Source organism: Streptomyces sp. NPDC127114, from assembly GCF_042677525.1.
Taxonomy (GTDB): Bacteria; Actinomycetota; Actinomycetes; order Streptomycetales; family Streptomycetaceae; genus Streptomyces.
The window spans coordinates 1-57,200 of sequence record NZ_JBHXTJ010000039.1 but is presented as its reverse complement, the minus strand read 5'-3'; the positions used below and the strand labels follow the sequence as shown (position 1 = coordinate 57,200).

Sequence of the window (57,200 nt, the reverse complement as noted above, 5' to 3'; positions counted from 1 at the left end):
GCCCAGGATGGTCGCCATGGCGTCGAAGAAGCCGGCCAGCACCAGGGTGAAGACGATCATGGTGATCGTGAGGTAGCCGACGTCGCCCCAGCCGCTGAAGGACACCTGGCCGAGGAGCGAGAAGTCCGGCGTGGAGACCGCGCTGCCGTCCAGCTCCGGCGGGCCGGAGAACCAGGCCTTGCCGGGGATGTCGGCGATCGCGTTGAGGACGACCGCGACGACCGTGCCGACGACGATGCCGATGAGGATGGCGCCGGGGATGTTGCGGGCCTGCAGCGCGAAGATCAGCAGCAGGGTGAAGGCGAAGATCAGGACGGGCCAGCCCATGAGCTCACCGGCCGGGCCGAGCGAGACGGGGCCGCCGCCGGGCGCGGGGTTCTCGTGGACGAAGCCGGCCTTCACGAAGCCGATGATGGCGATGAAGAGACCGATGCCGATGGTGATGGCGTGCTTGAGCGCGAGCGGTATCGCGTTCATGATCATCTCGCGGAGGCCGGTGACCACCAGGAGACAGATCACGGCTCCGTACGCGATCGACATGCCCATGGCCTGCGGCCAGGTCATGACGGGGACGACCTGCGAGGCCATCACGCCGGAGACGCTGAGTCCCGCGGCGAGGGCCAGGGGGACCTTGCCCCAGAAACCCATGAGGAGGGTCGTGGCGGCCGCGGCCAGCGCCGTGGCGGTGATCAGCGCGGGCTGGCTGAGGACGTTGCCGTCGACATCCTTGCCGGAGAGGATCAGGGGGTTGAGCAGGAGAATGTACGCCATCGCCATGAAGGTGGTGACGCCGCCGCGGATCTCCGTCGCGACGGTGGATCCTCTCTCCGAGATGTGAAAGTACCGGTCGAGCCAAGACCTGCCGGCGGGGTTGCGCGAGCCGTTGCCCGCGTCCTCGGCCGTGGTCTTGGGCTCCACTGACGACTGGGTCATGGGGCCTACTCCCAAGGTTCAAAGGGGCACCCGCAGAAAGCGTTGGGGATTGCGGGATTTGGGATATCAAGTTGGCTGCACGACCCGGGGGACGGCCCGAGACGAACGGGTGAATCGGTACTGCGGCTACTGCTGTTCACTGCGGTACTGCCGTACTGCCGTACTGCGGTGGGGGGTTCCCGGACGGTGCGGGCGGGAGGGGAAGTGTGACGTTCCTGGGAGGCACGCACCGTCCGGAGAGGTCTTACAGGGTGCCGGTCAGGTGCTCGGGGCGGACCGGCGTCTTGGTGAGCTCCAGGCCCGTCGCGTTCCGGATCGCCGCGAGGACGGCCGGGGTCGACGACAGGGTCGGGGCCTCACCGATGCCCCGCACGCCGTACGGCGCGTTGGGGTCGGCCAGCTCGAGGTAGTCGACCGGGATGGTCGGCGTGTCGAGGATGGTCGGGATCAGGTAGTCCGTGAAGGAGGGGTTGCGCACCTTCGCGGTCTTCGGGTCGACGATGATCTCCTCCATCACCGCCACGCCCAGGCCCTGGGTGGTGCCACCCTGGATCTGGCCGATGACGGAGAGCGGGTTGACCGCCTTGCCGACGTCCTGGGCACAGGCCAGTTCGATGACCTTGACCAGGCCGAGCTCGGTGTCGACCTCCACCACCGCGCGGTGCGCGGCGAAGGCGTACTGCACGTGACCGTTGCCCTGGCCGGTGACGAGGTCGAAGGCCTCCGTGGGGCGGTGCCGCCACTGCTCCTCGATCTCCACCGCCTCGTCCTCGAGGACGTCCACGATGCTCGCGAGGACCTCGCCGCCGTCGGTGACGACCTTGCCGTCCTGCAGGAGCAGTTCCGCGGTGGCCCACGCCGGGTGGTACGAGCCGAACTTGCGCCGGCCGATCTCCAGGACCTTCTCGCGGACGAGCTCGCAGGAGTTCTTGATGGCGCCGCCGGTCATGTACGTCTGGCGGCCCGCGGAGGTCGAACCGGCCGAGCCGACCTGGGTGTCGGCCGGGTGGATGGTCACCTGGGTGACGCCCAGTTCCGTGCGGGCGATCTGGGCGTGGATGGTGACACCGCCCTGGCCGACCTCCGCCGCGGCGGTGTGCACCGTGGCGACGGCCTCGCCGTTGATGACCTCCATGCGGATCCGGGCGGTCGAGTAGTCGTCGAAGCCCTCGGAGAAGCCGACGTTCTTGATGCCGACCGCGTAGCCGACGCCGCGGACGACGCCCTCGCCGTGCGTGGTGTTGGACAGGCCGCCCGGCAGCGCGCGGACGTCCGCGCCCTCGCCGGCGGTCTCCCACTGGCGCTCCGGCGGCATGGGGCGGGCCTTGACCCGGCGCAGCAGCTCGGCGACCGGGGCCGGCGAGTCCACGACCTGGCCGGTCGGCATGAGCGTGCCCTGCTCCATGGCGTTGATCTGGCGGAACTCGACCGGGTCCATGCCCAGCTTGGCCGCCAGCTTGTCCATCTGCGCCTCGTAGGCGAAGCAGGCCTGGACCGCGCCGAAGCCGCGCATGGCGCCGCAGGGCGGGTTGTTGGTGAAGAGGCCGATCGCCTCGATCTCGACGTCGTCGATGACGTACGGCCCGACCGAGAGGGACGAGGCGTTGCCGACGACCGAGACCGTGGACGAGGCGTAGGCGCCGCCGTCCAGGACGATCTTGCACTTCATGTGCGTGAGCTTGCCGTCCTTGGTGGCGCCGTGCTCGTAGTAGAGCTTCGCCGGGTGCCGGTGGACGTGCCCGAAGAAGGACTCGTAGCGGTTGTAGACCATCTTGACCGGCTTGCCGGTGCGCAGGGCGAGCACGGAGGCGAGGATCTGCATCGAGATGTCCTCGCGGCCGCCGAAGGCGCCGCCGACGCCGGCCATGGTCATGCGGACCTTGTCCTCGGGCAGGCCGAGGCAGGGCGCGATCTGCTCGCGGTCCGCGTGCAGCCACTGGGTGGCCACGTACAGGTCGATGCCGCCGTCCTCGGCGGGCACCGCGAGGCCGGACTCCGGGCCGAGGAAGGCCTGGTCCTGCATGCCGAAGGTGTACTCGCCCCTGACGATGACGTCGGCGCGCTTGGCGGCCTCGTCGGCGTTGCCGCGGATGATCGGCTGGCGGTGCACGATGTTCGGGTGCGGGACGTGCTTGGCGTGCCTGTCCTCGCGGTTCTCGTGGACGAGCACGGCGTCGGGAGCGGTCGCCGAGGCCTCATCGGTGATGAGGGGCAGCTCCTTGTACTCGACCTTGATCTTCGCGGCGGCGCGGCGGGCGGTCTCCGGGTGGTCGGCGGCCACGAGGGCGACCGGCTCACCGTGGTGACGGACCTTGCCGTACGCGAGCACCGGGGTGTCGCGGAACTCCAGGCCGTAGTTCTTCGCGGCCGGCAGGTCGTCCGCCGTCAGGACGGCGTAGACGCCCGACATGGCCAGGGCCTCGGAGGTGTCGATGGACACGATCTCGGCGTGCGCGACCGTGGACCGCAGGGTCTGGCCCCACAGCATCTCCTCGTGCCACATGTCCGAGGAGTAGGCGAACTCGCCGGTGACCTTGAGGGTGCCGTCCGGGCGGAGGGTGGACTCGCCGACGCCGCCCTGGTTGTGCTTCTGGGTGACCTCGGTGGGCGTGCCCGCCGGTACGGTACGTGTGTTCTGAGCCATCGTCAGACCGCCTCTCCCTGGCGCTCCTGGCGAGCGGCCGCCAGGCGGACCGCGTCGAGGATCTTCTCGTAACCGGTGCAGCGGCAGAGGTTGCCGGAGAGCGCCTCGCGGATGTCCGCGTCCGTCGGGGACGGGTTGCGCTCCAGCATCTCGTCGGCCGCGACGAGCAGACCGGGGGTGCAGAAGCCGCACTGCACGGCGCCCGCGTCGATGAACGCCTGCTGGATCGGGCTGAGTTCGACGCCCTCGCCGGTCTGCGAGTCCTGCGGCTTGGCCTCCCAGCGCTTGGCCTCGTCGAGCGAGGTGCCGCAGGCACCGGAGGCGCAGCCGCCGCCGTGACCGTGCTCCTGACGCTCCCTGGCGTACTCCGCGAGGCCCTCGACGGTGACGACCTCGCGGCCCTCGACCTGGCCGGCGGCGACCAGGCAGGAACACACCGGCACGCCGTCGAGGCGGACCGTGCAGGAACCGCACTCGCCCTGCTCACAGGCGTTCTTGGAGCCGGGCAGGCCCAGGCGCTCACGCAGAACGTAGAGGAGGGACTCACCCTCCCAGACGTCGTCGGCTTCCTGCGGACGACCGTTGACCGTGAAATTCACGCGCATGGTTATGCAGCTCCTTCAAGGGTGCGCCCGTTGCCGGCGCGGTACTGCTCCCAGGTCCAGCCGAGCGTGCGGCGGGCCATGATGCCCACGGCGTGCCGGCGGTACTTGGCGGTGCCTCGTACGTCGTCGATCGGGTTGCAGGCCCCGGACGCGAGGTCCGCGAACTGCTTGGCGATCGAGGGAGTGATGATCTTGCCGTTGTCCCAGAAGCCGCCCTCCTCGAGGGCCGCGTTCAGGAACTCCTCGGCCGCCGTGGCCCGCACGGGCGTGGGGGCGGCGGAGCCGATGCCGGTCCGTACGGTCCGGGTCTCCGGGTGGAGGGCCAGGCCGAAGGCGCAGACGGCGATGACCATCGCGTTGCGGGTGCCGACCTTGGAGTACTGCTGGGGGCCGTCCGCCTTCTTCACGTGGACGGTCTTGATGAGCTCGTCGGGTTCGAGCGCGTTGCGCTTCACGCCCTTGTAGAACTCGTCGATCGGGATGAACCGGGTGCCGCGCACCGACTCGACCTCGACCTCGGCGCCCGCCGCGAGCAGCGCGGGGTGGGCGTCACCGGCCGGGGAGGCGGTGCCCAGGTTGCCGCCGACGCCGCCGCGGTTACGGATCTGCGGGGAGGCGACCGTGTGCGAGGCGAGGGCCAGACCGGGGAGCTCCTCGCGGAGGTTCTCCATGATCTGGGTGTACGGGACCGAGGCGCCGAGCCGGACGTTCTCCTCGCCGACCTCCCACTCGCGCAGCAGCTCGATACGGTTCAGGTCCAGGAGGTACTCGGGACGCCGGTGGTCGAAGTTGATCTCGACCATGATGTCGGTACCGCCTGCGATGGGCACGGCCGTGGGGTGCTCGGCCTTGGCGGCGAGCGCCTCCTCCCAGCTGGCGGGGCGAAGGAAGTCCATGGTGGCTCTCTTCTTGTGCTTCGGGTGATCGGGGGTCGTTCGTACGGGCCATGGGGGACGGCCGGCCCTCGACGGACGATCTCTTCATGTGCTGTTAACGCGGTGTGTGTGGCCTAGTACACAAGCCCCGCCCGCCCGTGTGCAGCCACCGAAACCATGAAGGAGTTGGCTGGCTGCCATGGTCGTCTTGTAGATTCGAACGAAAGGCGGAGAACAGCAACCTCTCCGTTTCCCCCCGGAAACGGTGGCACCACGCCATCGACGACAACGAGACACCCACTCCACCCCCAACAAGGAACGGCGGCGACATCATGCGGCTGCGCGCACTGCTGGAGAACGACGCGCTCGGGCTGCGCCTGCTCGGCGGCGACGACGAGCTGGACCGCACCGTCCGCGGCGTGATGACGACGGACCTCAAGGACCCCAGCCGCTACCTGTCCGGCGGGGAGCTGGTGCTCACCGGCCTCGCCTGGCTGCACGAGCCGGGCGACGCCGAGCCCTTCGTCCGGATCCTCGCGAGCACCGGCGTGGCCGCCCTGGCCGTCGGCGAGGCCGAGCTCGGCGACATTCCGGACGACCTCGTACAGGCGTGTTCTCGCCATCGGCTGCCGCTGTTCGCAGTCAACGAATCCGTTGCGTTCGCGACGATCACCGAGCACGTTGTTCGACAGGTCTCCGGTGAGCGGGCCGGCGACCTGGCCGCCGTCGTGGACCGCCACAGGCGTCTGATGACCTCGGGACCGGCCGGCGGCGGACCCGAGGTCGTGCTCGATCTCCTCGGCTCCGACCTGGACCTCCGGGCCTGGGTGCTGTCCCCCACCGGCCGCCAGATCGCCGGCGCCGGAGAGCCCCTGGAGCCCGGTCTCGCCGCCTCTCTCGCCGGTGAGCACCTGGCCGCGACCCGCACCGGGCGGCGCGGCCCGCACCGGATCGGCGTCGCCGGAACGACGTACTCGCTGTTCCCGATCCGCAACACCGGCCGCGGCACCCCGCCCCCGTCCCGCGACGTGCGCGAGACCGTGCTCTCCGACTGGCTGCTCGCCGTCGAGGCCGACGCGGGCGACTGGCCGGCCGCCCGGCTCGACCTGCTCCAGGGCGTCACCCAGCTGATCGCCGTCGAGCGGGACCGCCGCGACGCCGCGCGGACCGTGCGCCGCCGGCTCGCCCAGGAGGTCCTGGAACTGGTCCAGACGGGTGCCGCGCCCGCCGAGATCGCCGCCCGCCTCCGGGTCGCCGCGCCCGTGCTGCTGCCCGGACTCGGCACCGCCCCGCACTGGCAGGTCGTGGTCGCCCGCGTCGAGTGGGAGCAGGAGCCCGGGCAGGGCGCCGTCGACAGCGGCCCCGTCGCCCAGGCCCTCCTGGAGGAGATCCTGGTCGACCCGACGGCCTCCGGCGCCGACTCGGCCGACCGGATCGCCGTCGCCCACAGCGGCGACGAGGCCATCGCGCTCGTCCCGCTCGCCGCCACGCCGCTGCCCGACAGCGAGGACGACATGCCGCCCGTGGCGCTCGGCCTGCACGCCGACGCCCTGCTCTCCGCCGTCCGCACGCCGCTCTCCGCCGGGCTCGCCGACGACGGCCGGCTCACCCTCGGCGTCAGCGCCGCCGTGCACTCCGCCGAGGGGCTGCGCGGCGCCCTGGAGGAGGCCCGGCACGCCCGCCGGGTCGCCGCGGCCCGCCCCGGCCGCGTCTGCGCCGCCGGCCACCACGAGCTCGCCTCGCACGTGCTGCTGCTGCCCTTCGTCCCGGACGACGTGCGGCGCGCCTTCACGGCCCGCCTCCTGGACCCGCTGCGGGACTACGACCGCCGGCACCGCGCGGAGCTCATCCCGACGCTGGAGGCCTTCCTCGACTGCGACGGCTCCTGGACCCGCTGCGCGACCCGCCTCCACCTGCACGTGAACACGCTGCGCTACCGGGTGGGCCGGATCGAGCAGCTCACCGGCCGGGACCTGTCCCGCCTGGAGGACAAGCTCGACTTCTTCCTGGCGCTCCGGATGAGCTGAACGGGTGAAGACGATCCTCCGCTGACCGGATTCATCTCATCGGGTGACCAGGCGGACTGACGGGGCGGCAGGCGACTGCCGCCCCGTCGCCGTACTCCCCCGCGAGTCCCCGGCGTTTCCGGCCCTTCCCGCTTTGTGAAAACTTTCACCCGACCCCTTGGCCGGTCCCCGGACTTCGTGCTGAGATGCCGTCCTACTCACAGCTCGATGGCGCGCTCGGGGAGGGCGATGTGGCGTACGGCCGGGGCACCCCACTGGAGACCGCGATCTGGAGGCTCCGCTCCCGCGGCTGCTGGACGGATGCCGCCGAACTCCTCGCACCGCGCGCGTCCGAACCGGCGGCGGCCCTGGAACGGGCGGCCCTGCTGATCGAGCGCTGCCTCTACACCGAACAGGGCTGGGCCGAGGCCGAGGAGGCGCTGCGGGCGGCCGAGGCGGTCGCCCAGACCGACGAGGAGCGCGGGGCCGCCGCCTGCGAACGCGGCCATCTCGCCTACGCCTCCACCCTCCTGGGCGTCCGCGACCGCGCCGACGAGGCCCGCGCGGCGCTCGGCCGCGCGGCGGCGCTGATCGGCCCCGAGACGCCGGGCCGCGCACTCCTGGACTATCGCCGCGGGCTGCTCGCGCAGAACCTCGGCGACTCCCCGGAGGCCGCCCGCGCCGCCTACCGCCGCGCCCACGCCGGGGCGACCGCCCACGACGACGCGCTGCTGCTGTCCTCGACCTGGCGCCATCTCGCCGGACTCGCCCTGCGCGAGGGCGAGTTGGCGGAGGCACGGCACGGCTTCGCCGAATCGCTGCGGATCCGCGAGGAGTTGGGCTACCTGGTGGGCACCGTGCCCGCGCTCGCCTCGCTCGCCGAGGCGGAGACGGAACCGGAGGCGGGCCGGCTCCGGGCGGAGGCGGGCCGGCTTTTCCGCCTGCTGGGCGGCGTACCGACCTGGCTGGCCGCGCAGTTGACGCCGCGTCCGGCCGTCTGAGGTCTCAGGCCGGTGGAGGGTGCGCGGGACCGCTCCCGCCGTCGCGCGCCTCACGCGCGCGCTCCAGCCGGAGCACCGCCTCGTCCAGGCCGAGCAGCAGCGCGCCGTCCTCCGTGACCGCCACCGCGCGGACCGGGGGCCCCGGGCGGAAGGTCAGACGGGCGTGCTGCTCGATCCGGTGGAGTTCCACCGTCCCGTCCGCCCAGGCCGCCGCCAGGACCGGCCCGTGCGGGGTCTCGGTGGCGGCCAGGGAGACCACCGGCGAGCGGCGTTCCGTCAGGGGCTCCGGGTCGGGGTCCTTGCCGGGCGTCCACCGGCGCACGGCTCCGTCGGTGCCGCCGCTGCACACGAACGGCGTCGCCGACTCGACGGCGGCCACCGCCGTGACCCGGCCGCTGTGCAGGGCCGCCTGGTGGAGGCCGGTGAGGCCGAAGGCGTGGACGGAGCCCAGCCGGTCGCCGACCACGACCGACCCCGCGATGGCGGCGAGGGCGGTGCCGGGATGCCGGGTGAGGGTGGCGGAGACCGCTTCGGTGAGGCGCTGGAGGTACGGCGGCCGCGGCTGCCGGCCCCGTACGGTGTGCAGCCGGCCCCGCTCGTCGAGCAGCAGCACGGTCCCGTCCGGCGCGGGCGCGAGGGCCCTGACCGGTCCGGTGACCGGGTGGTCGAGCTGCCCGAGCGGCCGGGCGTCGTCCGCGGCGAGCAGCCGTACGGTGCCGCCCAGGTCCGCGGCGAGCAGCGTCCCGCCCTGGGCGGCGAGTGCGGCGACCGGTCCGGGCCAGGGCGGCGCGACGTCCCCGGCGACCCGGGTCCACCGCACCCGCCAGGGCGCGGAGGCGGCGAGGTCCCGGAGCGCGGGCCGCAGCCGGGGGTCGGCGCCGTCGCCGAGGACGGCGAGCAGCCCGAGGGCCCGGTCGGCGGGGCCGCGGACCGCGCACAGGGCCTGCCCGGCGCGCAGCCAGGCGGTGCGCAGACCGCCGTGGTCGTCGACGGGGTCGCTGACGTAGCCGGTGGTGACGGCGACGGGATCGGCGGCGCAGACGGCGGCGGGGTCGGAGAGGTCGGGGGCGCCGGACGGGCCGGGGGTGCGGGACGGGCCGGCCGGGCCGTCGGAAGCGGGCTGGTCGCCGTCCACCACGGTGCTGCGCCCTTCGGCGAGGAGGGCGTATCCCGGTGTTCCCGGGCTCGCCTCGACCACGAGCCGTACCCGGCCGAGTCGGGCGAGGTCGGCGATCAGCGCGGCGACCGCCTCGGGTTCGGCGGCGGCGTGGAGGGCCGGCAGGAGCAGCACGGTGCGGGCGGCGCGGCCGGTCTCGCTGGTGGCCAGGGCCCGGACGAGGTCGTCCGCCGAGCCGGCGACGACGCCGAGGTGGTCGGCGACGGCCCAGGCGGTGCCGAGGGCGGTGCGGCCGGCCAGCGGGACGAGCGCCCGGGCGGTACGGCGCCGCCCGGCGGCGCGGGGCCCGTGGGCGGCGAGCCAGTCGAGCAGCCCGGGGGCGCCGGTGACGAGGCAGAGGCGGGGGGCTTCGGGGTCGGTGAGCCAGCCGAGCAGGGCCGCGGCCCCGGGGCGCTCCGCGCGGACGGACGGCATGGGCACCTCTCGGTCGGCGCGGTCTGGAAGGAGTACGGGCTGACGCTGTCGACCTTAGTCGTCAGTCCTGCGCCCCGGTGAAGTGCTCCCGTACGAGTGAGGAAACGACGGGGAGATCCTGGGCGATCAGCGCGTCGAGCAGGGCGGTGTGTTCGGCGGCGTCGGCGACGAGTTCGCCGTGGCGGGTGGCGGGGGCGCTGACGAGGGGCCACTGGGAGCGCCGGTGCAGGTCGTCGGCGACGAGGAGGAGCTGCTCGTTGCCGGCGAGGGCGAGGACGGCGCGGTGGAAGGCGCGGTCGGCCTCGGCGTAGTGCGCGCGGTCGCCGCGGGCGGCGGCGGTGGAGGTGGCCTCGGCGAGCGGCCGGAGTCCGGCCCAGGTCTCGGCGGGGACGGTGCGGGCGAGGCGGAGCATGACGGGGACCTCGATGAGGGCGCGGACCTCGGCGAGTTCGGCGAGTTCGCGGGGGGTGCGTTCGCTGACGCGGAAACCGCGGTTGGGCACGACCTCGACGGCGCCTTCGGTGGCGAGCTGCTGCATGGCCTCGCGGACGGGGGTGGCGGAGACGCCGAAGCGTTCGCCGAGGGCGGGGGCGGAGTAGACCTCGCCGGGGACGAGCTCGCCGCTGACCAGGGCGGTGCGCAGGGCCTGGAGGATCTGGCCGCGGACGGAGTGGCGGCGGACGGTGCGGGGCTCGGCGAGGCCGGCGGCCGGGGGTTCTCCGTGGGTGTGTTCCCCGCGGGCCTGCTCGGGGACGCGTGCGGTCCGGTCCCGGGTGCCGGCCCCCGCCTCGCCGTACGCCGCCGCCTCGCCGTGCGCCGCTGCCTCGCCGTACGCCGCCGGGGCGGACCGGTCCGCCGTCCGCCCGCGCGTGCTGCCCTGCTCCACCCGGGTCCTCCTGCGCCTTCGTGCCGGGCCCGGCTCGCGGCGCCGGGGTCCCCCGTGCACGATAGGCGGACGGCGTCGCAGTTCAAACACCACAACGATCGGGTAAGGTAAGGCTAACCTGCTAACGATCGTGATTCGGTGGTCCCGCATGGCCCTGCCCGCTTTGCTGCCGTCGCCTCCCGCCTCGCCCGTCGCGGCCGCCTACGCCCGGCTCGCCGAGGTGTTCCCCGGACTGCGCGTCGACGAACTGGCCGGGGACGAGCGGCTGCCGCGCGGGACGGGCTGGGTGGCATCGGACGAGCTGGGCGCCGGCGGGGACGGCCTGGACGCCTTTCTCTCCTGGGACGACGCACAGGTGCGGCGTGACTACGGGCGGACGGCCCGCCCCGACGTGGTGGCGAGCTTCGCGCTGCACCGGTACGCCTGGCCGACGTGCCTGCTGGTGACGCTGCCCTGGTTCCTGCACCGGCGGGTGCCCCGGCTGCCCGCGCGCAACGTGGCCTTCCAGCGGGCCCTCGGCCGGGTCGCGGTGCGGATCGAGGAGTTCGCCTGCCTGCCAGGGGACCCGGCGGCGACACTGCCCGGCGCCCGCGTGGTGGCGGACGAGGAAGCGCTGCGGGCCGAGGTGCGGGACGCCCTCGCCGAGCACTTCGAGCAGGTCCTGGCCGGCTTCGGGCCCCGGATGCGGCGCGGCAGGCGGGCCCTGTGGGGCATGGTGACGGACGAGATCGTCGAGGGGCTCTGGTACATCGCGGAGCTGCTCGGCGAGGAGGGCCGGGCGCTCGCGGAGCTGGAGCGCCTGATGCCGGGGACGACGAAGCCGTACGCGGGCGCCGCGGGCTTCCGGGAGCTCCCGGACTCGGCGGAGGCGTGCGGAACGGCCCGCGTCACGCGCGACCGGGTCTCGTGCTGCTTCTTCTACACCCTGCGGCCCGAGGACACGTGCCTCACCTGTCCGCGCACCGCCGACCCCGAGCGGGTCCGCCGCCTCGCCGCCACCGTCTGACCGTCTTCCGCCGTTACGCCACCCGGACGGGTGGTGCGAATCGAACGCAACTCGCGCCTCTCGCGCGGAAGTTCGACCAGATCACACCTATTCGTATGCCGTACGGCCCCGATGGCGTGCTCTTGTTCCGAAACCCCGTACCCGCCGCGCCGGGTCGGCCAGTATGGGCGGCCGAATCGCCCTACTGCGAGGCAAAGGGACACCGCATGAGACTGACCGACATATCGCTGGACTGGCTGCTTCCGGGCGGCGTGATGGTGGCGGGGGTCCTGACGGCGGTGGCGGTGCTCGCGCGCGGGAAGCGCGCCGGTGACCAGGCCGCGGCCGAGGACTCCTGGGAGCGCAGCGAGGAACGCCGCAGACGCAAGGAGGCCGTCTACGGCACCGCCTCCTACGTCCTGCTCTTCTGCTGCGCCGCGGTCGCGGCGGCGCTCTCCTTCCACGGGCTCGTCGGCTTCGGCCGGCAGAACCTCAACCTCTCCGGGGGCTGGGAGTACCTGGTCCCGTTCGGCCTCGACGGCGCCGCGATGTTCTGTTCGGTGCTGGCCGTCCGCGAGGCGAGCCACGGCGACGCGGCCCTCGGCTCACGCCTCCTGGTGTGGACGTTCGCGGGCGCGGCGGCCTGGTTCAACTGGGTGCACGCGCCGCGGGGCATGGGCCACGCGGGCGCCCCGCAGTTCTTCGCGGGCATGTCCCTGTCGGCGGCGGTCCTGTTCGACCGGGCGCTGAAGCAGACCAGGCGGGCCGCGCTGCGCGAGCAGGGCCTGATCCCGCGGCCGCTGCCGCAGATCCGCATGGTCCGCTGGCTGCGGGCACCCCGGGAGACCTTCGGCGCCTGGTCGCTGATGCTCCTGGAGGGCGTACGGACCCTGGACGAGGCGGTCGACGAGGTGCGCGAGGACCGGCGGGAGAAGGTGCAGAACCGGATCCGCCGGCGCGAGCAGGCCAAGCTGGACCGGGCACGGCTCAAGGCGATAAACCGCCAGCACCGTGCGTTCGGGCGCGGTGCCGGCCGGCAGGTCGACGTGGCGGCGCTGGGCGCCGCCACCGGTGCGGGCTCCGCGACGGGCACGGTGCAGGCCGCCGTCGCGGAGCCCGCCATAGCGGACCCAGGACAGCTGCCGCTTCGACACCGGCCCTCCCTGCAGGCCGTCAGAGGCGCTGAGCCGCGTGGCGGTGAGCCCCGGACGGTCGACCTGACCGCCGAGGACGACACCCAGACGCTGCCGCGCCTCGACTCCCTGGAGCGTAAACTCGCCGACCTGGAGCAGCAGTTCGGCTGAGTCCCGGCTCCGAACGGCCGGCGGGGCCGCCTGGGGAACAACCCTTAGGCGGCCCCGCCGGCCAGTTCGAACCAGACGACCTTGCCCACGCCGCGGTCCTCCACTCCCCAGGAGTCGGCGAGGGCCTGGACGAGGACGAGTCCCCGGCCGTGCGTACCGTCGTCGGCGTTCGGTACGCGCGGCCGGACCATCTCGGACACGAAGTCCCTGACCTCGACCCTCAGGTGCTCGGGGACGACGGTGGCGGTGACGACCGCCCCGTGGTCCGTGTGGATCAGCGCGTTGGTCACCAGCTCGCTGGTGAGGAGTTCGGCGACGTCGGAGGCGCCCGGTCCGCCCCACGTCCCCAGCATCTCGCGTAACGCGTGCCGTACCTCGGGCACCGCGGTGAGATCCGCGGTCCCCACCCTTCTGAGCAGTCGAGTCCGCTGCTTCGCCTCCCCGGCCATAACCCCCACCCCGTCGTCGGATCGAACAGGCTCACGGGGATGCATGCCCAGGCGCCCGGCCCGCATTCACGAGCACTCCGGGCAGACCTCACGGACTGTCAGGGGCGGGGCACGTTCCGCAGGTTGGAGCGAGCCATCTGGAGCATCCGGCCGACTCCGCCGTCAAGCACGATCTTGCTGGCGGAGAGGGCGAAGCCGGTGACCATCTCGGCGCTGATCTTCGGCGGGATGGACAGCGCGTTGGGGTCGGTGACGACGTCCACGAGCGCCGGACCCTTGTGCCTGAAGGCGTCCTTGAGGGCGCCGGCGAGGTGCTTGGGCTTCTCCACGCGGACGCCGTAGGCGCCGGCGGCGCGGGCGATGGCGGCGAAGTCGGGGTTCTTGTAGGCGGTTCCGTACGAGGGGAGCCCGGCGACCAGCATCTCCAGCTCGACCATGCCGAGCGAGGAGTTGTCGAAGACGATCACCTTCACCGGCAGGTCGTACTGGACCAGGGTGAGGAAGTCGCCCATGAGCATGCTGAACCCGCCGTCGCCGGACATCGACACGACCTGACGGCGGCGGTCGGTGAACTGGGCGCCGATGGCCTGCGGCAGCGCGTTCGCCATGGAGCCGTGGCTGAAGGAGCCGATGATCCGGCGGCGCCCGTTGGGCGTGAGGTAGCGGGCGGCCCAGACGTTGCACATGCCGGTGTCGACGGTGAAGACGGCGTCGTCGTCGGCGAGTTCGTCGAGGACGGACGCGACGTACTCGGGATGGATCGGCGTGTGCTTCTCGACCTTGCGGGTGTACGCCTTGACCACGCCCTCCAGGGCGTCGGCGTGCTTCTTCAGCATCTTGTCGAGGAAACGCCGGTCGGTCTTGGCCCGGACCCGCGGGATGACGCAGCGCAGCGTCTCCCGGACGTCGCCCCAGACGGCGAGGTCGAGCCGGGAACGCCGGCCGAGCCGCTCGGGGCGTACGTCGATCTGGACGATCTTCACGTCGTCGGGCAGGAAGGCGTTGTACGGGAAGTCGGTGCCGAGCAGGATGAGCAGCTCGCACTCGTGGGTGGCCTCGTAGGCGGCGCCGTAGCCGAGGAGTCCGCTCATGCCGACGTCGAACGGGTTGTCGTACTGGATCCACTCCTTGCCGCGCAGCGCGTGCCCGACGGGCGACTTCACCCGTTCGGCGAACTGCATGACCTCGGGATGCGCGCCCGCGGTGCCGCTGCCGCAGAACAGCGTCACCCGGTCGGCCGAGTCGATCATCCGCACGAGCGCGTCGATCTCGGCGTCGCCCGGCCGGACGGTGGGCCGGGAGGTGACGAGCGCGGTCTCGACCGCCTTCTCGGGCGCGGGCCGGTCGGCGAGATCGCCGGGCAGCGAGACGACGCTGACGCCGCCCTGGCCGACGGCGTGCTGGATCGCGGTCTGCAGCAGCCGCGGCATCTGGCGCGGGTTCGAGATCAGCTCGCAGTAGTGGCTGCACTCGCGGAACAGCTGGTCGGGGTGGGTCTCCTGGAAGTAGCCGAGGCCGATCTCGCCGGACGGGATGTGGGAGGCGAGGGCCAGGACCGGGGCCATGGAGCGGTGGGCGTCGTACAGGCCGTTGATCAGGTGGAGGTTGCCCGGGCCGCAGGAACCGGCGCAGGCCGCGAGCCGGCCGGTGACCTGGGCCTCGGCGCCGGCGGCGAAGGCCGCGACCTCCTCGTGCCGCACCTGCACCCAGTCGATGGCCGAGTTGCGCCGGATGGCGTCGACGACGGGGTTCAGGCTGTCGCCGACCACTCCGTAGAGGCGCTGGACGCCCGCGCGGACGAGGATGTCGACGAACTGTTCTGCGACGTTCTGTTTGGCCATGGGTCCATCAACCCATGAGCGACGGGGTTGTGCCCCTTGGGTTAGGCCTCCCAGACAGCCACACCCGTACGGTCGTCGGCGTAACCGGTCACCCGTAGCTGGGTGTCGGCGAGGAAGGCGGCGAGGCCCGGCGGTTCGGCGCCGGCCCAGCGGGCGGCGAGCTCGCGGGCGAGGGACGGTTCGCCGCGCATGGGCTCGGCGAGGCCGTGCGAGGCGAGGAGCAGGGTGTCACCGGGGCGGGCCACGGAGGCGCGGAAGCGGAACGGCTCGGCGGGCGGGGGCAGGGCGTCCTCGATGAAGGGCCGGCCGGGCGGGTCGGCGACGCCGAGCCGCATGGTGAGCCGGTCGCCGTCCTCGCCCGCCTCGGGGAGGTCGGCCGGGTCGGGCGTCGTCGCGGACCGGGCGCGGGGCGGCGAGCCGAAGCCGACCACGGGGCCGCCGACCGTGGTCGCAGGGTCGGGCAGGAGCGGTTCGATGTCCTGCCAGGCGCCGTCGCGGAGCCGGAACAGGCCGCCGGTGCCGACGCCGAAGAACACCCGGGTGCGGCAGTCGGGATCGGCGGAGAGCAGCAGGCAGCGCAGGCCCGCCGTGTACTCCTCGGGGTCGAGGCCGCGTTCGGCGGCGCGGGCGCGCAGCTTGCCGTAGGTGCGGTCGGTGAGCCGGTGGAGCCCCGACTTGAGGTCGCCGCGGCGGCCGGCCCGGATGTCCTCGGAGAGCCGGGCGTGACTGCGGCCGACGGACTCGGCGATCCAGCGGCAGGCGTCGGCGGCGGCGAGGTGGGTGTGCTCGGAGCCGCGCCGGCCCGCGGCGACGGCGACGAACACGAGGGCGGCCTCGTCCTGCCCGAAGCGGGCGGTGAGCAGGGCGTCGCGGCGGGGTTCGCCGCGGTAGCGGGCCGAGTCGCCGCGGACGGAGACGGCGCGCAGGGTGTAGGCGCCGTAGCGGGCGCCGTCGAGAACGGTGTCGGCGACGAGCGCGTCGAGCTCGCCGGGGCGGGCGGCGGGCAGCGCGGTGGGCTCGGCCTCGTAGGTGGGCGGCCGGGTCCCGACGTGTCCGGTACGGGGCCGGGGCGCGGGCAGCTGCACGGGCGGGGCCGCGGGGAGCGGGGCCGCGGGGGTCGGCGTCCCGGCGGACGGCTCGGCAGGCGGCGCCCCGGCGTCCGGGGCCGGGGCGTCGGGCGGCGGGGCGGGGAGCTCGGCCGGCGGGGCGGGAAGCTCGGGCGGCGGGGCCGCGAGCTCGGTCGTGGTCGCCGCGGCGGAGTCGTAGCGCTCGTCGAGGCTGTCCGGCGTCGGCGCGGGCGCGGTGTCCTGCGCCGCCTCGTCGTACAGCTTGTCCCACCAGTTGGTGTCCCCCTGCTGAGTCATGCCCTTATTGTCCACCGCACAGGGCGTCAGAAAACGGGACATCAGGAAAAGCGTTACGGCAAAAGGGTGGTCGTCGAAGGGTGGTCCGCCGGGCGGCCCCACCCCCCACGGGAAGGACGCCCGGCGGACCGGCGTGATCAGCGCACGTCGTAAGCGCGGACCACGGTCTGGGTGACGGAGTTGCCGTTGGCGTCCGTCAGTTCGGACTTCAGGGTGACCTGCCTGCCGGTGGCGCCCGCGTGGTTGACGGTCGCGGTCCAGGCGTCGCCCTGGTGGGAGACCTGTGCTTCGGTCCAGGTCGTGCCGCCGTCGTAGGAGTAGGACAGGCGGGCCGAGGTGAGCGCGGCGGGCGTGTAGCCCGCGTGACCCGTCACGCCGAGGCCGATCTGCTGGCCGTCGGTCGCCGCGAGGGTCTTGAGTCCGTCCTCCGGAAGGTCGTACCGGGGGAAGAGAATCGGGATGCCCTGAGAATAGACGCTCTCGTCCAGCTCGGAGGTGAATTTCCATACCGAGTTGACGGACGTGGAGCGGGCCCACACCTTGCTGCCGATCTTCATGGTGTTCTGTTCGAGCGTGTACGTGCCGGATTCGGCCGGTACCTCGAACACTCCGAACGGCCAGCCGGTCTCGCCGAGCGGCTCGCCGTCCTTGCTGAGGCGCAGGTTGCCGATGTCACCGAAGGAGCCGGGCTCGGCGTAATGGGTGTTGTCGCCCCACATGGCGTCGGCGAAGCCCATGAGGTTGCCCTGGCGTTCGGCGACGAGCACCGGCCTGCCGGTGGCGTCGCGCGGGGCGGTGGGGGCGACGACCCCGTCGTACCAGTGCTCGGTGCGGCGCTCTCCGGGGCCGTACGCGTGGCGGGCGCCGACCATGAACTCGCCGAAGGGGAAGCTGGAGGAGAGGATCTGCTCCCAGGCGGTGTCGCCGGGCGTGTAGTACTCGGTGCGGGTGCCGGGCGCGGGGACGGTCTCGAGGGAGCCGAAGAAGACTCCGGTGCCGTCGGGGCGGTAGGCGGCGGGGTTGTCGATGAAGTCGGCGGCGACGCCCATGGCGTGGTACGTCGACTCGGTGCGGCCCAACCGGCCGTCGCGGACGCGGTAGTTCTTCTCGCCGACGACCGGGCGGGACTCGGGGAACGCGAGGTTGTAGAGGTAGGAGCTCCTGGCGGTGGCCCGCCAGGCGAGCGTGACCTCGCCGGCCGCGAGCCGGTCGAGGAGCAGACCGGCCTCGGCGGCGGGCACGGCGAGGACCGGCAGGCCGGGGCCGGTGAAGCCGCCGCTCGGGTACCAGCGGCCGGCGGCCTCGTGGTAGGTGACGACGGCGACGGCGCCGGCGGCCTTGGCGTTGCGGGCGAGGGTGGACACGGCGGTGCTGGTGTCGGGCAGGCGGACCAGCGCGATCCGGTCCTTCACGCCCGCGGCCGTGAGCTCCTCCGGGGTGCCGGTGCCCGCGTCGACGAGCCGGGCGGAGCCGGTGCCGTCGAGGTTGTCGGAGCCGGTGGAGGCGGTGAGGGGATGCAGGACGAGACCGTCACCGGTCTTCAGTTCGCCGATCTGCGGGGCGGCGGCGCGCCAGTAGCTGCCGAACTCGAAGTCGCCGTCCGCCGCCCGGCCTTCGACGGAGGCGTAGTAGCCGCGGACGGTGCGCGGGCCGGACGCGGTGCCGGCGTGCAGCCAGGTGTCGTCCCAGGAGCGGGCGAACGCGAGGGTGGCGCCCCGCACTTCGGAGGCCTTGTCGGTCCGGACGGACAGCCGGTGGGCCTCGCGGGCGTCGAGGACGACGGTGGTGTCCTTCGTCAGTTCCAGCTGGGGGCGGGCCAGGTAGCTGACGGAGTCGGTGAGCGTGGCACCGTCGCCGGCGTCGGGTGTGGTGACGAAGGAGGAGAGGAAGTAGCTTCCGGCGCGCAGCCGGTAGACCTGGTCGGCGGAGCCCTCGTTGAAGCGGCGCTCCCCGGTGGCGTCGTCGGTGCCGATGACGTCGAGGGAGGAGGCGCCGTCGGCGGGCCTGCCCTGACGGTCGATCAGCTTGACGCGCAGGGTGACGGTTTCGGGCTCGACGTGGAGCGCGAACGGGGTGGACACGTGCACGGCGGTGCCGCCGTCGGTGCCGGTGGCGACGATCCGGCCGGTGACGTCGCCGTACTGGGCGCGCTCCAGGCGGACGGCCGGGTCGACGGCGAGCGGGACCTCGACGGTGGCGCCGGCCGGGACGGTCACGGTGCGCCGCCCGAGCCGGGCGACGGCGGAGCGGACGGCGGAGCCGTCGTTGCCGGTGACCTTCTCGACGGCGAGGGAGAGGGTGACGGGCCGGTCGCCGGTGTTGGTGTAGGGGACGGCGACGGTGGTGCGGTCGGTCCGGTCCTGCGGCCAGGGGAACGTGCCGGCCTGGACGGCGGCGGCGCCGAGGACGGTCTGGTCGGTCGCCGCCTTGACGTCGAGCCGGCCGGCGCCGACCTCGCGGGCGTCGCCGGGGACGCCGCTGTCGGCGGAGGCGACGAGCGCCGCCTTGATCTGCCGGGCGGTCCACCCGGGGTGGCGCTGCTTGACGATGGCGGCGGCGCCCGCGACGTGCGGGGTGGCCATGGAGGTGCCGGACATCGACTGGTAGGCGTGGACACCCCGGCCGCCGGCCGCCGCGGCGGAGATGGCGACGCCGGGTGCGGCGATCTCCGGCTTGAGGGTGTGCGCGGCGTCGGCCGCGGGTCCCCGGCTGGAGAAGGACGCGGTGGAGTCGTCGCGGTCGGTGGCGCCGACGGTGAGGACGCTCGGCGCGCAGCCGGGCGAGGAGACGGTGTTGTTGCCGGGGCCGGAGTTGCCGGCGGCTATGACGAACAGCGTCCCCTCGTTCTGGGCGAGTCGTTCGGCCGCGACGCTCATCGGGTCGGTGCAGTCCGTCTCGGACGGGTTGCCGAGGCTCATGGAGACGACGTCGGCGCCCTGGGCGACGGCCCACTCCATGCCGGCGATGATCCACGAAGTGGCGCCGGATCCCGAGTCGTCGAGGACCTTGCCGTTGAGGAGGGCGGCGCCGGGGGCGACACCCTTCTTCCTGCCGCCGCTCGCGGCGCCGGAGCCGCCGACGGTGGAGAGGGTGTGGGTGCCGTGGCCCTGGCGGTCGTCGGCGGTGTCGGAGTCGGTGAAGTTCTCCTGGGCGACGATCCGGCCGTCGAGGTCGGGATGCCGGGCGTCGGCGCCGGTGTCGAGGACGGCGACCTTGGTGCCCGTGCCGTCGTATCCGGCGGCCCAGGCCTCGGGCGCATGGACCTGGGCGGTGGAGCGCTCCAGGGTGGCCTGGACCTTGCGGTCGAGCCACAGCTTCTTCAGGCCGCCGCCGGCCGCGGTGGTACGGGCGGCGGGGCCGGTCACGTCGGCCCAGAAGACGGCGGCCCGCTTCTTGTCGGCCTTGAGGGCGACCGCGTCGACGGTCTTCAGGACCTGGCCGCGGGTGGCGCCGCGCGGGGCGGGCGGCACGGTGCGGGCGGTGGCCAGGTCGGCTCCGTAGACGGCGATGAGCGGCAGGGTGGCGGAGCGGGTGTCGTCGTAGCCCTGACGGATCAGACCGGTGACGTTGAACAGTTCCTCGTCGACCCGTCCGGCGGCGAGCGCGGCGGTGGCGCCCTCGGGATACACGTAGAGGTCCGGGCCGGAGCGGCGGGTCTGCACGAAGGGCACCGTGCCGTCATCGCGGGGCAGCGCCGCCGCGGCCGGGTTGCCCGCGGCGTCGCGGGTCACCAGGACGCGGTCGCCGGTCACCAGGGTGACGGTGGCGGGCCTCCCCCGGCCTTCGGCCGGGGTGACCCCCCTCTCGCTTCGCTCGCCGCGGTCGGCGGCCTCGCTGCCGATCAGTGGTCGCTTCCCGCTCGCCGGGGCGTCCTGCGGCGCTGCGGCCGCGGACGCCGTGACCGCGGTGACGGCCAGGACGGCGGCGGTCGCCGCTCCCAGGGCCGTACGCGAAATCGGGCGCATCGCTCTCCCCATCTGAATCCGGGCATGACGGCACAAGGCGCCCATGTCCGGAGGCTGTTGGTGCTGCGGTGGCGCCACATTGGCAGAGGTGAGGGTGGTGCAGGCAGGATGGGCACGGCGGGAATGCGCCGTGGCCGATTCCCGCCAGTGCACCAACGGAACGAACACGTCCGCCGGTCTTCCGGGAAATGTCCCGGGTCGTCCGGGGACGTCCGCGCGAGGGGTGGGACAGCGATGCTGGCAGCGATAGGTCTCGACGAACGGCAGGAATCCGCCTACCGCGCCCTGGTCGCCATGGGCGCGGCCGAGGTCTCCGACCTGGCCCATCGACTCGCCCTCCCGGAGGGCGACACCGAGCGGGCGCTGCGCCGGCTGGAATCTCAGGGCCTGGCGGCCCAGTCCTCGGCGCGCACCGGCCGCTGGGTCGCGGCACCGCCCGGCGTCGCGCTCGGCGCGCTGCTCACCCAGCAGCGGCACGAACTGGAGCAGGCGGAACTGGCGGCGGCGCTGCTCGCCCAGGAGTACCGGGCGGAGGCCACCGAGCCGGCCGTGCACGACCTGGTCGAGGTGGTGACGGGCGCGAGCGCCGTCACCCACCGCTTCCTCCAGCTGCAGCTCGGCGCGACCGACGAGGTGTGCGCGCTGGTGACGGGCAAGCCGATCGCCGTGAGCGGCGTGGAGAACGAGGCCGAGGCCCTGGCCGCCGAACGGGGCGTGCGCTACCGCGTCGTCATCGAGCGGGAGGTGCTCGCCCAGCCGGCGGGCCTCGGCGAGCTGTCCGCGGCGCTCGGCCGGCACGAGCAGATCCGGGTGGTGGACCGGGTGCCGACCAAGCTGGTGGTGGCGGACCGCACGCTCGCCATGGTCCCGCTCACCGGCCGCGGCGCCGAGCCGGCCGCCCTCGTCGTGCACGCGAGCGGGCTCCTGGAGTCGCTGATGGGCCTGTTCGAGTCCGTCTGGCGGGACGCCCTGCCGCTGCGGCTCGGCGCGGGCGCGCAGGTCACGGAGGACGAGGTCCAGGGCCCGGACCCGACCGACCTGGAGATCCTCAGCCTGCTGCTCGCCGGCATGACGGACGCGAGCGTCGCCAAGCAGCTGGACCTGGGCCTGCGGACGGTGCAGCGGCGGGTGAAGGGCCTCATGGAACTGACCGGGGTGACGACCCGGCTGCAGCTGGGCTGGCACGCGTACGAGCGCGGATGGGTGGCCCGCCGCTGAGGCGGCCCGGCCCCTGTGGCAAGGTGAGCGCCCGGTTTCCCCTGCGGCGGGGGCCCCGCCCCTCCGCACCTCACCCTTCTGGAGCACCACCCATGAACGGACGGCGCCGCCGCGCCCTGCTGGCCACCGTCACCCCGATGCTGGAGCCCGGCGAGCGGGTCGAGGTCACCTCGCTCGTCAACCTGAGCACGGTCTCGGTGCGCCGCACCGCCGCGTTCGGCATCGCGTCGGCGATCGCCAGCGGCGGCTCGATGTCGGTGATCCCCGCGCCGACGCCGATGTACCTCGCGATGACCGACCGCCGGATCTTCATCTTCCGGGCGGACCCGATGTTCGCGAAGCCCGTCGAGCACACGATGACGATCGCGCGGGAGGGGCTGTTCCGCTCCGAGATCAAGGAACGGATCCTCAACTCCTCCTTCGTGCTCTCCTCGCCGTACAGCGAGACCTCCCTGAAGATCATCTTCCCGCTGATCGACCGCAAGGCGCGCAACCAGGTCGCCGCCGCGCTACCGCTGGCCACCGGCTGACCGCTCCCCCCGGCCCGCCTCGCCCCGCGTCCCCCGCCCGTCGGCCTTGACCTGCGAGAACACCGGCGGTCCTGCACCCTTGGCAGATGGGTGTGTGGCAGCTCCTGCTGATCGCGATGGTGATGCTGCTCGGCCTGTTCGGGGTCCTGACGCCCGGCGTGCCGGGGACGTGGCTGGTGTGGGCGGCGATGCTGTGGTGGTCGCTGCACGAACAGACCGGCCTCGCCTGGATCCTCCTCGTCTCCTCCACCGGACTGCTGCTGCTCACCCAGGTGGTCGTCTGGCAGCTGCCGCCCCGGCGCTTCCGGGGCGTGGGCATCACCCGCCGGATGGTGGCGTACGCGGGCGTGGGCGCGTTCCTGGGCTTCTTCCTGATCCCGGTACTCGGCGCGATCCCCGGCTTCGTGGGCGGCATCTACCTCTCGGAACGGCTCCGCCTGGGCGGCCACGGCCAGGCCAGGGCGGCCACCCGCACGGTGATGCGGGCGGCGGGGACGAGCGTGCTCGTGGAACTCTTCGCGTGCCTGCTGATCGTGGGGGCATGGGCGGGCGCGGTGATCTGGGGCTGAACGGGGCGGGGCCGGGCGAGCCCGGCGGTCGCGAGACCCGTGGGGGCTGAGCCGTCCGAGCGGTGCGGGCGGCCGGGGTGGGGCCCTACACCCCTGGTGGGCCGAGGCCGGTGGGGCCGTGCCCGCGCGGGGCCGACACCCGGGGTGGCCGAGGCCGGTGAGACCGTGCCCGCGCGGGGCCGACACCCGGGGTGGCCGAGGCCGGTGCGGCCCCGTCCGCGCGGGGCCCGACACCCGTGGGCGGCCGAGGGCGGTCGGGACCCCTCCGGGTCGACTCCTCGGGGGCGGCGGCCTTGGGTCCGGTCGAAGGAGCCGTCCCGAAGCCGCCACCCCCTGCGGGGACGACCCTGCACGGCCCCTCCGTCGGCTCTCCGCCGGTGGTCGGCGCCTGCACGGCGGGGAGCCTCCGCCACGGACGGCGGTCAGACGCAGGAGGGGCCGTGCAGGGGTGTCCCCGCAGGGCGTGGCGGCTTCGGGACGGCTCCGTGGGCAGGACCAGCGGCCGCCACGCCCGAGGAGTCACCCCGGAGGGGCCCCGACCGCCGTCAGCCCCCACGGGGTTGGTCCCACCGGGGGCACTGTCCCGACCGTCTCGGCCCCCACGGGGTTGAGGTTCCCCCGGAGGGGCACTGCACCGGCCGCCTCGGCCCCACGGGCTGGTTCCACGGGCGCACCGCAGCGGCCGCCTCGGCTCCCGCAGCCACGGGCTCGCCGCGGTGGCGGTGGCGTCAGGTGCGACGCAGGTAGTGGGTCGCGTACGAGCGCCAAGGGCGCCATTCCTGGCGGTCCGGGAGGCCTTCCGGGGCCACGTCCGGGTCGCCGAGGGCGCGCATGCGGATGGCGGCGCGGGCCTGCGGGCCGACTCCGGGGACGGCGGACAGCGCCGCCGCCGACGCCTCGCGGTCGGCGCCCGGGTCGAGACGGAGGGTGCCGTCGGCGAGGGCGGTGGCGAGCGGGCCCGCAACCGGGTGGGCGGTCAGCGCGGAAGGCTCGGGGAAGACGTGGGTGAGGCTGCCGCAGGGCGTCTCCAGCGGCGTGCCGTGGCGCTCGACGAGCCGTACGGCCTCCTCGGGGCCGACGACCGTCCGTACGGCGAACTCCTCCGGGTCGGCCGCGCCCGGCGACCGGACGCCCGGCCGCGCCGCGACCTCGGCCGCCAGGTCCGGGTCCGCGCCGAGGCGGTCGGCGACGGCGTACGGGTCGGCGTCGAGGTCGAACAGCCGGCGCAGCCGCTGGACGGCGGTGGTGAGGTCGCGCAGCTCGGTGAGGTGGATCCGGGCCTCCAGCCAGCCGCCGCCCCGGCCGGGCGTGCGCTCGTCGACGGAGACGACGCCGGTGCCGTAGGGCAGGCGGAGCGTACGCCGGTAGGTGCGGGCGCCGGGCGCCCCGACGACCTCCTCGACGCCCGGGAGGGCCTCCGCGGCGAGCAGGTCGAACACCTCGCCCGCCGCGTACGGCCCCCGGTGCGCGAGCCGCAACGGCACTCCGGCGGCGAGCGCCGTGCGGGGGCCCGCGCCGGTGCCGGACTCGGCGCGCAGTTCGGTGGGCGTGCGGGCGTAGACGGCGCGGATGGTGTCGTTGAACTGGCGCACACTCGCGAATCCGGCCGCGAACGCGATCTCGGTGACCGGCAGCCCGGTGGTCTGCAGCAGCAGTCGCGCGGTGTGCGCCCGCTGGGCGCGGGCGAGCGCGACGGGCCCGGCGCCGAGCTCGGCGGTGAGCTGCCGCTGCACCTGCCGGGCGCTGTAGCCGAGCCGGCCGGCGAGCCCGGGCACGCCCTCGCGGTCCACGACGCCGTCGCCGATCATCCGCATGGCGCGGCCGACCACGTCCGCCCGGACGTTCCACTCGGCCGAGCCGGGCACGGCGTCCGGCCGGCAGCGCCGGCAGGCGCGGAAGCCGTGGCCCTGGGCGGCCGCGGCGGTCGGGTAGAAGCTGACGTTGTGCCGCTTGGGGGTGACGGCCGGGCAGCTGGGCCGGCAGTAGATCCCCGTGGTGGACACGCCGAAGAAGAAGACGCCGTCGAAGCGGGCGTCCCGGCTGCTGACCGCCTGGTAGCGGGTGTCCTCGTCGAGGAGGGCACCCGCCACCGCCGTGCCCGCGCCCGTGTCCGCCGTTGTTCCCGCGTCCGCCGCAGTGTCCGCCATTGCTCCAGTGTGCGGGAGCACGAGGGGCGTGGCTGGCGGTTTTCGGACACGGGGTTGGACGGCCCAGGACGCGGGTCCGCTACCGGGCGCGGGCCCGTTACCGGGCGCGGCCGCGCTTGGCCTCCAGCGCCGCGCGGCCCGCCGCGCCCTTGCGCTTCCAGTCCTTGAGGATCTCGGCCCGGAGCCGGGCGTCGGTCTTGGCCACCAGGCGCTGGTTCTCGCGCAGCAGCTTGCGGTAGCTGTCGAGGCGGCGCTCGGGCAGGGTGCCGTCGGCGATGGCGGCGGTGACGGCGCAGCCGGGCTCCGACTCGTGGGCGCAGTCGTGGAAGCGGCAGTCGGCCGCGAGGTCCTCGATCTCGGCGAAGACCTGGCCGACCCCGGCCTCCGCGTCCCACAGTCCGACACCGCGCAGGCCCGGCGTGTCGATGAGCACGCCGCCGCCGGGAAGGACGAGCAGATTGCGGGTGGTCGTGGTGTGCCGGCCCTTGCCGTCCACCTCACGCGCCGCCTGGACGTCCATGACGTCCTCGCCGAGCAGGGTGTTCGCGAGGGTCGACTTTCCGGCGCCGGAGACGCCGAGCAGCACGCTGGTCCCGCTCGCGGCCACCGCGCGGAGCACGTCGACGCCCTCCCCGGTGAGGGAGCTGACGGGCAGCACCTGGACGCCGGGGGCGACCGTCTCGACGTCCTCGACCAGGTAGGACAGACCGACCGGGTCGGGCACCACGTCGGCCTTGCTGAGCACGACGAGCGGCTGCGCGCCGGACTCCCAGGCCAGCGCCAGGAAACGCTCGATGCGCCCGAGGTCGAGTTCGACGGCGAGCGAGACGGTGATGATCGCGTGGTCCACGTTGGTGGCGAGGACCTGGCCCTCGGACCGCTTGGACGAGGTGGAGCGCGCGAAGGTGGTCCGGCGCGGCAGATACGCCCGTACGTAGCGCGGATCGCCGGCGCCCTCGGCGTCGACGGCCGCCCAGTCGCCGGTGCAGATCACCCGCAGCGGGTCGTGCGGGGTGACGAACGCCGTGTCGGCGCGCACGATCCCCTCGGCCGTGACGAGGTCGCACTGCCCGCGGTCGACCCGGACGACCCGGCCGGGAAGCAGACCCTGCGCCGCGTACGGGGCGAACTCGGCCGCCCACGCGTCGTCCCAGCCGTACGCGCGCAGCGCGGCGGTCGAGGTGGAGTTGGAGAGAGAAGAAGTGGAGAGAGAAGAGGAGGACAAGGGGAACCCTTCACAGGGTGGCCCCGGCGCGCTGCGCTCGCAGCTGCTGGTGGAAGACGTCAGCCGGTGGCCACGGAGGTGGAATGGACGATCATCTGGTTGCGGGCACGGCCCTTCGTGACGACAGCCATCGGTCACACCTCCTGGTCACAGCGGTCTTCGACACCGCGGTCTTCGCGATGTGACCCCACCGTAGCGGGGCCCTTCCACCGGCGCCACGGATTTATCTCCGGACCAGGCGGTCCGTCAGTTCCATGAGGCGGGCGCGGGCGTCGGTGTCGTACGCCTGCTCGTGGGCGCGGGTGTCGGTGAACCGGTCGAAGTACCGGCCGGTGGTGCCGGCGAGAGCCGGGTCGAGGAGCAGCCGTACGGTCGGACGGACGCCTTCCTCGGTGCCCACTTCCGGCGTGAACCCGTACGCGCGCACGGCCGGGGTGTCCATCAGATGGGCCGGGTGCAGGGTGTTGACGGTGACTCCGGTGCCGTCGAGTTCGGCGGCGAGCTCGAAGGTGGCCATGATCAGGGCCAGTTTGCTGCGGCAGTAGGCGCGCAGGCCCTCGTAGTCCCGCTCCAGCATGACGTCGTCGAAGTCGACGGTCTCCTGGCCGATCGAGGCCACGTTCACGACGCGGGCCGGGGCCGAGGCGGTGAGCAGTGGCAGCAGGCCGCGGGTGAGGGCGTAGGGCGCCAGGTGGTTGACGGTGAAGCGGAGTTCATGGCCCTGCGGAGTCAGCTCGCGGACCAGCGGACGCGAACCACCGCCCGCCACCGCGTTGTTGACGAGACCGTCGAGGTGCGGTTCGGCGGCGCGGATCCGGTCCGCGAGCGCGTGCACCTGGTCGAGGTCGGACAGGTCGGCGAGGTAGGTGCGGACGGTGGTGCCGGGATGGGCGGCCCGGGCCTCGGCGGCCACCGCGTCGAGGCGGCCGGGGTCGCGGCCGTGCAGCAGCAGGGTGCCGCCGCGCGCGGCGAGGTCGAGGGCGAGGGCGTGGCCCATGCCGGACGTGGCGCCGGTGATCAGGGTGGTGCGGTGCTCGTGCTGTTCCATGCCGGTCAGCCTGGCAGCACCGGCACGGGGCAGGGAGGGCGTGCCGCACCTGGTGTTCGTACCACCAGGCTGGGCCCCGGGTGCCGGTCCCGACCGCGCGTGTCCGATCCGTACAAGACGGACCGGCGGCGGGACTCCTAGCGTGCGGACATGACTACGAACCGCTCCACGCCCTCCGCTGTTCCCGCTCCCTCCCCCTCGCCCCGGCTGGACGTCGTCGGTCTCGTCACCGCCGACATGGCCGCCTCCCTCGCCTTCTACCGGCTGCTCGGCCTGGACGTCGCTCCCGGCGCGGAGAGCGCCCCGCACGTGGAGGTCACCCTGCCCGGCGGCCTGCGGGTCCTGTGGGACACCGAGGACGTCGTCAGGTCCTTCGACCCCGCCTGGACCCGCCCGGCGACCGGCGGCGACCGCGTCGCGCTCGCCTTCCGCTGCGCGGACCCGGCCCAGGTCGACGCGGTCTACGAGACGCTGACGGCGGCCGGGCACCGTGGTCACCTCAAGCCCTGGGACGCCGTGTGGGGCCAGCGGTACGCGGTGGTGCTCGACCCGGACGGGACGGGCGTCTCGCTCTACGCGGACGCGGGGGAAGCGGCGGGCGCGGCGGACGCCGAGTCCCTGTAGGCCGTCAGCGTCATGCCCGTCAGGGACCGCATCTCGCGGGCCAGATGGGCCTGGTCCACGCAGCCCGCGCGGTACGCCGCCTCCGCGTACGGCACGCCCGCGCTCACCAGCGCGAGGGCCCGTTGCAGCCGCAGGATGCGGGCCAGGGTCTTCGGCCCGTAACCGAAGGCCGCGAGCGAGCGCCGGTGCAGCTGGCGGACGCCCAGCCCCACCTCGTCCGCGGCGGTGCCGACGGGTACGCCCGCCCGCAGCCGGGCCGCGACGGTCCGCAGCAGCGGATCGGGGGCGGGCGCGTCGGCGGCGCGGCGCAGCACCAGAGCCTCCAGGGCGGCGGCACGGTCGGCCGCGCCGCTGACCCGGCCGGCGAGCCGGCGGGCCGTGCGGGCGCCCCACAGATCGGCGAGGTCGACGCGCTCGTCGCGCAGCGCGCTCGCGTCGGTGCCGAGCACGGCGGGCGCCTGGCCGGGGGCGAAGCGCACGCCCGTGTAGTGGGCGGCGGGGCTGACGGGGACGTACGCCGACGTGTCGGGGCCCGCGACGAGCAGCCGGCCGTCCGCCCAGATCAGGTCCATGCAGCCGTCGGGCAGGACCGGGCGGCTGCCCGGATCCGCCGGGCCGGTGGCCCGGGTCCAGACGACCGCTCCGGCGAGCCGGGCGGGGCGTTCCTCGTACACGTCCCCAGGGTAGGCGGATCCGCTGACACCGGCCTGGTGGTCGGCCAGAATGGTGCCTCAGCCAACTGTCCGGCGCACGGGGGTCGTTGTGAACACACTGATGGAGTTCGGCACGGGGAGCGGCGCGGTCCTGGTGGAGGCGGACGGCCCTCAGCCGGGTGCCAGGCCGGTGGCGCGGGTCGGCAACTCACTCGTCCGGGCCGGGCAGACGCTGGACGAGGCGCTCGTCGGGATCCGTACGGCGGCCGAGTCGGCGCTGGCGGTGTTCCGCGACGGCGCGCTGCGGCCGGACGGGGTGGAGCTGGAGTTCGGGGTGAAGTTGTCGGCCGAGGCGGGCGCCGTGATCGCCAAGACGGCGGTCGAGGGCCATCTCGTGGTGCGGCTCTCCTGGTCCCCGGACGGCCAGGGCACCCGGGCCACGGTCTCGGCCCAGGAGCAGGCCGCCGGGCAGGGGCGGACCGCCGAGACCGGATCTGCCGGCGGGCGGGACCAGGCCGCCGAGTCCGGACCTTCCGCCGGGCCGCGCCAGGCCGCCGAGTCCGGACCTTCCGCCGGGCCGCGCCAGACCGCCGAGACCGGACCTTCCGCCGGGCCGCGCCAGACCCCCGAGTCCGGACCTACCGCCGGGCTGGGCCAGACCGCCGAGTCCGGACCTTCCGCCGAGCCGCGCCAGGCCGCCGTGGCCGGACCGGCCGCCGTGGCCGGACCGGCCGCCGGGCCGGACCAGGCCGCCGGGCCGGGCCAGGCCGCCGGGCGGGAGCACGCCGCCGCACCGGAACAGGCCGTCGAGGCGGGTGACGGCGCGCCGGCCGGCGCGCGATGACGCCCTCGCCCGCCTGGCACGTGCGCGTCGAGCACGCGGGCGAGGTCCTGGGCGCCGGCTTCCTGGTCTCCGCCGACACCGTCCTCACCTGCGCCCATGTGGTCCAGGAGGTGGAGCACGTCACCCTCCGCTTCCCCGGCGCGCAGGGCCTCGGTGAACTCGCCGCCCGGGTCGCGGTGCGCGGTCCGTGGGGCGGTCGGCCGACCGACGTCGGCGACGTCGCCGTACTGGCGCTCGACCGGCCGGTGGCCGTGCAGCCGGTCGCGTTCGCGGAGCCCGACGGCGCGCGGGAGGTGCACGAGCCGCCGCGGCTCGTGGCGTACGGCTTCCCCGACGGGTACGGGTGGGAGGGCGCCCAGACCGAGCTGCGGGTGACGGCGGCCGGGCAGCTGATCCACGACGAGTGGAACCAGGCCGAGTACTGGTCGGGACAGGGCCAGGAGCCGTCGTACGGCTTCAGCGGGTCCGCCGCGATGCGGGCGGCCGACGGGACGGTGGTCGGCATGGTCGCCTCGTACGACCCGGCGGTCCGCAACGCGCGGATCATCCCCGCCCGGGTGCTCGCCCGGCACGTGCCGGCCCTCGCCGACCTGGTGCCGACGCCGGGCTGCTCGGCCGGAGAGAAGCGCCGGCTGCGGGAGCTCGTGGAGCTGGCCGAGCGGGCCGGCCCGCTGCCGGTGCCGGTGGAGCGGCTGCTGCTCGCGGCGGCGGGCCGGCTCGGTCTCGTCCCTCCGGCGACCGCGCCGGCCGGCCTGTGGCAGGGAGTGTGGCACCTGCTGACCGAGAGCCCGCCCACCGCCGGCCGGGTCCCGCTCGCCGAACTCGCCGTGCGCATCGCGGACGTGGTGACCGACGGGGAATTACGGCGGGCCTTCCGTTCCTGGGCGCGCGAGCACCGCGCCCGCCACGAGGTGCCGACGCCGTTCCCGGCGCTCCCGTACGAGGACGAGCCCCGGCACGAGGCCGCGCCGGACGCTTCGCACGGCGGCGCCCGCGACCGGGACTCCGCCGCGGTGGACGGGCCCGGTGCCCGGCTGCCCTGGGCGCCGATCCTGGTCGAGGTGCGACGCAGCGGCGCCGACGGCAGCACGGTGATCGCCGAGGTGTCCGTCTACCGGGGCGGTGCCCGGGTGCTGGTGAGTGAACGGCGGGTCACCGCGGGGCGGTTGCGCGGGTGGGTCCTGGACCGGATCGACGAGGCGTACGAGGAGATCACCGACGGCCGCCCGCTGATCGCCTTCGCGCTGCCGCGGTCCTGGTTGAACAAGGACGTGGACCAGTGGACCCGCAGGCGCGGCAAGGAGCCGCCGCTAGGCTGCAGTTCGCCGGTGGTCGTGCTCGACCACGACCGGCGGTCGAAGGGCCGCCAGCAGTTCGCGCTGAAGCGGGTGTGGGAGGAGCTGGACCGGCAGGACGGCTCGCCGCTGCACCGGGTCGCCTGCTCCACCTCGCAGGGGGCGGCGCAGCTCTCGGTCCTCCTTCAGGACGTGCGCGGCCCGGTGGGCTTCTCCCGCCCGCCGACGGCGTCCCGGGAACGCACCCTGTACGGCGCCGCCCTGGACGCGCCGGCGCCGATCGTGCTGTGGCCGCGCAACGGCTGCCCGCCGGGCGGTCCGTGCACGGGCGGCTGCGCGGGCACCGGCTTCCTGGACCGGATCGCGGAGCGGATCTCCCGGCTGCCTCCGGGCGAACTCCCCGACGTGGTGTTCCGGTTGCGCAAGGAGGCCTTCCTCCATGAGGGTCCGGAGCCGCACTGGGCGGCGCAGGTGTCCCTCGTCTGGGAGGACCCGCGCCGGTTCCCCGACGTCCGGCCCCTGAGCCACTCCCCCGTCGGCTGAACGCCCTTCCCGTAACCGTCCCTTGGAGCAGCAGGCATGTCCCTCTGGCCCGTCTACACCGGATCCAGCGCGCCGCACGACGGCATCGACGCGCTGCCCGCGCCCCCGCCGTGGCGCGCGTTCGACGGCGGGCCGCCGCTGCCGCCGGCCCGGGACGAGGACGCCGACGGCGGCGCGCCGGGCCGGGTGCACCGGGCGCGCACCTACCAGCCGACGCCCGAGACGGTGCAGCTGGTCAACGCGGCGCTGTACCTGCGGCGGCCACTTCTGGTCACCGGTCCGCCGGGCAGCGGCAAGTCGAGCCTGCCCTACGCGGTGGCCCGTGAGCTGGGACTCGGCCGGGTGCTGCGCTGGAACGTCACCAGCCGCACGACGCTCACCGACGGTCTCTACCGCTACGACCCGCTGTCCCGGCTGTACGCGGCGGGCCGGGCCGGTGACATCGGCGGGCCGGACGCCGGGGAGGCGACGGCCGAGGCGTCGATCGAGGACCATCTGCGGCTCGGGCCGCTGGGCACGGCCCTGCTGCCGTACGAGCGGCCGCGTGTCCTGCTCATCGACGAGATCGACAAGTCCGACCTCGACCTGCCCAACGACCTGCTGCACATCCTGGAGGAGGGCCAGTACGAGATCCCGGAACTGGTGCGGGCGGCGCGCTCCCATCCGGTGGCCGAGGTGATGGTGGCCGACTCCGAGGACCGGGTGCCGGTGCGGCACGGTGAAGTGCGTTGCCGGGCCTTCCCGTTCGTGGTCCTGACCAGCAACGGCGAGCGCGAGTTCCCGCCCGCGTTCCTGCGCCGCTGCGTCCGTCTCGAACTGCGCAGGCCGCTGCGCGAGCAGCTGGAGGACATCGTGCGGGCGCACCTCGGAGAGCTCGACGAGCGGGACCACGCGCTCGTGGACACCTTCCTGCGCCGGGGCAGCGCGGGTGAGCTGGCCACCGACCAGCTTCTCAACGCGATCTATCTGACGCGGGCTTCGGGTCTCACGGCGCCGTCGCGGGAGAGCCTGGCGGAGTCGCTGATGCCGTACCTGGGGCGGGCGGCCGACTGCTGGGACGCCGATGACGCCTGACCGACGCCGGGACGGCTCCGGCGCGCTCGCCGCGTTGGCGGGGCTCCTCGGCGAGGCCGGCGGGGATCCGCCGACAGGGCGGGAGCTGGCGGAACTACTCTGGCTGGCTCGGGAGTTGAGTGACGGTGACCGGCCCGGCGCCTCAGAGCCGCCGGAGACGGACCAGGTGACCGTCCACGGCGGGACGGGCCACACGGGCCTGCTCGTCGCCCCGCCCCGACCGGCTCCGCCGCCCGCCACGCCTTCCGGGTCCGCGCGTTCCGTGCCGCCGCCGCCCGCGCCCCGGGTCCCGCTGCACACGCCCGTGCCCGGCCCCGTACCGGAGGCGAGGGAGGCGGGACACGCGCCGCTGCTCGCGCCCGCCCCGCCGATGCTGGCCCGGCCGCTGGCCCTCCAGCGTTCGCTGCGGCCGCTGCGGCGCACGGTGCCGAGCGGCGCCGAGCGGGAGCTGGACGAGGCGGCGACGGCCGACCGGATCGCCGCGCTCGCCGCGCCCGGGTCGGGCCGGCGGCTGTGGCTGCCGGTGCTGCGGCCCCGCCAGGAGCGCTGGCTGCATCTGCGGCTCGTGGTCGACTCCGGTCCGACCATGACGATGTGGCGGCCGCTGGCACGGGAACTGCACACGGCGTTCGCGCAGACCGGTGCCTTCCGCACGCTGGACGTGCTGCGGCTCGGCGAGGACGGCCTGCTGCCGCCGCGCCATCGCGAGCGGGGCCGTACGGCGGTGCTGGTGCTCAGTGACGCGATGGGGCCGCAGTGGCGGGACGGACCGGCGGGGCTGCGCTGGCGCGGGGCGCTCGCCGCGCTGGCCCAGGAGGGCCCGGTGGCGCTGCTCCAGCCGCTGCCCGAGCGGATGTGGCGGCACACCGCCGCGCCCGCCGTGCCGGGCCGGTTCGTCTCGCCGGCCGCCGGCGTGCCGAACACGGCGCTCGGCTTCACTCCGTACGACGGCCCGTCCGGCGCCCTGGACGGGGTGCCGCTGCCCGTGCTCGAACCCTCGGACGTGTGGCTGGGCAACTGGGCGGCACTGGTGGCCTCCCCGTCCGGTGCGGAGGTGCCGGGCGCGGCGGCCTTCGTGCACGTCGACGCGGCGCCGGTCCCGCCGGACGACGAGCTCGCTCCCGCCGAGGCGCACCCCGAGGACCTGGTCCTGCGCTTCCGTGCCCTCGCCTCCCCGCAGGCCTTCCGGCTGGCCGCGCACCTGGCGGTCGGCTCGGCCCATCTGCCGGTGATGCGGCTCGTGCAGGCGGCGATCGAGGAGCGTCCCGAGCCGCGGCACCTGGCCGAGGTCGTCCTGAGCGGCATGCTCCGCGCCGACTCGGGCGGAACCCCCGGCGCGTACGACTTCCGCCCCGGCGTCCGCGAGGTGCTGCTCTCCGCCCTCCCCCGCACCTCCCTGGTCGCCACGGCCCGGCTCCTGTCCAGGGTGAGCGCGGAGGTCGAATCCCGCGCGGGCGCCCTGCCGGGCGAGTTCCGCGCGCTGGTGGAGAGCCTGGAGGGGCGGGGCCCGGACCGGGCGGTGGGCCGGCCGTTCGCGCTGGTGAGCGAGGAGAGCGTACGGCTGCTGCGGGGCCCGGAGCGGCCGGCCCCTCCGGTCGCCTCTCGTCCTGCGCCCGATCCGGAGGTGGCCGAGGCGGTTGCACCGCCCGTGCCCCGGGCCGCCGAGCCCGCGTCCGCGCCGCCGCCGCTCGACCCCGACCGGTACGAGGTGGGGGAGCGGTTGGGCGGCCATGTGGTCCAGGTGTGGCGCGGCTACGACCGGTACCTCCGGCGGGAGGTGGCCCTGTCCTTCTACCCCCTCCCGGCGGGGAGCGGGATCCGGGACACGGTCCTCGACCGCGACCGGGACACGCCTTCCATCGCCTCCACCGCCTCCGCCGACTTTCTGGCCCGCGGCTACCAGGTCGCGGAGCTCCTCGACTTGCATCTGCTCCGGGTGTACGACGCCCTGGTCCTCGACGAAGGCTGCTGTCTCGTCACCGAGCCCCGCCCGGGCCGTTCGCTGCGGCAGGTCCTGGACGAGGCGGGCGGGCCGCTGCCGGTGCCGATGGCCGTGCTGATCGCCCAGGGGATCCTGGGCGGCCTGGTCGTCCTGCACGACGAGACGGGCCTCGCCCACGGCAACCTCACGCCGGAGGCGGTGCTGGGCGTCGGTGTCGGGCCGCTCCGGCTCGCCGAACCCGGTGTGCTCTGGCCGGTCATGGAGGACCACGGCGACCCGGCTCGTACCGCGCGCTACCGGGCTCCCGAGTCGAGGCCTGGCCGGCCGACCGAATACGAGGATCTGTACGCGCTGGGCTGCGTCCTGTACGAGATGCTGACGGGCTCCCTGCCGTCCCCCGGCGTCGATCTGCTCGCCGGCCGGGCGGATCTCCCGGACGCGCTGATCCGTACGGTGGCGAACCTGAGGTCGCGGTCCGCGCGGGAGCGGCGGCGCGGGGCGGTCGCACTCAGCAGTGGCTTCAACGTCTCCGGCTCCCCGCAGTCGTCCCCGCTGGACTTTCGTGTGCTGGGCCCCTTGCGGGTGTCCGTGCGGGGGCGGGAAGTGGACCTCGACGACCGCGACAAGGTGTTCGTCGCGCGGCTGCTGCTGGCGCAAGGAGCCCCCGTCACGGCTGCCCAGATGCGGGAGGCACTGGGCGACGGCCCGCGGGAGGTGGCCGAGGACTGCGTGCGGCGGCTGCTGGACCTCGGGATCGCGGTGGACGTGCGGGAGTCCTCCTACACCCTGCACGTCCCGGACAACGCCCTCGATCTCTCCCGGGCGCTGTCCTACGCCGAGCAGGCCCGTGCCGCCCTGGCCGACGGCGACCGGCGCGCGCTGGCCCGCACGTATCTGACCTCGGCGCTCGCCCTCTGGTACGGGGAGCCGCTCGCCGGCCTCGACGGGGGCGCGTGGGCCGACGGCGAGCGGGCGCTGCTCCAGGGCTGGCGGGCGACGATCGTCGACGATCTGGCCGCCCTGGAGACCACGGAGCCGTCCGAGGGCTCCGCGCCCGCCTCCGCGGGCCGTCTGATCGTCCGTCGGTCCGCGGCGGGTCCCGAGCTGAGTCCCGAGGTCGGCGCGCTGGTCGTCGGGCTGGTGCGGGACTACTCCGGCGAGTTCGGCGGGCTGTCGCAGCCCCGGGCGTCCCACGTGGTCCACGCGCCGATCCCACCGGGGATCAGGCCGGCGGACCTGGTGGGCTGGGTGACTGGGACCTTCCCTCAGGCGCTCGCTGACCGCTTGCCCGCCGGCGCCGCGCTGCCGGTGCGACTGAACGTCGTGGTGCGCGAGGGCGGGGCGTCGCCGGCGACGGCGCTCGCGCTCGTCAGCCACGAGGACCGCACCCCGCTGCCGGAAGGCGCGCTGGTGGCGGTGACGGTGGTGATCTCGCACGAACTGCGGGCCGGGCTGCCGCGGGCCCTGCGCCGGAGCTTCCGTACCATCACGGCGACCGCGGGCGGCCGGCAGCACACGGTGGTGGTCGCGCGGCCGCCCGGTGGCCCGCCCTCGGACCACGACTGACGGCACGACGGACCGCTTCCGGCACCTCGCAGCCCGCCTCTGCGGACGGCCGGTCCCAGCCGCCGGCCCGGCATCGGTGTCGACGTCGATGTCGGCGTCGAAGTGGGCCGTCGATGTCGGTGTCGATGTCGGTGTCGACGTCGATGTGGCGGCTCACCTGACCGCCGCCCGGCCGGCTCGGCCTCAGTCCTTCTCCCGCCCCGCGTGCAGCCGCGCCTTCACGTCGTCCGGCGGCAGGAACCTCGACCACCGTTCCGGGAACTCCGACGGCATGTCCGGGTCGTCCTCGTCGACGTCCTCCTCCTCCGCGCGCAGGCGGGCGACCAGGTCGGCGGCCTGGGCGGCGCGGGCGCGTTCGCTGGCCTCGCGGGCGGCGGCGGTGGCGACGGAGGGCCAGACGCGGTCGATGGCGGCGTTGACGGCGGCGCCGACGAGGACCGCGAAGGCGGAGATGCCGATCCAGAGGAGGACGGCGATGGGGGCGGCCAGGGAGCCGTAGATGGTGGGGCCCTCGACCTGGCTGGTGAGGTAGATGCGGAGGAGGAAGCTGCCGAGGACCCACATGCCGAGGGCGACGAGCGCGCCCGGGATGTCCTCGATCCACGGCGAGCGGACGGGGACGGAGACGTGGTACAGGGTCGTCAGGAAGGCGATGGTGAGGAGGATGACCGTCGGCCAGTACAGGACCGAGACGACTTCCGTGCCCCAGGGGACGAGCTCGACGATGCGGTCGGGGCCGACGACGGCGAGCGGCAGGACGACGGCGCCGATGACGAGGGCGACGATGTAGAGCAGGAAGGCGAGCAGCCGGGTCTTGACGATGCCGCGGTGGCCGTCGAGGCCGTACATCACGGTGATCGTGTCGATGAAGACGTTGACGGCCCGGGAGCCGGACCACAGGGCGATGGCGAAGCCGAGGGAGATCAGTTCGGGGCGTTTGCCCTGGGTGACGTCTTCCAGGAGCGGGCGGGCGATCTCGTTGACGCCCCGGTCGGACAGGACCGTGCGGGCGGCGTGGAGGATGTTCTCCTCGATGCTGGCGACGGTGTCGGTGTTGGTCCACTCGTCGGCGTAGCCGAGGAGGGCGATCAGGCCGAGCAGCAGCGGCGGCAGCGACAGCAGGGTGAAGAAGGCGGCCTCGGCGGCGAGGCCGAGGATGCGGTACTCGATGCACGAGTTGACCGTGTCCTTCAGCAGCAGCCAGACCATCTTCCGCTTGGAGACGTTGCGGTAGAGGACGCGAGCGCGGTGGAGTCTGCTCCAGGGCCGCCGGTCGCGCCGTTCGGGTGTTTCGTTTGCTGCCTGCACCTCCTTACCGTATCGGCATGGAAGCCGGCACCCACACCGTGACCAACCAGGCTCCGCCCCTGGTGGGATACGACATGTTCGCGACCGACCGGGCCCTGGCGGAGGCCGTGGAGCGGCATCTGCCGCCGGAGGTGTACGCGGAGGCCCGCGACGAGCTGACGTCGCTCGGGGTCTCGGCGGGCTCGGCGCAGGCGCAGGAGTGGGGGCGGCTCGCGAACGAGTGCCCGCCACGGCTGCGGACGCACGACCGGTACGGCAACCGGATCGACGAGGTGGAGTTCCCTCCGGCGTGGCACCGGCTGCTCGGCCGCGGGGTGGCGGCGGGTCTCTCGGGTGCGGCGTGGGGCCGTCCGGGTGGTCATGTGCGGCGGGCCGCGGCGTTCGTGCTGGCCTCGCAGGTGGAGGCGGGGCACGGCTGTCCGCTGTCGATGACGCACGCGGCGGTGCCGGCGCTGCGGGCGGAGCCGGAGCTGGCGGCGGCGTGGGAGCCGCTGCTCGCCTCGCGGGTGTACGAGCAGGGGCTGCGGCCGCCGCTGGAGAAGGCGGGCGTGCTGCTTGGGATGGGGATGACGGAGAAGCAGGGCGGCAGTGACGTGCGGGCGAACACCACCCGGGCGGAGCCGCTGGCGGCGGACGGCGAGTACGTGCTGACGGGGCACAAGTGGTTCTGTTCGGCGCCGATGTCGGACGGGTTCCTGGTGCTCGCGCAGGCTCCTGCCGGACCGACCTGCTTCCTCGTGCCCCGGGTGCTGCCCGACGGGACGCGCAACGCCTTCGCGATCCAGCGGCTCAAGGACAAGCTGGGCAATCGGTCGAACGCCTCCGCCGAGGTCGAGTTCGACGGGTCGACGTGGGCGCGCCGGGTCGGTGAGGAGGGGCGTGGGGTGCGCACGATCATCGGGATGGTGGCGGCGACCCGGCTCGACTGTGTGCTGGGCTCGGCCGCGCTGATGCGGCAGGCGGTGGCGCAGGCAGTGCACCACTCCTCGTACCGTCGTGCGTTCGGGGGTCTGCTCGTCGACAAGCCGCTGATGCGCAACGTGCTGGCCGATCTGGCGCTCGAGTCGGAGGCGGCGACGGTGCTCGGGCTGCGGCTGGCGGCGGCGTACGACTCCGACGCGGCCGAGGAGCGGGCGCTGCTGCGGCTCGCGGTGCCGGTGGCGAAGTACTGGGTGACGAAGCGGTGCACGCCGGTGGTGGCGGAGGCGCTCGAGTGCCTGGGCGGGAACGGTTACGTGGAGGAGTCGGGGCTGCCGCGGCTGCTGCGCGAGTCGCCGCTGAACTCGATCTGGGAGGGCGCGGGCAACGTGCAGGCGCTGGACGTGCTGCGGGCGCTCCAGCGGGAGCCGGCGGCGCTGAACGCCTTCCTGACGGAGGTGGGGCGGGCGCGCGGCGAGGACCACCGGCTCGACCGGGCGATCCGGGACCTGCTGACCGAACTGGCCGATCTGGAGGGTGTCGAGGCGCGGGCGCGGCGGCTCACCGAGCGCATGGCTCGGGTGCTCCAGGGCGCGCTGCTGGTGCGGTGGGCGCCGCCGGAGGTGGCGGACGCGTTCTGCGCCTCGCGGCTCGGCGGGGACTGGGGCGCGGCGTTCGGGACGCTGCCGCACACGCTGGACCTGGCGGCGGTGGTGGACCGGGCGCGGCCGGAGCCGCTGTCCGCAGGGTGAGGTCCGCGGGCTCGGTGTCCGCTGTCCGGTGTCCTCGGCCGGATGTCCGCAAGCGGCTGAACGTGCGTGCGGGGAGACCGTCTCCGGGGTGACGGCGGTGCTGTGCCGCGCGCGCCAGGGGTGGACCTGAGGGGGTCGGCACGCGCGGAAAAGCCGAGGGTGGTGCTGCGCCGACACGGCACCACCCTCCGCTTCGACTCCACCCTCTCCCCAGGGGGGCGGGGGTTGCCAGAGTTGCAAGAGGTTGCAGGATTACCGGAAGCAGCCCTCGCGTGACGCTGTGGAGCGGCACGATGGGCGCCGGAACGCACACACAGTGGAGAACCGATACAGCCGATGCAGCACCGATACAGCGCCGTGCGTGGCTGGGAGGGACCGATGAACCGAGCACAGGTCGACCTGAACCGGCTGGCCGGGATGGACGCCGCCAAGGCGACCCGGCTGCTGCACAAGGTCCGCGAGGAGACGCTGGCCGGCCGGAGACCGCCGGTGGCGCCGCGCCCGGTGATCGACGCCTCCTGGCAGCGGATGTTCCGGCTGGGCCTCGACCCGGACCAGAGCACGAGCAGTGTGCTGCTGCAGCGCGACGAACTGGAGGAGCGGCGCCGGTCCTCCGTGCTCGGCGAGGTGATGCGGACCCTCAGCGCGGGACTCGCCGGGATCGCCGACGCCTCCATGCAGATCATGGTGGTGACGGACGAACTGGGCCGGGTGCTGTGGCGGGAGGGCAACCTCGCGGTGATGCGCCAGGCCAACGGGATCTGTCTGGAGGAGGGCGCGGCCTGGAGCGAGCAGACCACCGGGACCAACGCGGTGGGTACGGCACTGGCCATGGGCAAGGCCGTGCAGGTGCACTCGGCCGAGCACTACGTGCACACCCTGCACAACTGGACCTGTGCCGCCGCTCCCGTGCACGACCCGCGCGACCAGCGGCTGCTGGGGATCGTCGACGTGAGCGGGCCGGCGTCCAGTTTCCATCCGGCGACGCTCGCGCTCGTGGGTTCGGTGGCGCAGCTCGCGGAGGCGGAGATGCGGGACCGCCATCTGCGGTCGATCGAGCGGCTTCGCTCGGTGGCCGCGCCCATCCTGTGCCGGGTGGGCGGCCGGGCGATCGCCGTGGACACCCATGGCTGGACGGCGGCGGTGACCGGGATGGCGCCGGTGGACCGGCTCCCGCTGCCCAAGTCCTTCCGGGCGGGCCGGGTGTGGCTGCCCTCGCTCGGCATGTGCGCGGTGGAGCCGCTGCCCGGCGGCTGGCTGCTGCGGGTCCAGGAGGACGCCCGGCCGGCGGACGCCGGCTCGGGCGCGGCGAGCCGGGTGGTGCTGGACCTGAGCCGGCCGCGCCGCTGGACGGTGTCGGTGTCGGGCACGGCCGGCAGCTGGTCGCAGGAGCTGAGTCCGCGCCACGCCGAACTGCTGTATCTCCTCGCCCTGCACCCGGAGGGGCGGACGGCGGCGGAGCTGGCGCAGGACGTGTTCGGCGACCGGACGAGGACGGTGACGGTACGGGCGGAGCTGTCGCGGGTACGGCGCAATCTGGCGGGCGTCCTGGCGCACCGTCCGTACCGCTTCAGCGAGGAGGTCGAGGTGGAGCTGCGCCGCCCCGACCACCCGATGGACCTGCTGCCGCAGTCGACGGCGCCGGCGGTGCTGGCGGCCCGCAGCGGGATGACGGCCTGACGGTCAGGAGGCCGCGAGCTTCTGGAACAGGACGCGGACCGCGTCCTGGTCCGTGACCAGCGGGAGGGTGTCGAAGTACAGCTCCCATGCGCCGTCCGGGCCGAAGCGCTCCACGATGCCGAAGGGGACGTCGGTGCCGTGGGCGTTGGAGACGGTGCCGTGCCACTCGACGTAGGTGGTGGTCGTGCCGACGGCGACCTGGCCCGCCTTGAGCCGGAACGTGCCCGAGCCGAAGAGGCGCTCCAGGTAGGCGCGCTTGCCGGCGTCGGTGGTGAGCGGGGCGCGCAGGCCGGGGCCCATGAGCCGGGCGCCGGCGGAGCGGGCGAGCAGCGCCTCGGTGTCCTCGCCGTTCCAGGCGGCGAGGCGGGCCGGGGCCTCGCCGACGCGGAAGCGGGCGGGCTCCTGGCCGGGGTGGGCCTCGCCGCTGTCGGCGACGCCGGCGAAGAGCGGCGCGGGCGCGTCCTCGGGCAGGGTGTCCTGGAAGAGGACGGCCCGGTCGTAGTAGCGGCGGGCCTGGATCGTGCGGCCCTCGTCGCCGAGGACGTTGCGGGCGATCTGCGGGTAGCCGATGGTGCGGCCGCGCAGGGTGACCTCGTTCCACTGGCCGAACATCACGGTGCTGCCGTCGGCGACCACGTCGGTGCCGCGGTAGCCGAGGCTGGGCGCGAGGCGCAGTGAATTGACGATGGAGGTGCCGATCGCCGTGTGGCCGCGCTGTGCCTTGGCGCCGGCCTCCCAGAGGCTGGCCTCGGGGTCGAAGATGTCGAGGTAGGCCCGGACCCGGGGGTGGCTGACGTCTCCGACGGCGGGCGGGGTGCCGGTGGGGATCTCGCCGAAGGCGATCTGACGCTCCATGAAGGCGCAGGCGTTGGGGTTGACGCGTCCTTCGAGCCGCTCGACCTTGGCGCGGACGGTCGGACAGTTCACCGTGCCGGCGGCCGCGGTGCCGCCCGGCTGCGCCCCCGCCGTCGGAACGGCGACCGCCGCCCCCGCGACGACCGCCGCCGCCACCGCGATGCCCGTCAGTCCGCGTCGACCCGTACCCATGCCGTACCCCTTGTGTCTCGTGCTTCTGGTGCCGGGGGCCGTGGTGCCGTCCCGGTGTGATCACCTTGCCGGGCGGGCGGTGGGGCGGTCGATTACCGCTCAGGTAATGGAGCTGGTCAGCTCGTGTGCGTACGGCGGGTTGGCGCCGCGGACGGCGCAGGTCGCGGCGGCCACGGTGGTGCCGAAGGCGACGGCCTCGCGCAGCAGCGCGGGGGTGAGGGTGTCGAGGCGGCCGCCGAGCGCGCCGGCCTGGTGGAGCCGGTGGAGCAGGCCCGCCGTGAACGCGTCGCCCGCACCGACGGTGTCGACGACCCGGACGGGCGGGGCGGGCACGTGCTCGCGGATTCCGTCGTACGACACGAGCGCGCCGGCGCCGCCGAGGGTGACGACCACGAGCGGGACGCCCAGGCGGTGCCAGGTGTCGCAGGCGGTTTCGGGGGCGAGGCCGGGATGGAGGTGGGCGAGGTCGTCCTCGCTGAGCCGGAGCAGGTCGGCGAGGGCGCACCAGCGCGGGAGGCGGGCCCGGTAGGCGGCGGGGGCGACGAGCAGGGGGCGGACGTTGGGGTCGAGGGAGATCGTGGTGGTGGGGCGGAGCTCGGCGAGGAGTTCCTCGACGGCGGCGGCGCCGGGCGCGCGGACGAGGGCGAGGGAGCCGGTGTGGAGGTGGGCGGGCCGGGCGGCGGCGACGGGCGCGAGTTCGGCGCGGGTCCACTGCCAGTCGGCGGTGTTCTCGGCGTGGAAGGAGTATTCGGCGGCGCCGTCGGGGCCGAGGCCGGCGACGGCCAGCGTGCTGGGTTCGGTGGCGTCGGGGCACAGGTCGGTGCGGACGCCGGACTCGGCGAGGCGGCGGCGGAAGAGTCCGCCGAAGACGTCGCCGGAGAGGCGGGCGACGAGGTGGGTGGGCGTGCCGAGGCGGGCGAGCGCGACGGCGGTGTTCGCGGGCCCGCCGCCCGGCAGGACGTCGAGCCGGAGGCCCGGTCCCTCGGCGGCATCGGTCGCTTGGGGCGCGACGAAGGCGTCGGCGACGCATTCGCCGAGGACGGCCACGGGGCGGCGGGGCGCGGTCATGCGGGGGTGCCTTTCGGTGTGCGGGCGGGTGGTCAGTCGGTGAGCAGGGCCGGCCCGAGCGGGGTGAGGGAGGCGCTGACGAGCCGGATCCGGCCGGTGGGCGCGGTGAACTCGACGGCGTCGGACTCGCGGTAGCGGGGGTAGGCGCGGGCGGTGAGGGCGGCGCCGTCGCCGGTGAAGACCTCGACGGAGGAGCGGTCGATGAGGACGTCGAGGGCGAGGGTGTTGCCGGGGCCGGGTGCGGTGTGGGTGGTGAAGGTGGCGGGGGTTCCGTAGCCGGCGCGGGTAGTGTCGAGGGTGAGGGTGCCGGTGGACTTCTCGTAGCGCAGTTCGGTCGCCTCGGCGGCGGAGGCCTTGAGGCGCAGGGTGACGGTGTCGGCAGTGGTGGCGCCGAGGTCGATGACGGTCTTCAGGCGGGCGCTGTCGCCGCGTCCGATGCGCCAGCTGCCTTGGACGGTCTTGCCGTTCACGGTCGTCGGGGTGCCGGCGGCGAGGGTGTCGGCCTCGGCGACGGGCCGCTGGCCGAGCCGGCCGTCGGCGGTCAGGAAGAGTTCCCGGTGGAGGGCCTGGGCGCCGGCCCAGCCGCCGATCCGGGTGGGTTCCTTGGCGTTCCAGTCGCTCATCCAGGCGGTCATGAGCCGGCGTCCGGCGTCGTCCCGGTAGCTCTGGGCGGCGTAGACGTCGCCGCCGCCGTCGAGGACGCCGTGGCGTTCCGGGGTGAAGCGGCTGCCGTCGTACGCGCCCACGGCGTAGCGCTGCAGCGACTGTCCGCCCTCGTTGGTGGAGTAGAGCAGGACCCACTTGCCGTCGAGCGGGAAGAGGTCGGGGCACTCCCACATCGCGCCGGTGGTGCCGTCGCCCTCGGTGAGGACGCCGCCGTACGTCCAGGTGCGCAGGTCGTCGGAGGCGTAGAGGTGGACCTTGCCGCGGCCGGCGTCGCCGGAGCCGACGGCCATCTTCCAGCGCCCGTCGACGGGGTCGCGGAAGAGCTTCGGATCGCGGAACCCGGCGGAGGAGCCGGGCGGCGCCTGCGCGATGACCTCGGTGCCGGGGCTGAAGGTGACGCCGTCGGTGCTGGTGGCGATCTCGACGGTCTCGGCGGTGGTGCCGGGGCGGGCGGCGGTGTCGGTGAACCGGGTGTACGCGACGGTGAGGGTGCCGTCGTCGTCGACGGCGCTGCCGCTGAAGATCCCGCTGTTGTCGGTGGGGGTCGCCGGGGGCGCCGGGGTGAGGGCGACGGGGAGTTCGCGCCAGTGGACGGCGTCGGGACTGTCGGCGTGCGCCCAGTGCATGGGGCCCCACTTGGGGGCGTCGGGGTAGTACTGGCTGAACAGGTGGTGGCGGCCGCGCCATTGGACGAGCCCGTTGGGGTCGTTGATCCAGCCCTGGTAGGGCGTGTAGTGGTACTGGGGCCGCAGCGGGTCGGCGGCGTGGTCGCGCGGCGCGGTGGGCTGGTTGGCCTGACCGAGCGTGCGGAAGGTGAGGCCGTTGTCGTCGCGTACGGCGGCGTCGCCGACGCGTACGTCGTCGAGGTTGATGTGGCCCCAGCCGCCGGTCTTGCGGTCGACGACCTCGAGGTGGACGGCCTGGCCGCGCCAGGGCGAGGTGTCCCACACGGTGCGTACGTAGGCCTCGTCGTCGGTGCCGGTCTGGGTGAGCAGCCGGGCGCCGTCGGCGTCCCTGACGAGGGCGACGTACAGCCGCTGCGGGTCCCAGCCGCCGGCGACGAGGAAGCCGATGCGGGAAGGGGCGGCGAAGGTCGAGGACTTCAAGGTGCCGGTGGCGTCGTCGCCCGCCGCGGCGAAGCCCCAGAGGTGGTGACCGCCCCGGTGGTGGAAGGGGCCGCCCCAGTAGGTGGTGGCGGTGCTGACCGCGCCGGGCCCGAAGGCGGTGCCTTCGGCGACGGTCCAGCCGGTGAGGTCCCCGGTCTCGAAGCCGGGGTTGACGGGCCCGGCGGCCAGGGTCCGCGTCGTGGCGGCATGGCTGGTCAGGGGGGTCGCGAGGGGGAGGGTCGCGGCGACGAGCGCCGCCGCGAGAAGGGTGGTGTGCGGTGCTTTCCAGCGGCTCATCCGGAAGCCTCCGTTGCCAACTCGTAACGAGTAGGGGGCATTGACGTTGCTCGCCGCGGAGTCCATCATCCTGGCCAGTCGATGTCAACGTTGACATAAGTCAACGATGACACCCCTGCGTCCCCGAGGAGCCGTGCCATGAAGCGCACCTTCCGCACCGCCGTGTCACTCGTCGCCGCCACCGCCTCCGCCTCCCTGCTGCTCACCGCCTGCGGTGAGGGCGCCAAGGGCGCCGGCGGCAGCGGCGGAGCGGTGAAGGTCGGCCTGATCACCAAGACCGACACCAACCCGTTCTTCGTCAAGATGAAGGAGGGCGCGGAGAAGGCCGCCGAGAAGGCGGGCGCCCAGCTCTCCACGGCGGCGGGCAAGTTCGACGGCGACAACGAGGGCCAGGTCACGGCCATCGAGAACATGGTGGCCGCCGGCGTGAAGGGCATCCTCATCACGCCCAACGACTCCAAGGCGATCGTCCCCGCGATCGAGCAGGCCCGGAAGAAGGGCGTCCTCGTCATCGCCCTCGACTCGCCCACCGACCCTCAGGACGCCGCCGACGCCCTCTTCGCCACCGACAACCTCAAGGCCGGCGTGCTGATCGGCGAGTACGCGAAGGCCGCGATGGCCGGCAGGCCGGCGAAGATCGCCACCCTCGACCTCGCCCCGGGCGTCGCCGTCGGACAGCTGCGGCACGACGGTTTCCTCCAGGGCTTCGGCCTCGCGAAGAACGACCCCGCCGTGGTCTGCTCCCAGGACACCGGCGGCGACCAGGCCAAGGGCCAGACGGCGATGGAGAACTGCCTGCAGAAGGCCCCGGACATCAACGTCGTCTACACGATCAACGAGCCCGCCGCCCTCGGCGCGTACAGCGCGCTCAAGGCCAAGGGCCGGCAGAAGGACGTCCTGATCGTCTCCGTCGACGGCGGCTGCACCGGCACCAACGCCGTCAAGGACGGGAAGATCGCCGCCACGTCGCAGCAGTACCCGCTGGTCATGGCGGCCAAGGGCGTCGAGGCCGTGGTCGCGTACGCCAAGAACGGCACCAAGGCCTCCGGCTACGTGGACACCGGCGTCACCCTCGTCACGGACACGCCGGCCAAGGGCGTCCCGGCCAAGGACACGGCGTACGGCCTGGACAACTGCTGGGGCTGACCGCCCCGTTCACCGAACCACCCCGCCTCCCTTCCTCCCCAGGAGCACCGTTGACCACCACGACCACCGCCCCGGCCGGAGCGGCCCCCGCGCCGGCCGCCACGACCGGCCCGCGCGGCCGGCAGCTGCTCACCCATCCCACGACGGGACCGCTCGTCGCCCTGCTCGCCGCGTGTCTGTTCTTCTCCTTCCAGAGCGACCAGTTCCTCTCCGGCGGGAACCTCTCGCTCGTCGTCCAGCAGGTGATGGTCGTCGGCACCCTCGCCCTGGGCCAGACCCTGATCATCCTCACCGCCGGCATCGACCTGTCCTGCGGCGCGGTCATGGCCTTCGGATCCATCGTGATGGCGAAGCTCGCCGCCGACGGGACCCTGCCGCCGCTGCTCGCGGTGGTCGCCGGGATCGGCGTCTGCGCCCTGTTCGGCCTCGCGAACGGCGCGCTCGTCACCCAGGTCAAACTGCCGCCGTTCATCGTGACGCTCGGCATGCTCAACATCGCCTTCGCGCTCACCCACATCTACTCGGACGAGCAGACCGTCACCGAACTCCCCGGGGCGCTCACCGCGCTGGGCGAGACCTTCCCGCTGGGCCGCACCGACATCACGTACGGCTCGGTGCTCACGATCGTCCTCTTCCTCGCCTTCGCCTACTTCCTGGGCCAGACGGCCTGGGGCCGCCACACCTACGCGCTCGGCAACAGTCCCGAGGTCGCCCGGCTCACCGGCATCCGCACCACCCGGCTGCTGCTCGGCGTCTACACCCTCGCGGGCGTGATCTACGGCATCGCGGCCCTGCTCCTGATCTCCCGCACCGGGGTCGGTGACCCCAAGGCCGGCCAGACCGACAACCTGGACGCCATCACGGCGGTGGTCCTCGGCGGCACCAGCCTCTTCGGCGGGCGCGGCGCGGTCCTCGGCACCCTCGTCGGCGCGCTGATCGTCGGCGTGTTCCGCAACGGCCTCCAGCTCATGGGCGTGGGCTCGATCTACCAGACCCTGATCACCGGCGGCCTGGTGATCCTCGCCGTGGCCGTCGACCAGTTCTCCCGCAGGAAGGCCCGCCGATGAGCACCACCACCGACACCGTCACCGCCACCCCCGTCCTGCGGGCCCGCGGCCTGGTGAAGCGCTACGGCCAGGTCACCGCGCTCGACGGCGCCGACTTCGACCTCATGCCCGGCGAGGTGCTCGCCGTGATCGGCGACAACGGCGCCGGCAAGTCGAGTCTGATCAAGGCGCTCACCGGCGCCCTCCAGCCCGACGAGGGCACGATCGAGCTCGACGGGAAGCCGGTCCGCTTCCGCGACCCGCTCGACGCCCGCCGCCACGGCATCGAGACCGTCTACCAGGACCTGGCGGTCGCCGCCTCCCTCGACATCGCGAGCAACATGTTCCTCGGACGCGAGGTGCGCCGGCGCGGACCGCTCGGCTCGGTGTTCCGGATGCTCGACAACAAGAGGATGCGCGAGGAGTCGGCGGCGCACATGGCCGACCTGAAGATCGGCCTCCGCTCCTACACCCAGGCCGTGGAGACGCTCTCCGGCGGTCAGCGGCAGGGCGTGGCGGTGGCCCGGGCGGTCGCCTGGGCACGGCACGTGGTGGTGATGGACGAGCCGACGGCCGCGCTCGGCGTGAAGGAGTCCGGCCAGGTGCTCGACCTGATCCGCCGGGTCCGCGACCGGGGCCTGCCCGTCGTCCTCATCAGCCACAACATGCCGCACGTCTTCGAGATCGCGGACCGGATCCACGTCCAGCGGCTGGGCCGCCGGGTGGCACAGCTGCGGCCGGGGGACCACACGATGGCGGAGGTCGTGGCGATCATGACGGGCGCGCTCACGGTGGAGGGGGAAGCGTAGGGGGGTGTCTCGTCGATCAGCCCGGATCACGTCGCGAACCCGGCATGATCGGCGAGACGCCCCCTGGGGCGGGCCCTGGAGGTACGGTCGGGGATCGGCAGGTCCCACGACGACAGGAACGGTGATCAATGGCGGGCACCCGGCGGCCGACCCTCGCCGATGTGGCGGAGCGGGTCGGCGTGACCCCGAAGACCGTGTCCCGGGTGCTCAACGAGGACGGTCCGGTCTCCGCTGCGACCCGCGAGAAGGTGCTCGCGGTCGTCGAGGAGCTGGGCTTCCGGCCCAATCTCATGGCCCGCAACATGCGGGTGGGGGCGCGTGACTCGACGGTCGGCCTGGTGGTGCCCGACATGGGCAACCCCTTCTTCGGCACGGTCGCCGGCGGGGTCGAGCAGGCCGTACGGGACCGGGGGCTCACGCTGCTCATGGGCTCCTCCGGCGAGCGGCAGGAGGCGGAGCACGCCCTGATCACCACCTTCCTGGCCCGCCGGATCAGCGGTCTCCTCGTCGTGCCGGCGGCCGGGAGCGACCATCGCTTCCTGCGCCGGGAGCGGGAGAGCGGGCTGCCGCTGGTCTTCCTCGACCGGCCGGGCTCGGGACTGACCGCCGACGCGGTGGTCAGCGCGAACGAGGAGGGGGCGCGGACCGGGGTGGCGCACCTGATCGCCCACGGTCACCGCCGGATCGCGTTCATCGGTGACCGGCCGGCCACGCTGTACACGCGCAAGATCCGGCAGCGCGGCTACCAGAAGGCCCTCCAGGAGGCCGGCATCGCACCGGATCCGGCGCTGGTGGTCACGGCGCACGACCCGTACGCGGCGGGCGTGGCGGTACGGCGGCTGCTGGCCCTGGCCGATCCGCCGACCGCGTTCTTCGCGGCGAACAACTTCGCCACCCTCGGCGTGGTCCCGGCCCTCGCGGAGGCGGGGCGGCGGGACGTGGCCGTGGTCGGCTTCGACGACATCCCGCTGGCGGGAGTCCTGGAGCCGGGCCTCACGGTCGTGGCGCAGGACCCGGCGGCGATGGGACGGGCGGCGGCCGAACAGCTGCTGGCCCGGCTCGACGGCGACCGCTCGCGCGCGGTGACCCGCACGGTCCCGGTGACCCTGGTGCCGCGCGGCTCGGGCGAGCTGCGTCCGGAGACACGGTAGAGAGCCGCACCCGGCGACGGCGGCGAGCCACCGGGGCCGGTGGCGAACCGCCCGGGGCCGACCGCGAGCCGTCCGGGGCCGGAGCGGCACCTCCGTCCACCGCTGTCCGCATGGCGGACAGCTTGTCCGCCAGGACCGAACACGGTGGGAATCCCCGGCTCCGCATGATGCGATAAGCCCATGAGCATCACTCTCACCACCTGGTCCCTGGAACAGACCTCGCCGGCCGATCTGCGCCCGGCCCCGGCGCCCGAGGGCCGTGACCTGCGGATCGTGCGGGCCGAGGTGCCCTCGGCGGAGTTCAGCCGCTTCCTCTACACCGCGGTCGGCGGCGACATCGCCTGGAACGACCGGCTCTCGCTCACGTACGCGCAGTGGCAGGAGCTCGTGGAGAAGCCGGGCGCCGAGATCTGGGTGGCGTACGAGAAGGGGACGCCGGCCGGGTACGTGGAGCTGGACCCGCAGGACGACGGCGTGGTGGAGATCGTCTACTTCGGCCTGATCCCCGCCTTCCGGGGCCGCGGCATCGGCGGACACCTCCTCTCGTACGGAGTGGAGCGCGCCTGGGACCTGGCCGAGCGCTGGCCGGGCCGCGTCCCGACCAAGCGGGTGTGGCTGCACACCTGCTCCCTGGACGGGGAGCACGCGATGGCCAACTACGAGCGCCGCGGCTTCCGGCTCTTCGACACGAAGGTCGAGCAGGTGGAGCCGGCCGGCAACCCGGGCCCGTGGCCCGGCGCGTACGCCTGAGCCGCGGACGGCGTACGCCCGAGCCGCACGGTCCCGCGCGGACGCGGGACCGCACCTCTCCGCCGAAGGGGCCCTGAGCTGGGCCCCTTTCGCGTGACCCACGCCACACCATCTCGCAGAGCGAGACCCTACTGTCCAAATCCTGGACGAAGCTGGACTGGGTCCAAAGTCCCGTGACACGCTTCCGTCATGTCTGGAACTGGAATTGCCTTGGTGAGTCGGCGGCACGTCGACCTCGGCCGCATGTCCAGCGCCATCTGTTCGGCGCGCTGATAAGACCAGCACCGCCGAACCACTCTCCTGACGTCCTGAACTCTGCGCACTGCCGCGCCACCTCCTACCCGAGCGCGAGTGTGCAGGTCAGAGCCGCCCTCTCGCAGTCCCGAAGGACAAAACGCCATGGCCGCCACCCCGGAAAACCCCACTCCCGTCGCCGCCCGCCGCAAGACCGGGCGCCACCGTGGCGAGGGTCAGTGGGCCGCGGGGCACTTCACCCCGCTGAACGGCAATGAGCAGTTCAAGAAGGATGACGACGGTCTCAATGTGCGGACACGTATTGAGACGATCTACTCCAAGCGGGGCTTCGACTCCATCGACCCCAATGACCTTCGCGGACGCATGCGCTGGTGGGGCCTGTACACCCAGCGGCGCGAGGGTCTGGACGGTACCAAGACCGGTGTCCTGGAGCCGGAGGAGCTGGACGCCGAGTACTTCATGCTGCGCGTCCGCATCGACGGCGGCCGGCTGACCACCGATCAGCTGCGGGTCATCGGCGAGATCTCCCAGGAGTTCGCGCGCGGCACGGCCGACATCACCGACCGGCAGAACGTCCAGTACCACTGGATCCGGATCGAGGACGTCCCGGAGATCTGGAACCGCCTGGAGGCGGTCGGCCTGTCGACCACCGAGGCCTGCGGCGACACCCCGCGCGTCATCCTCGGCTCGCCGGTCGCCGGCATCGCCGAGGACGAGATCATCGACGGCACCCCGGCCATCGACGAGATCTACCGCCGGATCGTCGGCAACAAGGACTTCTCCAACCTGCCCCGCAAGTTCAAGTCCGCGGTCTCCGGCTCGCCGCTGCTCGACGTGGCGCACGAGATCAACGACATCGCCTTCGTCGGCGTGAACCACCCGGAGCACGGTCCCGGCTTCGACGTCTGGGTCGGCGGCGGCCTGTCCACCAACCCCAAGCTCGGTGTCCGGCTCGGCACCTGGGTCTCGCTCGACGAGGTGCCGGACGTCTACGAGGGCGTCATCTCGATCTTCCGCGACTACGGCTACCGCCGGCTGCGCAACCGCGCGCGCCTGAAGTTCCTGGTCGCCGACTGGGGCGCGGAGAAGTTCCGCCAGGTCCTGGAGGACGAGTACCTGAAGCGCAGGCTGACGGACGGCCCCGCCCCCGAGCAGCCGGCCGGCCGCTGGCGCGACCACATGGGCGTGCACCGGCAGAAGGACGGCCGCTACTACATCGGCTTCGCCTCGCGCGTCGGCCGGGTCGACGGCGCCACCCTCACCAAGATCGCCGACCTGGCCGAGCAGCACGGCTCCGGCCGGCTGCGGACCACCGCGGACCAGAAGATGATCCTCCTCGACGTCGAGGAGGACCGGGTGGACTCCGCGGTCGCCGCCCTGGAGGCGCTCGACCTGCGGGTGGACCCGTCGCCGTTCCGGCGCGGCACGATGGCCTGCACCGGCATCGAGTTCTGCAAGCTGGCCATCGTCGAGACCAAGGCCCGCGGCGCCTCGCTGATCGACGAACTGGAGCGCCGCATCCCGGAGTTCGACGAGCCGATCACCATCAACATCAACGGCTGCCCGAACGCCTGCGCCCGCATCCAGGTCGCGGACATCGGCCTCAAGGGCCAGCTGGTCCTGGACGACGACGGCAACCGCGTCGAGGGCTACCAGGTGCACCTGGGCGGCGCGCTCGGCCTGGAGGCCGGCTTCGGCCGCAAGGTCCGCGGCCTGAAGGTCACCTCGGCCGAGCTGCCCGATTACGTCGAGCGGGTCCTCAAGCGCTTCCAGGCGGAGCGCGAGGACGGCGAGCGCTTCGCCACCTGGGCGGCGCGGGCGTCCGAGGAGGCCCTGTCATGAGCGAGCGGGCGGCGCCGTTCCACTGCCCGTACTGCGGGGACGAGGACCTGCGCCCCCACGAGCAGGGTCACGGCGCGTGGGAATGCAGGGCGTGCAGCCGAGCCTTCCAGCTGAAGTTCCTGGGGCTGCTCGCCCCGGGCACTTCGAGCAACACCGGCGGAGGGGAAGAGATATGACGGTCACTCAGGACGTGACGGACGCGACCGCGGCCGACCTGAAGGCACTCGCCGAGCAGGCCGGCCGCGAGCTGGAGGACGCCTCCGCCCTGGAGATCCTCCAGTGGGCCGCCGACACCTTCGGCAAGCGCTTCTGCGTCACCTCCTCCATGGAGGACGCGGTCGTCGCCCACCTCGCCTCGCGTGCCATGCCCGGTGTGGACGTCGTCTTCCTCGACACCGGCTACCACTTCGAGGAGACCATCGGCACCCGTGACGCCGTCGACGCCGTCATGGACGTCAACGTCATCACGCTGACCCCGCGGCAGACCGTGGCCGAGCAGGACGCCGAGTACGGCCCGAAGCTGCACGACCGCGACCCCGACCTGTGCTGCGCGCTGCGCAAGATCAAGCCGCTCGAGGAGGGCCTGACCCGGTACGCCGCGTGGGCGACCGGCCTGCGCCGCGACGAGTCCCCGACCCGGGCGAACACCCCCGTCGTCGGCTGGGACGAGAAGCGGCAGAAGGTCAAGATCTCCCCGATCGCCCGCTGGACCCAGGACGACGTCGAGGCGTACGTCCTGGAGCACGGGGTGCTCACCAACCCGCTCCTCATGGACGGTTACACGTCCGTCGGCTGCGCTCCCTGCACGCGCCGGGTCCTCGAGGGCGAGGACGCCCGGGCCGGCCGCTGGGCCGGCCGGGCCAAGACCGAATGCGGGCTGCACGGCTGATGACCACCACCCCCCAGACCTCCCAGACCTCCCAGGAGAACCACGTGACCGGTGCCACCATCTGGCTCACGGGCCTGCCGAGCGCCGGCAAGACCACCATCGCGTACGAGCTGGCCGGCCGGCTGCGCGAGGAGGGTCAGCGCGTCGAGATCCTCGACGGCGACGAGATCCGCGAGTTCCTCTCGGCGGGCCTCGGCTTCAGCCGCGAGGACCGGCACACCAACGTGCAGCGGATCGGCTTCGTCGCGGAGCTGCTCGCCTCGCACGGCGTGAAGGTCCTGGTCCCCGTGATCGCCCCGTACGCCGACAGCCGCGAGGCGGTCCGCAAGCGCCACCAGGCCGAGGGCACCGCCTTCGTCGAGGTGCACGTGGCCACTCCGGTGGAGGTGTGCTCGGTCCGTGACGTGAAGGGCCTGTACGCGAAGCAGGCGGCGGGCGAGATCAGCGGCCTGACGGGCGTCGACGACCCGTACGAGGCCCCCGAGTCGCCCGATCTGCGGATCGAGTCCCAGAACCAGACCGTGCAGGAGTCCGCGGCGCAGCTGCACGCGCTGCTCACCGAGAGGGGTCTGCTGTGACCACCGTTGCCCACGTCCACGACGCCACCGACAGCCCGTTCGCGCTGTCGCACCTCGACTCGCTGGAGTCCGAGGCCGTGCACATCTTCCGTGAGGTGGCGGGCGAGTTCGAGCGGCCGGTGATCCTGTTCTCCGGCGGCAAGGACTCCATCGTCATGCTGCACCTGGCGCTGAAGGCCTTCGCCCCGGCTCCGGTCCCCTTCACGCTGCTGCACGTCGACACGGGACACAACTTCCCCGAGGTCATCGAATACCGCGACCGCGTGGTCGCCGAGCACGGGCTGCGCCTCCACGTCGCCTCCGTGCAGGACTACATCGACGCGGGCAAGCTGCGCGAGCGCCCGGACGGCACCCGCAACCCGCTGCAGACCGTGCCGCTGACCGAGGCGATCCAGCAGCACCGCTTCGACGCCGTCTTCGGCGGCGGCCGTCGCGACGAGGAGAAGGCCCGCGCCAAGGAGCGGGTGTTCAGCCTCCGCGACGAGTTCTCCCAGTGGGACCCGCGCCGCCAGCGGCCCGAGCTGTGGCAGCTGTACAACGGCCGGCACGCCCCCGGCGAGCACGTCCGCGTGTTCCCGCTGTCCAACTGGACCGAGCTGGACGTCTGGCAGTACATCCAGCGCGAGAAGATCGCGCTGCCGGAGATCTACTTCGCGCACGAGCGCGAGGTGTTCCAGCGCAACGGCATGTGGCTGACCGCCGGCGAGTGGGGCGGCCCGAAGGACACCGAGACGGTCGAGACGCGCCTCATCCGCTACCGCACCGTCGGCGACATGTCCTGCACCGGCGCGGTGGACTCCGACGCCACCACGCTGGAAGCCGTGATCAACGAGATCGCCGCGTCCCGGCTCACCGAGCGGGGCGCCACCCGGGCGGACGACAAGCTGTCCGAGGCCGCGATGGAAGACCGCAAGCGCGAAGGGTACTTCTAACCATGAGCACGTTCACCGAAGAGCCCACCTCCGGGCACGCCGAGCTCGCGGCCACCACCCTGCTGCGCTTCGCCACCGCCGGCTCCGTCGACGACGGCAAGTCGACCCTGGTGGGCCGGCTGCTGCACGACTCCAAGTCGGTCCTCGCCGACCAGCTGGAGGCCGTGGAGCACGCCTCGCGTTCGCGCGGCCAGGAGGCCCCGGACCTGGCGCTGCTCACCGACGGCCTGCGGGCCGAGCGCGAGCAGGGCATCACCATCGACGTGGCGTACCGCTACTTCGCGACCCCGCGCCGCCGCTTCATCCTCGCGGACACCCCCGGGCACGTGCAGTACACCCGGAACATGGTGACCGGCGCCTCGACGGCCGAGCTGGCCGTGGTCCTCGTCGACGCCCGCAACGGCGTCGTCGAGCAGACCCGCCGGCACGCCGCCGTCGCCGCGCTGCTCCGGGTCCCGCACGTGGTGCTCGCCGTGAACAAGATGGACCTGGTCGACTACCAGGAGTCCGTGTTCGCCGCGATCGCCGAGGAGTTCACGACGTACGCGTCGGAGCTGGGCGTCCCGGAGATCACCGCGATCCCGATCTCCGCGCTCGCCGGCGACAACGTCGTGGAGCCGTCCGCCAACATGGACTGGTACGGCGGCCCGACGGTCCTGGAGCACCTGGAGACCGTTCCGGTCAGCCACGACCTGACGGCCTGCCACGCGCGCTTCCCGGTGCAGTACGTGATCCGCCCGCAGACCGCCGAGCACCCCGACTACCGGGGCTACGCGGGTCAGATCGCGGCCGGCGCGTTCCGGGTCGGCGAGCAGGTCACCGTCCTGCCCTCCGGCAGGACGTCCACGATCAGCGCGATCGACGCGCTGGGCGAGTCCGTGGACATCGCCTGGGCGCCGCAGTCGGTCACCATCCGGCTCGCCGACGACATCGACATCTCCCGCGGCGACCTGCTCGCCCCGGTCGCCGACGCCCCGGCCACCAGCCAGGACGTCGAGGCCACCGTCTGCCACGTGGCGGACCAGCCGCTCACGGTGGGCCAGCGGGTGCTGCTCAAGCACACCACCCGTACGGTCAAGGCGATCGTGAAGGAGATCCCGTCCCGGCTCACCCTGGACGACCTCTCCCAGCACCCGAACCCCGGGCAGCTCGTCGCCAACGACATCGGCCTGGTGAAGGTCCGCACCGCGGAGCCGCTCGCGCTCGACTCGTACGCGGACTCCCGCCGTACCGGCTCGTTCCTGCTGATCGACCCGGCCGACGGCACGACCCTGGCCGCGGGCATGGCGGGCGAGTCCTTCGCCGGCGCCAAGGCCGCGAAGCCGGCCGTCGAGGACGAGGACGGCTGGGACTTCTGATGGGCCACCAGGACGTGTACACGACGTTCGCGAGGGAGGGCGGCCGGGTCGGCTCCGGCGCCCTCGGTGCGGGCCGGGGAGGTGTGGCGCGATGTGCGCGCTGACCTCTGTGCGCGGCCGCCTCGGCGCGACGGCGCTCCACCCCGTACGACACCGACACAAACGCAGACTTCGCTGAAGCCGAACCGAGGGGAACACCTCCCGTGCCTGCCACCACCCGTACCACCCTGCGCCGCGGCCTGGCCGCCGCAGCCGCTCTGCCCCTCCTGACCGGGGCGCTCGCCTCCTGCGGTTACGGCTCCCAGGCCAAGGACGACCAGACGAGGGTGGCCGCCGTGGGCGAGAAGCTCTCCGCGGACTCCGTACGGCTCGGGTACTTCCCCAACCTGACGCACGCGACGGCCCTCGTCGGCGACCGGGAGGGCATCTTCCAGAAGGAGCTGGGCGGCACCCAGCTGGAGGTGTCGACGTTCAACGCGGGCCCGTCGGAGATCGAGGCGCTGAACGCCGGCTCGATCGACATCGGCTTCATCGGCCCCTCCCCCGCCATCAACGGCTACACCAAGTCCAAGGGCAGCAACCTGCGCATCGTGGCCGGTTCGGCTTCCGGTGGCGTGAAGCTCGTGGTCAACCCGGAGAAGATCAGGACGGTCGGCGACGTCAAGGGCAAGCGGATCGCGACCCCGCAGCTCGGCAACACCCAGGACGTGGCCTTCCTCAACTGGGTGTCCGAGCAGGGCTGGAAGGTCGACTCGCAGAGCGGCAAGGGCGACGTCTCCGTGCTGCGCACGGACAACAAGATCACGCCGGACGCCTACAAGTCCGGTTCCATCGACGGGGCATGGGTGCCGGAGCCGACCGCGTCGAAGCTCGTCAGCGAGGGCGCGAAGGTCCTGCTCGACGAATCCGACCTGTGGCCGGGCAGGCAGTTCGTCATCACCAACGTGATCGTGTCGCAGAAGTTCCTCGCGGAGCACCCCGACGTGGTCGAGGCGGTCCTGCGGGGCTCGGTGAAGACCAACGCGTGGATCAAGGAAGACCCGGAGCGGGCGAAGGCCTCGGCCAACGCCCGGCTGAAGGAGCTCACGGGCAAGCCCCTCGGCGACAAGGTGATCGACGGCGCCTGGCCGTCGATCCGGTTCACCGACGACCCGCTGGCCGCGACGCTCCAGGCGCAGGCGGACCACGCGGTGAAGTCCGGTCTCCTCAAGGAGCCCGACCTCGTCGGCATCTACGACCTGAAGCCGCTGAACAAGGTCCTGAAGGCCGAGGGCAGGCCCGAGGCGTCCGACGCCGGTCTCGGCGTCAAGTAACCAAGTCCGCAAGCGCTACCCAGGAGGTGACGACCATGGCCACGACCACGACGCTCGCCAAGGCCGACGACCGCGTCCGCGCGACGGGTCACGCCGCGCGCATCGAGCACGTCTCGAAGTCCTTCGGCGGTCCCGCCGGCGGCCAGCTCGTCCTCGACGACATCTCCCTCGACGTCGCCCCCGGCGAGTTCGTCACCCTCCTGGGAGCCTCGGGCTGCGGCAAGTCCACCCTGCTCAACCTCGTCGCCGGACTCGACCGGCCGACCGCGGGCTCCATCGACACCCCGGGCGGCCGCCCGGCGCTGATGTTCCAGGAGCACGCCCTGTTCCCGTGGCTGACCGCGGGCAAGAACATCGAACTCGCCCTGAAGCTGCGCGGCGTACCCAAGGCGGACCGGCGGCCCGAGGCCGAGCGGCTGCTCGAACTCGTCCGGCTGGCCGGCTCGTACGGCAAGCGCGTGCACGAGCTGTCCGGCGGCATGCGCCAGCGCGTGGCGCTGGCCCGAGCGCTCGCCCAGGACAGCGATCTGCTGCTGATGGACGAGCCGTTCGCCGCGCTCGA

The 57,200-nt window shown here is 73.6% G+C and carries 46 protein-coding genes (1 of these 46 running past the window's edge); 28 read left to right on the top strand and 18 right to left on the bottom strand.

The genetic code is table 11. The annotated features are described in order from the left end of the window. The 4 genes from ACFVGS_RS29770 to ACFVGS_RS29755 all read right to left on the bottom strand — a co-directional run. A protein-coding gene (locus ACFVGS_RS29770) for an NCS2 family permease (RefSeq protein ID WP_384417231.1) crosses the window boundary here: on the bottom strand, positions 1–933 show its 5' portion. The gene continues 534 nt to the left of window position 1, outside the view; the window shows 933 of its 1,467 coding nt (coding positions 1–933); the start codon lies at positions 931–933; its stop codon lies off the left edge, out of view. A gap of 244 nt (positions 934–1,177) precedes the next feature. Then, the gene (locus tag ACFVGS_RS29765; protein WP_384417229.1) at positions 1,178–3,577 is read right to left on the bottom strand and encodes a xanthine dehydrogenase family protein molybdopterin-binding subunit; all 2,400 of its coding nucleotides are present in this window, start codon (positions 3,575–3,577) and stop codon (positions 1,178–1,180) included. A 2-nt stretch (positions 3,578–3,579) separates the two neighbouring features. Further along, a complete protein-coding gene (locus ACFVGS_RS29760) occupies positions 3,580–4,182 on the bottom strand; it encodes a (2Fe-2S)-binding protein (protein ID WP_384417226.1) in 603 nt (200 codons plus the stop codon). 2 nt (positions 4,183–4,184) lie between these two features. Beyond that, a complete protein-coding gene (locus ACFVGS_RS29755) occupies positions 4,185–5,078 on the bottom strand; it encodes an FAD binding domain-containing protein (RefSeq protein ID WP_384417224.1) in 894 nt (297 codons plus the stop codon). 311 nt (positions 5,079–5,389) lie between these two features. On the opposite strand from ACFVGS_RS29755, the gene ACFVGS_RS29750 reads away from it, so the two are divergent. Next, positions 5,390–7,084 (top strand): PucR family transcriptional regulator, encoded by a 1,695-nt coding sequence (locus ACFVGS_RS29750; RefSeq protein WP_384417221.1) that lies wholly within the window; start codon positions 5,390–5,392, stop codon positions 7,082–7,084. A 185-nt stretch (positions 7,085–7,269) separates the two neighbouring features. Next, positions 7,270–8,064: a hypothetical protein gene (locus ACFVGS_RS29745; protein ID WP_384417218.1), complete on the top strand. Its 795-nt coding sequence runs from the start codon at positions 7,270–7,272 to the stop codon at positions 8,062–8,064. Between the two features lie 4 nt (positions 8,065–8,068). Here the strand turns inward: ACFVGS_RS29745 and ACFVGS_RS29740 are convergent, their stop codons facing one another. Further along, on the bottom strand, positions 8,069–9,655 hold the full coding sequence (locus tag ACFVGS_RS29740; protein WP_385694741.1) for a WD40 repeat domain-containing protein: 1,587 nt from the start codon (positions 9,653–9,655) through the stop codon (positions 8,069–8,071). Positions 9,656–9,716: 61 nt separating this feature from the next. Next, complete coding sequence (locus ACFVGS_RS29735) at positions 9,717–10,541, bottom strand: GntR family transcriptional regulator (RefSeq protein WP_385694738.1); 825 nt, start codon at positions 10,539–10,541, stop codon at positions 9,717–9,719. 148 nt (positions 10,542–10,689) lie between these two features. Here ACFVGS_RS29735 and ACFVGS_RS29730 point away from each other — a divergent pair, with 148 nt between their 5' ends. Both ACFVGS_RS29730 and ACFVGS_RS29725 read left to right on the top strand, forming a co-directional pair. After that, positions 10,690–11,547, top strand: a complete 858-nt coding sequence (locus tag ACFVGS_RS29730; RefSeq protein WP_385694736.1) for a (2Fe-2S)-binding protein — start codon at positions 10,690–10,692, stop codon at positions 11,545–11,547. 206 nt (positions 11,548–11,753) lie between these two features. Continuing rightward, positions 11,754–12,830 (top strand): DUF2637 domain-containing protein, encoded by a 1,077-nt coding sequence (locus ACFVGS_RS29725; protein ID WP_384417206.1) that lies wholly within the window; start codon positions 11,754–11,756, stop codon positions 12,828–12,830. Between the two features lie 44 nt (positions 12,831–12,874). On the opposite strand, the gene ACFVGS_RS29720 is transcribed toward ACFVGS_RS29725, so the two are convergent. The 4 genes from ACFVGS_RS29720 to ACFVGS_RS29705 all read right to left on the bottom strand — a co-directional run bounded on the left by ACFVGS_RS29720 (position 12,875) and on the right by ACFVGS_RS29705 (position 20,449). Further along, positions 12,875–13,279 carry an ATP-binding protein gene (locus ACFVGS_RS29720; RefSeq protein ID WP_384417203.1) on the bottom strand — a complete coding sequence of 135 codons (405 nt, stop codon included), beginning with the start codon at positions 13,277–13,279 and terminating at the stop codon, positions 12,875–12,877. A gap of 98 nt (positions 13,280–13,377) precedes the next feature. Further along, the gene (locus ACFVGS_RS29715; RefSeq protein WP_384417201.1) at positions 13,378–15,120 is read right to left on the bottom strand and encodes a pyruvate dehydrogenase; all 1,743 of its coding nucleotides are present in this window, start codon (positions 15,118–15,120) and stop codon (positions 13,378–13,380) included. A 41-nt stretch (positions 15,121–15,161) separates the two neighbouring features. Beyond that, complete coding sequence (locus ACFVGS_RS29710; protein ID WP_384417198.1) at positions 15,162–16,484, bottom strand: protein phosphatase 2C domain-containing protein; 1,323 nt, start codon at positions 16,482–16,484, stop codon at positions 15,162–15,164. Positions 16,485–16,621: 137 nt separating this feature from the next. Further along, positions 16,622–20,449 (bottom strand): S8 family serine peptidase, encoded by a 3,828-nt coding sequence (locus ACFVGS_RS29705; protein WP_385694731.1) that lies wholly within the window; start codon positions 20,447–20,449, stop codon positions 16,622–16,624. Between the two features lie 234 nt (positions 20,450–20,683). Between ACFVGS_RS29705 and ACFVGS_RS29700 the strand changes: the two genes are divergently transcribed. The 3 genes from ACFVGS_RS29700 (at position 20,684) to ACFVGS_RS29690 (ending at position 22,766) form a co-directional block, all read left to right on the top strand. Then, complete coding sequence (locus tag ACFVGS_RS29700) at positions 20,684–21,667, top strand: helix-turn-helix domain-containing protein (RefSeq protein WP_384417192.1); 984 nt, start codon at positions 20,684–20,686, stop codon at positions 21,665–21,667. A 92-nt stretch (positions 21,668–21,759) separates the two neighbouring features. Next, complete coding sequence (locus tag ACFVGS_RS29695; RefSeq protein ID WP_385694729.1) at positions 21,760–22,197, top strand: hypothetical protein; 438 nt, start codon at positions 21,760–21,762, stop codon at positions 22,195–22,197. A gap of 86 nt (positions 22,198–22,283) precedes the next feature. Next, a complete protein-coding gene (locus tag ACFVGS_RS29690) occupies positions 22,284–22,766 on the top strand; it encodes a DUF456 domain-containing protein (RefSeq protein WP_384417187.1) in 483 nt (160 codons plus the stop codon). 728 nt (positions 22,767–23,494) lie between these two features. Here ACFVGS_RS29690 and ACFVGS_RS29685 read toward each other — a convergent pair. From ACFVGS_RS29685 to ACFVGS_RS29675, 3 genes are all read right to left on the bottom strand, one after another. Next, on the bottom strand, positions 23,495–24,913 hold the full coding sequence (locus ACFVGS_RS29685; RefSeq protein WP_385694726.1) for a DNA-3-methyladenine glycosylase 2 family protein: 1,419 nt from the start codon (positions 24,911–24,913) through the stop codon (positions 23,495–23,497). 97 nt (positions 24,914–25,010) lie between these two features. Continuing rightward, entirely contained in the window at positions 25,011–26,138 is a 1,128-nt protein-coding gene (gene rsgA / locus ACFVGS_RS29680) for a ribosome small subunit-dependent GTPase A (protein WP_385694724.1), read from the bottom strand. Between the two features lie 223 nt (positions 26,139–26,361). Further along, positions 26,362–27,186 carry an SDR family NAD(P)-dependent oxidoreductase gene (locus ACFVGS_RS29675; RefSeq protein WP_384417179.1) on the bottom strand — a complete coding sequence of 275 codons (825 nt, stop codon included), beginning with the start codon at positions 27,184–27,186 and terminating at the stop codon, positions 26,362–26,364. A gap of 150 nt (positions 27,187–27,336) precedes the next feature. On the opposite strand from ACFVGS_RS29675, the gene ACFVGS_RS29670 reads away from it, so the two are divergent. Continuing rightward, positions 27,337–27,810 carry a VOC family protein gene (locus tag ACFVGS_RS29670; protein ID WP_384417176.1) on the top strand — a complete coding sequence of 158 codons (474 nt, stop codon included), beginning with the start codon at positions 27,337–27,339 and terminating at the stop codon, positions 27,808–27,810. On the opposite strand, the gene ACFVGS_RS29665 is transcribed toward ACFVGS_RS29670, so the two are convergent. Beyond that, positions 27,759–28,484, bottom strand: a complete 726-nt coding sequence (locus ACFVGS_RS29665) for a helix-turn-helix domain-containing protein (RefSeq protein WP_384417173.1) — start codon at positions 28,482–28,484, stop codon at positions 27,759–27,761. The genes ACFVGS_RS29670 and ACFVGS_RS29665 overlap by 52 nt on opposite strands. An 88-nt stretch (positions 28,485–28,572) precedes the next feature. On the opposite strand from ACFVGS_RS29665, the gene ACFVGS_RS29660 reads away from it, so the two are divergent. The 4 genes from ACFVGS_RS29660 to ACFVGS_RS29645 are packed head-to-tail and all read left to right on the top strand — an operon-like array spanning position 28,573 to position 35,727. Beyond that, the gene (locus ACFVGS_RS29660) at positions 28,573–29,307 is read left to right on the top strand and encodes a CU044_2847 family protein (RefSeq protein WP_385694720.1); all 735 of its coding nucleotides are present in this window, start codon (positions 28,573–28,575) and stop codon (positions 29,305–29,307) included. Continuing rightward, positions 29,304–31,145, top strand: coding sequence for a trypsin-like peptidase domain-containing protein (locus ACFVGS_RS29655; protein ID WP_385694717.1), 1,842 nt, complete (start codon positions 29,304–29,306; stop codon positions 31,143–31,145). Before ACFVGS_RS29660 ends, ACFVGS_RS29655 begins: the two co-directional genes overlap by 4 nt. A 36-nt stretch (positions 31,146–31,181) precedes the next feature. After that, the gene (locus ACFVGS_RS29650; RefSeq protein WP_385694714.1) at positions 31,182–32,219 is read left to right on the top strand and encodes an AAA family ATPase; all 1,038 of its coding nucleotides are present in this window, start codon (positions 31,182–31,184) and stop codon (positions 32,217–32,219) included. After that, positions 32,209–35,727, top strand: a complete 3,519-nt coding sequence (locus ACFVGS_RS29645) for an SAV_2336 N-terminal domain-related protein (RefSeq protein WP_385694711.1) — start codon at positions 32,209–32,211, stop codon at positions 35,725–35,727. Before ACFVGS_RS29650 ends, ACFVGS_RS29645 begins: the two co-directional genes overlap by 11 nt. Positions 35,728–35,910: 183 nt before the next feature. On the opposite strand, the gene ACFVGS_RS29640 is transcribed toward ACFVGS_RS29645, so the two are convergent. Further along, positions 35,911–37,035 (bottom strand): YihY/virulence factor BrkB family protein, encoded by a 1,125-nt coding sequence (locus tag ACFVGS_RS29640; protein WP_384417159.1) that lies wholly within the window; start codon positions 37,033–37,035, stop codon positions 35,911–35,913. 17 nt (positions 37,036–37,052) lie between these two features. Here ACFVGS_RS29640 and ACFVGS_RS29635 point away from each other — a divergent pair, with 17 nt between their 5' ends. Then, positions 37,053–38,705 carry an acyl-CoA dehydrogenase family protein gene (locus ACFVGS_RS29635; protein WP_384417156.1) on the top strand — a complete coding sequence of 551 codons (1,653 nt, stop codon included), beginning with the start codon at positions 37,053–37,055 and terminating at the stop codon, positions 38,703–38,705. Between the two features lie 378 nt (positions 38,706–39,083). Next, positions 39,084–40,385: a GAF domain-containing protein gene (locus tag ACFVGS_RS29630; RefSeq protein WP_385694706.1), complete on the top strand. Its 1,302-nt coding sequence runs from the start codon at positions 39,084–39,086 to the stop codon at positions 40,383–40,385. A gap of 3 nt (positions 40,386–40,388) precedes the next feature. Here the strand turns inward: ACFVGS_RS29630 and ACFVGS_RS29625 are convergent, their stop codons facing one another. The 3 genes from ACFVGS_RS29625 to ACFVGS_RS29615 form a co-directional block, all read right to left on the bottom strand. After that, positions 40,389–41,432, bottom strand: a complete 1,044-nt coding sequence (locus ACFVGS_RS29625) for a hypothetical protein (protein ID WP_385694703.1) — start codon at positions 41,430–41,432, stop codon at positions 40,389–40,391. A 99-nt stretch (positions 41,433–41,531) separates the two neighbouring features. Further along, the gene (locus ACFVGS_RS29620) at positions 41,532–42,500 is read right to left on the bottom strand and encodes a carbohydrate kinase (RefSeq protein ID WP_385694700.1); all 969 of its coding nucleotides are present in this window, start codon (positions 42,498–42,500) and stop codon (positions 41,532–41,534) included. Between the two features lie 32 nt (positions 42,501–42,532). After that, positions 42,533–44,569: a glycoside hydrolase family 32 protein gene (locus ACFVGS_RS29615; protein ID WP_385694697.1), complete on the bottom strand. Its 2,037-nt coding sequence runs from the start codon at positions 44,567–44,569 to the stop codon at positions 42,533–42,535. 138 nt (positions 44,570–44,707) lie between these two features. Here ACFVGS_RS29615 and ACFVGS_RS29610 point away from each other — a divergent pair, with 138 nt between their 5' ends. The 14 genes from ACFVGS_RS29610 to ACFVGS_RS29545 all read left to right on the top strand — a co-directional run. After that, positions 44,708–45,715 (top strand): sugar ABC transporter substrate-binding protein, encoded by a 1,008-nt coding sequence (locus ACFVGS_RS29610; RefSeq protein WP_384417083.1) that lies wholly within the window; start codon positions 44,708–44,710, stop codon positions 45,713–45,715. A 50-nt stretch (positions 45,716–45,765) separates the two neighbouring features. Next, the gene (locus tag ACFVGS_RS29605) at positions 45,766–46,782 is read left to right on the top strand and encodes an ABC transporter permease (RefSeq protein ID WP_384417080.1); all 1,017 of its coding nucleotides are present in this window, start codon (positions 45,766–45,768) and stop codon (positions 46,780–46,782) included. Continuing rightward, the gene (locus ACFVGS_RS29600; RefSeq protein WP_385694693.1) at positions 46,779–47,570 is read left to right on the top strand and encodes an ATP-binding cassette domain-containing protein; all 792 of its coding nucleotides are present in this window, start codon (positions 46,779–46,781) and stop codon (positions 47,568–47,570) included. Before ACFVGS_RS29605 ends, ACFVGS_RS29600 begins: the two co-directional genes overlap by 4 nt. A gap of 128 nt (positions 47,571–47,698) precedes the next feature. Continuing rightward, on the top strand, positions 47,699–48,721 hold the full coding sequence (locus tag ACFVGS_RS29595; protein ID WP_385694690.1) for a LacI family DNA-binding transcriptional regulator: 1,023 nt from the start codon (positions 47,699–47,701) through the stop codon (positions 48,719–48,721). Between the two features lie 180 nt (positions 48,722–48,901). Continuing rightward, the gene (locus ACFVGS_RS29590) at positions 48,902–49,471 is read left to right on the top strand and encodes a GNAT family N-acetyltransferase (protein WP_385694689.1); all 570 of its coding nucleotides are present in this window, start codon (positions 48,902–48,904) and stop codon (positions 49,469–49,471) included. A 189-nt stretch (positions 49,472–49,660) separates the two neighbouring features. Next, positions 49,661–49,744 (top strand): putative leader peptide, encoded by an 84-nt coding sequence (locus ACFVGS_RS29585; protein WP_351188065.1) that lies wholly within the window; start codon positions 49,661–49,663, stop codon positions 49,742–49,744. Positions 49,745–49,870: 126 nt separating this feature from the next. Then, on the top strand, positions 49,871–51,568 hold the full coding sequence (locus tag ACFVGS_RS29580; RefSeq protein WP_385694687.1) for a nitrite/sulfite reductase: 1,698 nt from the start codon (positions 49,871–49,873) through the stop codon (positions 51,566–51,568). Then, complete coding sequence (locus ACFVGS_RS29575; RefSeq protein WP_384417066.1) at positions 51,565–51,744, top strand: hypothetical protein; 180 nt, start codon at positions 51,565–51,567, stop codon at positions 51,742–51,744. The genes ACFVGS_RS29580 and ACFVGS_RS29575 overlap by 4 nt, the downstream gene beginning before the upstream one ends. After that, positions 51,741–52,457: a phosphoadenylyl-sulfate reductase gene (locus tag ACFVGS_RS29570; protein WP_385694683.1), complete on the top strand. Its 717-nt coding sequence runs from the start codon at positions 51,741–51,743 to the stop codon at positions 52,455–52,457. The genes ACFVGS_RS29575 and ACFVGS_RS29570 overlap by 4 nt, the downstream gene beginning before the upstream one ends. Next, positions 52,457–53,035 (top strand): adenylyl-sulfate kinase, encoded by a 579-nt coding sequence (cysC, locus tag ACFVGS_RS29565; RefSeq protein ID WP_384417059.1) that lies wholly within the window; start codon positions 52,457–52,459, stop codon positions 53,033–53,035. Before ACFVGS_RS29570 ends, cysC begins: the two co-directional genes overlap by 1 nt. Continuing rightward, on the top strand, positions 53,032–53,967 hold the full coding sequence (gene cysD, locus ACFVGS_RS29560; protein ID WP_384417056.1) for a sulfate adenylyltransferase subunit CysD: 936 nt from the start codon (positions 53,032–53,034) through the stop codon (positions 53,965–53,967). Before cysC ends, cysD begins: the two co-directional genes overlap by 4 nt. A gap of 2 nt (positions 53,968–53,969) precedes the next feature. Further along, on the top strand, positions 53,970–55,325 hold the full coding sequence (locus ACFVGS_RS29555; protein ID WP_385694679.1) for a sulfate adenylyltransferase subunit 1: 1,356 nt from the start codon (positions 53,970–53,972) through the stop codon (positions 55,323–55,325). Positions 55,326–55,528: 203 nt separating this feature from the next. After that, positions 55,529–56,638, top strand: a complete 1,110-nt coding sequence (locus ACFVGS_RS29550) for an aliphatic sulfonate ABC transporter substrate-binding protein (protein WP_385694676.1) — start codon at positions 55,529–55,531, stop codon at positions 56,636–56,638. Between the two features lie 35 nt (positions 56,639–56,673). After that, positions 56,674–57,200, top strand: a 527-nt coding sequence (locus ACFVGS_RS29545) for an ABC transporter ATP-binding protein (protein WP_385694673.1), incomplete at its 3' end; no start/stop codon positions are given.

Bases quoted from the DNA above. Each gene is read 5' to 3' on its own strand.
- ACFVGS_RS29590 (WP_385694689.1), top strand. From the start codon at position 48,902: ATGAGCATCACTCTCACCACCTGGTCCCTGGAACAGACCTCGCCGGCC.
- ACFVGS_RS29725 (WP_384417206.1), top strand. From the start codon at position 11,754: ATGAGACTGACCGACATATCGCTGGACTGGCTGCTTCCGGGCGGCGTG.
- ACFVGS_RS29650 (WP_385694714.1), top strand. From the start codon at position 31,182: ATGTCCCTCTGGCCCGTCTACACCGGATCCAGCGCGCCGCACGACGGC.
- ACFVGS_RS29615 (WP_385694697.1), bottom strand. From the start codon at position 44,569: ATGAGCCGCTGGAAAGCACCGCACACCACCCTTCTCGCGGCGGCGCTC.
- ACFVGS_RS29585 (WP_351188065.1), top strand. From the start codon at position 49,661: ATGTCTGGAACTGGAATTGCCTTGGTGAGTCGGCGGCACGTCGACCTC.
- ACFVGS_RS29760 (WP_384417226.1), bottom strand. From the start codon at position 4,182: ATGCGCGTGAATTTCACGGTCAACGGTCGTCCGCAGGAAGCCGACGAC.
- ACFVGS_RS29670 (WP_384417176.1), top strand. From the start codon at position 27,337: ATGACTACGAACCGCTCCACGCCCTCCGCTGTTCCCGCTCCCTCCCCC.
- ACFVGS_RS29645 (WP_385694711.1), top strand. From the start codon at position 32,209: ATGACGCCTGACCGACGCCGGGACGGCTCCGGCGCGCTCGCCGCGTTG.
- ACFVGS_RS29610 (WP_384417083.1), top strand. From the start codon at position 44,708: ATGAAGCGCACCTTCCGCACCGCCGTGTCACTCGTCGCCGCCACCGCC.
- ACFVGS_RS29740 (WP_385694741.1), bottom strand. From the start codon at position 9,655: ATGCCGTCCGTCCGCGCGGAGCGCCCCGGGGCCGCGGCCCTGCTCGGC.
- ACFVGS_RS29580 (WP_385694687.1), top strand. From the start codon at position 49,871: ATGGCCGCCACCCCGGAAAACCCCACTCCCGTCGCCGCCCGCCGCAAG.
- ACFVGS_RS29675 (WP_384417179.1), bottom strand. From the start codon at position 27,186: ATGGAACAGCACGAGCACCGCACCACCCTGATCACCGGCGCCACGTCC.
- ACFVGS_RS29655 (WP_385694717.1), top strand. From the start codon at position 29,304: ATGACGCCCTCGCCCGCCTGGCACGTGCGCGTCGAGCACGCGGGCGAG.
- ACFVGS_RS29595 (WP_385694690.1), top strand. From the start codon at position 47,699: ATGGCGGGCACCCGGCGGCCGACCCTCGCCGATGTGGCGGAGCGGGTC.
- ACFVGS_RS29620 (WP_385694700.1), bottom strand. From the start codon at position 42,500: ATGACCGCGCCCCGCCGCCCCGTGGCCGTCCTCGGCGAATGCGTCGCC.
- ACFVGS_RS29755 (WP_384417224.1), bottom strand. From the start codon at position 5,078: ATGGACTTCCTTCGCCCCGCCAGCTGGGAGGAGGCGCTCGCCGCCAAG.
- ACFVGS_RS29600 (WP_385694693.1), top strand. From the start codon at position 46,779: ATGAGCACCACCACCGACACCGTCACCGCCACCCCCGTCCTGCGGGCC.
- ACFVGS_RS29765 (WP_384417229.1), bottom strand. From the start codon at position 3,577: ATGGCTCAGAACACACGTACCGTACCGGCGGGCACGCCCACCGAGGTC.
- ACFVGS_RS29745 (WP_384417218.1), top strand. From the start codon at position 7,270: ATGCCGTCCTACTCACAGCTCGATGGCGCGCTCGGGGAGGGCGATGTG.
- ACFVGS_RS29555 (WP_385694679.1), top strand. From the start codon at position 53,970: ATGAGCACGTTCACCGAAGAGCCCACCTCCGGGCACGCCGAGCTCGCG.
- ACFVGS_RS29720 (WP_384417203.1), bottom strand. From the start codon at position 13,279: ATGGCCGGGGAGGCGAAGCAGCGGACTCGACTGCTCAGAAGGGTGGGG.
- cysC (WP_384417059.1), top strand. From the start codon at position 52,457: ATGACCACCACCCCCCAGACCTCCCAGACCTCCCAGGAGAACCACGTG.
- ACFVGS_RS29635 (WP_384417156.1), top strand. From the start codon at position 37,053: ATGGAAGCCGGCACCCACACCGTGACCAACCAGGCTCCGCCCCTGGTG.
- ACFVGS_RS29695 (WP_385694729.1), top strand. From the start codon at position 21,760: ATGAACGGACGGCGCCGCCGCGCCCTGCTGGCCACCGTCACCCCGATG.
- ACFVGS_RS29705 (WP_385694731.1), bottom strand. From the start codon at position 20,449: ATGCGCCCGATTTCGCGTACGGCCCTGGGAGCGGCGACCGCCGCCGTC.
- ACFVGS_RS29630 (WP_385694706.1), top strand. From the start codon at position 39,084: ATGAACCGAGCACAGGTCGACCTGAACCGGCTGGCCGGGATGGACGCC.
- ACFVGS_RS29575 (WP_384417066.1), top strand. From the start codon at position 51,565: ATGAGCGAGCGGGCGGCGCCGTTCCACTGCCCGTACTGCGGGGACGAG.
- ACFVGS_RS29730 (WP_385694736.1), top strand. From the start codon at position 10,690: ATGGCCCTGCCCGCTTTGCTGCCGTCGCCTCCCGCCTCGCCCGTCGCG.
- ACFVGS_RS29750 (WP_384417221.1), top strand. From the start codon at position 5,390: ATGCGGCTGCGCGCACTGCTGGAGAACGACGCGCTCGGGCTGCGCCTG.
- ACFVGS_RS29570 (WP_385694683.1), top strand. From the start codon at position 51,741: ATGACGGTCACTCAGGACGTGACGGACGCGACCGCGGCCGACCTGAAG.
- ACFVGS_RS29710 (WP_384417198.1), bottom strand. From the start codon at position 16,484: ATGACTCAGCAGGGGGACACCAACTGGTGGGACAAGCTGTACGACGAG.
- ACFVGS_RS29625 (WP_385694703.1), bottom strand. From the start codon at position 41,432: ATGGGTACGGGTCGACGCGGACTGACGGGCATCGCGGTGGCGGCGGCG.
- ACFVGS_RS29690 (WP_384417187.1), top strand. From the start codon at position 22,284: ATGGGTGTGTGGCAGCTCCTGCTGATCGCGATGGTGATGCTGCTCGGC.
- ACFVGS_RS29700 (WP_384417192.1), top strand. From the start codon at position 20,684: ATGCTGGCAGCGATAGGTCTCGACGAACGGCAGGAATCCGCCTACCGC.
- ACFVGS_RS29715 (WP_384417201.1), bottom strand. From the start codon at position 15,120: ATGGCCAAACAGAACGTCGCAGAACAGTTCGTCGACATCCTCGTCCGC.
- ACFVGS_RS29685 (WP_385694726.1), bottom strand. From the start codon at position 24,913: ATGGCGGACACTGCGGCGGACGCGGGAACAACGGCGGACACGGGCGCG.